Origin of the sequence: uncultured Granulicatella sp. (genome assembly GCF_963516875.1) — a bacterium.
In the GTDB taxonomy this organism is placed as follows: domain Bacteria; phylum Bacillota; class Bacilli; order Lactobacillales; family Aerococcaceae; genus Granulicatella.
This window is the reverse complement of sequence record NZ_CAUQCL010000006.1, coordinates 1-57,671: the sequence shown is the minus strand read 5'-3', so window position 1 is coordinate 57,671 and position 57,671 is coordinate 1. Positions and strand designations below refer to the sequence as shown.

The window sequence follows — 57,671 nt, the reverse complement described above, 5'->3', positions numbered from 1 at the left end:
TCGTGGTAAATGGAATAAACATGTTAGTCAAATTCGAAAAGCTTTTGGAAAACCACCGGAAGAGTTATTTTTAACATTTTCTTCTGAAACAGGAGAAGGGGTAGAAAAAGCTTGGGAATGGATTGAATCAATCGTATTAGATGAGGAGTGAATAGGTTGATTGGGTATAAGATAAATGATGCTGTTTCTTTTGAAGAAATTTTTCCATTATATAAAGCAGTAGGATGGACGAATTATACGTCTAATCCAATAATGCTACAAAATGCATTAGAACATAGTTTGTTTATTCTTACAGCAAGAGATGAAGATGGGAAATTAATTGGATTTTTAAGAGCAGTAGGAGATGGCTATTCTATTCTCTATATTCAAGATATTATTGTACTTCTCGAGTATCAAAGACAAGGAATTGGTACACAATTACTTCGTCAAACACTTGAGTATTTTAATGAAGTGTATCAAATCATTTTAACAACGGATAGTGAAATAAAAACAATTGCATTTTATGAAGCTAATGGATTTACTGCTTTATCTAAATATGGATGTACTTCTTTTATGACTAACCCATTATTGCAAGCAAAGTAAAAGCAAGATTTTAGAAATTATGGTAAACTATTATCAAGAATTTAAGTTAAAGGATGGGGCATATGAAATTAACAATTGATGAAAAGTCACAAGCATGGTTTGAAGAAGAAATGGGAGTTTCTAAAGAACGTGGTGTTCGCTTTTTAGGGAAAGTTTATGGTTGTAGTCCAATTCATGAAGGTTTTTCTTTGGCAGTAGAAGTTGATTCACCAAATAATCCATTTGTTAGTGTGGAAAAAAATGGGATTACTTATTTTGTTGAAATAGGTGATGAATGGTTTTTCCAAGGTCATGATTTAGATATCGTATTTGATGAAAAACTAAAAGAACCATCCTATAGCTATCGTGCCATTCAAACTGCATAATCAATAGAGAAATTAAACTTCAAAAGTTAGAAACAGAATCTGACTTTTGAAGTTTTTTTGTTTATTTACTTAAAATTTTATAAAATATTGGACAAATAGAACATTGTAAGATACAGTTATATAGTTGACTGTACAAAGAAAGGAATGTAGAAATGACACAACCAGCTGTAACTTATCGTTTAATTAAAACAGAAAAACATACAGGTGCTCGTCTTGGAGAAATTATTACACCACATGGAACGTTCCCAACTCCAATGTTTATGCCTGTAGGTACATTAGCAACTGTAAAATCAATGTCTCCTGAAGAATTAGATGAAATGGGAGCAAATATTATTTTAAGCAACACGTATCACTTGTGGTTACGTCCAGGTGCGGATATTGTAGATGAAGCAGGAAAATTACACAATTTTATGAATTGGAAAAAAGGAATCTTAACAGATTCAGGAGGTTTCCAAGTATTCTCTTTAAGTGATATGAGAAGAATTGAAGAAGAGGGCGTACATTTTAGAAACCATTTAAATGGATCAAAATTATTTTTATCTCCAGAAATTTCAATTGATGTACAAAATAAATTAGGGGCAGATATTATTATGAGTTTTGACGAGTGTCCAGATTTCCATCATACTCATGATTATGTGAAAAACTCTATTGCTCGTACAACAAGATGGGCAGAACGTGGATTGAAAGCTCATAAATCTCCAGAAACTCAAGCCTTATTTGGAATTTTACAAGGGGCAGGATACAAAGATTTACGAATGGATCATGCTAAGGATATGATTTCACTTGATTTCCCAGGGTATTCGATTGGTGGATTGTCTGTAGGGGAAACAAAGCAAGAAATGAATGAAGTACTAGACTATGTAACACCACTGATTCCATCTCATAAACCACGTTATTTAATGGGAGTAGGTTCTCCTGACTCATTAATTGATGGAGTGATCCGTGGAGTCGATATGTTTGACTGTGTACTTCCAACACGTATTGCGAGAAATGGGACTTGTATGACGAGTGCCGGACGTCTGGTTGTTAAAAATGCGAAATATGAACGTGATTTCCGTCCAATTGATGAAAAATGTAATTGCTACACATGTCGTAATTATTCTCGTGCGTATATTCGTCATTTATTTAAAGCAGATGAAACATTTGGCTTACGTTTAACAAGTTATCATAATTTATACTTCTTATTGAACTTAATGAAACAAGTTCGTCAAGCGATTATGGATGATAATTTACTAGAATTTAGAGAAGCATTTTTCGAAGAATATGGATTTAATAAAGAAAATGCTCGTAATTTCTAGTATTCTTAGGAAAAATTTGATACAGTAGTAATACATTAAATGAAGGAGTGTTGAAAATGAGTTTAGCATTATTGTTACTTTATATTGTAGGTTTAGGAGCCCTTTGGTGGTTTATTGGTCGTAAAAATCGTGAGCGTAATAAAAAATTACAAGAGCAAATGAATGCTTTGAAAGCAGGAGACCACATTGTTACGATTGGTGGTTTACATGGAATTGTTCATTATATTGATACGGATGCACAAACTGTTGAAATCGATTGTGATGGTGTTTATTTAACTTTTGAACGTCGTGCAATTCATCATGTTGTTCCAACTGTAGGCGATAGTGGTTTAGCTGTTGCTGATGCGGAATAGTGTTTTTGTGTTGGTATGATGAATAAGCAAGAGGAATTATTGGAACAGTTTCGTCCTTGGTTAAGTTATAAAATTATTGAATTTATAACTCAGGGATATGAATCGATTTCTAGTTATGATATTGCCACTTATTTTGTGACGTATCGCTGGAAAAAGCAGAAGCCTGAAAATTTGTTTGAACAAATTTATCAGTTGAATCAATTAACGATTAATGATTATTTTGATTATGAATCAATTATGGCTCAAACTTCAACGGAAATGACATTAGACACCATTGATTTGAGCGAATTGTTAGGGTAATATTTTTATTTAATGACTTACAGAGATAATAGCAGACGGACGCCAGCAAACCTTTGGTTTCATGATCTGCTATTATAATAAGTCATTTTTTTATTACCATGAATATGAATAAACGATTGAGATGTGATTTTTTTAAGTAGTAAAGGACGCCAGCAGCTTCGCAATGCGAATCTCATGACTAAACTACTACTAGAAAAAGTCATTTCTTTTTTTGTTGAAACTTGAATCTTCATGTATAATAGATTCAGTAAGAAAGGTTGTGGAGTATGAAATATCAATTTAAAGCTTTAGACGAATTTATGGAAGTAGTTAAAACAATATTTAATAAATTATTGAATCAGAATATAACTGAAGAAACACATCATTATGAAGGACACTCTCATGAACACCATCATGAAATTCATCATCATTCACATGAACATGATGAACACCATCATCAACATGAACACGATGCTCATCACAATCACCATGACCATTGCCATTGTTTGCATGAGCATGAACACGGAGAACACCACCACCATGAGCATTGTGGACATTGTTCGGGACACCATCATCATGAAATTTTTTGGCAACGTTGGGGTCTTGCGATTGGTATGTTTGTACTAGCATTAATCCTAGAAAGAAGTGTAGGTTGGATTGCAAATGCTTTATTTCTTTTAACGATTGCTTGTATTGGAAAAGAAATCATTGCTGAAGGAATAATGGATACAATTGAGGAAACAAAGCAATTTAAAAAGTTCCGTCCTAATGTTCATTTACTAATGACACTGGCTGCTCTTGGTGCAATTTTTATTGGAAAATTTGAAGAAGCAGCGATGTTAATTGTTATTTTTACAATTGCTCATTCCTTAGAGGAATATGTAGAAAAGAAAAGTCGTAAAGATATGACTCACTTATTACAATTGCAACCAAAATTAGCGTTGAAAAAGATGAATAATGGACACTTTGAAGAAGTAGATGCTTCTTCTTTAGAAATTGGAGATATTATTCAAGTATTGAATGGTAGTCAAATTTCAGCAGATGGAATTATTATTGAAGGAATGTCCTCTGTGAATCAAGCTTCAGTAACTGGTGAATCCATTCCAATTGAAAAAGGAGTAGGAAACGAAGTATTTGCTGGAACTTTGAATTTAACACAAACACTACTTGTTAAAGTTACTAAAAAACATCAAGATAGTGTTCTTGGAAAGATTATTACTTTAGTGCAAGAAGCTGGTCAATCATTAACTCGTACAGGAAGTTTCTTAAAGAAATGGGAACCAGTTTATGTCACTATTGTATTGGCATTATTTCCTGTAGTTCTAGCGATTGGTATTATATTTTTAAAATGGGATTTTTTAACAGCTTTTTATCGTGGAATGGTCTATTTAATTGCTGTATCTCCTTGTGCACTTGCAGCTAGTGCTACACCAGTAACAGTAGCAGCGATATCAACTTTATCTAGAAAAGGAATTTTTATAAAATCTGGAGCTGCATTAGAGAAAATTTCTGAAGTTAACGCAATTGCTTTTGATAAAACTGGAACACTTACAAATGGTACACCGAAAGTTGTAGCAAAAGTAATGGATAAAGATCGTGAATTCGAATTATATTCCATTCTAGTATCGATGGAGAGAAGAGTGAATCATCCATTAGCCTTTGCAATTGTAGAGTCTGGATTAGCTTATCGTACTTATTCATTATCTGTTACACCAAAAGTTGGTATTGGACTAGAATCAAATTATAGAAATCATACGTATCGCATTGGAAAGCCCTCTAGTTTTGCTACATTAGGAAAATATACAACCATTGTTGATCAGTGGATGAATGAAGGAAAGACAGTTGTAGTTTTGAGTGAAGATCATTTAGTAGTCGGTGCAGTAGCCTTATTAGATACACCTAAAGAAGAAGCAAAACAAGTAATTGATTATTTTAAAGAAAAAAATATTCAAACAATGCTTTTAACGGGAGATTCTCTTCAAACAGCTGAGGCAATCGCTAACGAATTAGCAGTGGATGAAGTAAGAGCTAATGTATTACCAGAAGAAAAAGCAAATATGCTAAAAGAATGGGCTATTAAATATCCGACAATTGCTATGGTAGGAGACGGTATTAATGATGCTCCAGCATTAGTGAATGCAGAAGTTGGGATAGCAATGGGGAAAGGAACGGATGTAGCAATGGAATCTAGTGATATTGTATTAATGAATAGTCAATTAGATTCTTTAAAAACATTGCATCAGGTTTCCAAATTAATGATGACTGTTACAAAGCAAAATTTAATTTTTTCTTTATTGATTGTGATTATATTAGTGCTATTAAATTTTCTTGGTTGGAGTGATTTAACGCTTGGAGTTATTCTTCACGAAGGAAGTACAGTAGTAGTGCTATTACATGCATTAAGGTTAATTTTTACACCAATTGAATAAATGAAGTATTTCTCTTTCAAATTCTTAAAAATGAAGTTTGAAAGAGAAATTTTTTTGCAAAAAAATGTTTGACAATCAAAGTATTATTTAGTATAGTTTGAATATCAAATGATTTGATATTCAAACTAATTAGGAGAAAGTAATGGAAACACCTCTAGAGAAAATTAATGAGTATTTGGTAGACGTCTTTAACCAAATGCTGGATATTGAAGAATCTTCATTGGCGCAAAGTCAATTTAAAGATTTATCCATTAAAGAAATGCATGCCATTGAAGCCATTGGTATGTACCATGAGCTTACGACCACTGAAGTTGCCAATTCATTAAATGTAACGGTTGGGACGCTAACAGTAGCAGTTAATGCATTAGTGAAAAAAGGGTATGTTGAACGTTTAAAAGATGCAAAAGATCGACGTATTGTTAGATTAGGTTTAACAAGTAAAGGACGTCTTTTGTATCGATTACATCGCAAGTTTCATGAAAAATTAGTGAAGCGAACGATTCAAGGAATGAACGAGGAAGAAATGGCTATCTTAGTAAAAGGTCTTCATAATTTATATAACTTTTTACATGAAGCTAAAGCTGAAGTTCAAAAAGGAGAGATTTGATGTCCACTGTAAAAGTGATTCATACAAGTTCTTACCTACCAATTCATGAAATAAAAAATGCTGATTGGGAGCTGCAATTAGATACTACAGATGAATGGATTCGAAAAAGAACTGGAATTCAAACTAGACGCTACGCTAAAGAATTAACAACAAGTGATTTAGCTATAAGAGCTGCTCAAAAGCTTTTAGAAGAGTCTAAAATACATCCAGATGAAATTGAATTTGTTATTGTAGCTACAATGACTCCTGACACTATGAGTCCTTCTTGTGCAGCAAAAGTTCAAGGAGCAATTGGAGCGAATCATGCATTTGCATTTGATATAAGTGCTGCTTGTGCAGGATTTGTATTTGCTTTATCCACAGCTATAAAGATGCTTTCAGCCGGAAATCAAAAATATGGTATTGTGATTGGTGCTGAAACAATGTTATCTGTTTTAGACTGGAAGGATCGATCAACTGCCATTCTATTTGGAGATGGAGCGGGTGCAGTTTTATTAGAAAAAACTGATCAAACACATGTATTCGTTGAAAGTTTACGTTCTGACGGTTTAAAAGGAGATGCTTTAGTTTGTGGTGAAAGAATGGAGCAACATACACTCTCCACAATGAAAATGGACGGTAGGGGAGTTTTTGAACTCGTTTCAAGGGAAGTTCCTAAAAATATTTCAGAAACTCTAGAAAAAGCTCATATGAGCGCTGATGAAGTAGATTTATATATTCTTCATCAAGCAAATATTCGTTTAATCGAACAAGTTGCAAAAAAATTAAAACAACCAAGTGATAAATTCCCAACAAATTTAGAACGAGTTGGTAATACTTCAGCAGCAAGTGTTCCGATTCTTCTTGATGAATTAGTTCAAAATCAATCGATTATAATTGGTAGTGGACAAAAGCTACTCTTAAGTGGCTTTGGTGGTGGTTTGTCTTGGGGAAGTATCATCATAACAATTTAACTATTTGGAGGAAACAAACATGACATTCGAAAAAATTCAAGAAATTATTACAGAGCAATTAGGAAAAGAAAAAGAAGAAGTACAATTATCAACTAGCTTAAAAGATGAATTAGATGCTGATAGCTTAGATTTATTCCAAATCATTAATGATATTGAAGATGAATTTGATGTAAAAATTGATACAGAAGATGGATTAGAAACAGTAGAAGATTTAGTAAAATACGTTGATAGTCAATTAGCAGAAAAATAATAAGGAATGAGTTATATGGAATCAAAAATTTGTCAATTACTTGGTATCCAATATCCTATCATTCAAGGCGGAATGGCATGGGTTGCTAATCCGTCACTTGCAAGTGCAGTATCCAATGCAGGTGGACTAGGAATTATTGCATGTGGTCATGCTCCTGGTCCAGTTGTACAAGGATTTATTGATGAAATGAAGCAATTAACGGATAAACCATATGGTGTGAATATTATGTTATTAAGTCCGTTTGTTGATGAAGTTGTCGACGTAGTCTGCAAAGCAGGTGTAAAAGTTGTTTGTACTGGAGCTGGAAATCCTGGAAAATATATGGATAAATTTAAAGCGGCAGGTATTACTGTAATTCCAGTAGTGGCTTCTGTTGCTTTAGCAAAACGTATGGAAAAAGCTGGGGCTGACGCTGTCGTCATTGAAGGGATGGAAGCTGGAGGTCATATTGGTAAAACAACAACTATCGCATTATTACCTCAAGTTGTCGATGCTGTAACTATTCCAGTTATCGCTGCTGGTGGTATTGGAGATGGACGTGGAATGGCGGCAGCCTTTATGTTAGGGGCTGAAGCAGTACAATTAGGAACTAGATTCTTAGTTGCAAAAGAATCTACTGCTCATGAGAACTTCAAGCAAGCAGTGATTAAAGCAAAAGATATTGATACTGTTATTACAGGTCAAATTACAGGACATCCAGTCCGTGTATTGAGAAATAAATTAACAAAAATTTATTTACAAGCAGAAAAAGAAGAAACTAGTAAAGAAAATCCTGATTTTGAGCGATTAGAAGAAATCGGAAAAGGAGCTTTAAGACGAATTGTTGTCGAAGGTGACACTCAAATGGGATCGATGATGGCAGGTCAAATTGCTGGTTTAATTCAAAAAGAAGAAACTTGTAAAGAAATTATTGATGAATTAATGGTTGAATCTCAAAAAACGATTCAAGAACAAATGAAACGTTTTGGATTCTAATTTTTTTAAGGAAATTTTATTTTGAACTTCAAAATATAAGGAGTGCTTATGAAAACGGCTTTTATTTTCCCGGGACAAGGAAGTCAAAAACCTCAAATGGGGTTAGAATTTCTAGAAAATCCTAAGGGTCAGAATTTATTAGAACAAACACAAAAGGTATTAGATTTTTCAGTATTAGAACTATTAGAAGATGAACATTCTACAAAACTTCATGAAACAAAGTATACACAGCCATTATTATTATTTGTTTCTAAGCTTATTTTACAATTTCTTGAAGAAGAAGGATTTCATCCAGATATCGTTGCCGGTCTATCTCTTGGGGAATATAGTGCATTAATGGCAAGTGGTGCATTAAGTTATGAATCAGCATTGAAGCTTGTTTCAAAACGAGGAGAATGGATGCAAGAGGCAGCTAATCAAAATGCTGGTACAATGGCTGCTATTTTGGGATTAGAAGATGAAGTCATTGAAAAGGTATGTAAAGAATTACAACAACAAGAATTATTAGTATCGCCTGCAAATTATAATACACCAGGGCAACTAGTAATCGGTGGAAAAAAGGATGCTGTTGAAATCGCAGTAGAAAAATTAAAAGAACAAGGAGCAAAACGTGCCGTTGTTCTTCCAGTAAGTGGAGCTTTTCATACTGAATTAATGGCTCCAGCAGTAGAAAAATTTAGTGACTTTGTACAAACAATTCCGTTTCAAACACCAAGTATTCCAGTATTAAGTAATGTAACTGGAGTACAACATTCTACTCCAATTGAAGTAGAAATACTAACACAACAAATTACACATTCAGTTAAATGGAAACAAAATGTTGAATGGATGTTAGAACAAGGTGTACGAGTGTTTGTAGAAATTGGACCTGGAAAAAGTTTATCTCAAATGATAAAACAAATTGCCAAAAGTCATTCAATCGAAGTAACTGTACTTCAAACAGAATCAATCAAACAATTGGATCAAACAGTACAAGAATTACGTAGAATGAAAGAGGAGAGTATATGAAATTTATCGATAAGACAGTCGTTGTAACTGGAAGTAGAAGAGGAATTGGATTAGGCATTGCATTAGCTTTTGCAAAAGAAGGAGCTAATATTGTACTCAATGCAACTTCAGAAATTAGTCAAGATGTATTAGATTTATTTACTCCATATCCTGGAGAAGTACTAACTATTGTTGGTGATATTTCAAAATTTGAAGTTGCAGAAAGTTTAGTGGAACAAACAATTGAAAAGTTTTCAAAAATTGATGTATTAGTCAATAATGCTGGGATTACACGTGATGGATTAGTATTGAAAATGAAAGAAGAAGATTTTGATGATGTCATTGATATTAATTTAAAAGGATGTTTTAACCTCATTCGTTTTGCTAGTCCATACATGGTACGTCAAAAATCAGGAAGTATTATTAATATGACAAGTATTGTTGGTGTATCTGGTAATGCAGGGCAAGTTAATTATGCTGCAAGTAAAGCAGGCATTATTGGATTAACAAAATCAGTAGCTAAAGAAATTGGATCAAGAGGTATTACGGTCAATGCGATTGCACCTGGCTATATTGATACTGAAATGACACAAGCACTTCCAGAAAAAATACGTAAGGAATGGGAAAAACAAATTCCAATGCGTAAATTTGGAACAGTAGAAGATATTGCTGAAGCTTGTTTGTATTTAGCAGAACAGAAATATATGACAGGACAAGTACTACAAATTAACGGTGGTTTATACATGTAAAGGAGGAAAATCATGAATAGAGTTGTCATTACAGGAATGGGGGCTATTACGCCATTAGGAAATGATGTTGCCAGTTACTGGGATGGATTGAAAAATGGTAAGAATGGGATAGATTTCATTACAAAATTTGATACGAAAGATATTGATGTTCATGTAGCAGCAGAAGTAAAAGGGTTTGATCCTACTTTATATATGGACCGTAAAGAAGCAAAACGTATGGATTTATTTTGCCAATATGGAATTGCTGCAGCGTTACAAGCCGTTGAAAATAGTGGGATTACAACAGAAAATACAGACTTTGATCGTTTTGGAGTAATTGTTGGTTCTGGTATTGGAGGTCTTCCAACGATGGAACAACAAATTATTAAAATGCATGAAAAAGGTCCTACAAGAGTTGCACCATTATTTGTACCAATGACAATTGGAAATATGGTTGCTGGAAATATTTCAATGAAAACTGGAGCTAGAGGAATTTGTTCTTCAATTGTAACAGCATGTGCAAGTGGAAGTCATGCGATTGGAGAAGCATTTAGAAATATTAAACATGGATATTCTGATGTGATTTTAGCTGGTGGTTCAGAAGCAACGATTTGTGAAATTGGTATTGCTGGATTTGCTGCTTTAACAGCATTAAGTAATAGTCAGGATCCAAATGCAGCTTCCATTCCATTTGATAAAAACCGTAATGGTTTTGTGATGGGGGAAGGAGCAGGGGTTGTTGTTTTAGAAAGTTTAGAACATGCTCAAAAAAGAGGAGCAACGATTTATGCTGAAATCGTTGGTTATGGAGCAACAGCTGATGCTTATCATATGACAGCACCAACACCAGATGGTAGTGGTGCAGGGAAAGCTATTTTACATGCTTTGGATGAAGCGCAATTATCTCCAAGTGATGTAGATTATATTAATGCTCATGGAACAAGTACTCCTGCAAATGATTCTTCTGAAGTAACAGCGATTCGCTATGCTTTAAAAGATGCAGCAGATCATGTACATGTTTCAAGTACAAAATCAATGACAGGACATTTATTAGGTGCTGCAGGAGCTATTGAAGCAATTGCATGTATCAAAGCAGTTGGAGAGGACTTTATTCCACCAACGATTAATGTAAAAGAACAAGATGAAGCATGTTCTGTAAATGTTACAGCTCAAACGGGGGTAGCAAAGGAAGTAAATGTTGCCATTAGTAATTCACTAGGATTTGGTGGACATAATGCAGTATTATGCTTTAAAAAGTGGAAAGGGTAATGTATGAATATAGAGGATTTAAAAGCCATTGTTTCATTATTCGATAGTTCAAGTTTAATGGAATTACATTTACAACAAGAGGGAGTAGATCTTCAACTTTCTAAACGTGAAAATTATCCAGTAAGTGGTTCTAAAAAAGTTGCTGAGACTATTGAAGAGAAGCCGGTGGCAGTAGTACCTACAAAAGAGATTGTTTCTGAAACGGTAGTTGCAAAAGTTCCTGAAGTTCAAGAAACAGTTGCAAAAGAAGATTTACAGTATATTAAAAGTCCAATTGTGGGGATTGTGTACTTAGCACCTTCTCCAGATGATCCTACTTTTGTACAAGTACAAGATAAAGTTCAAGTTGGACAACCAGTATGTATTATTGAAGCTATGAAAATTATGAATGAAATTACTGCAGATTTTCCAGGTGAAGTAGTAGAAGTACTTGTTGAAAATGGACAAATGGTAGATTATGGGCAAGAATTATTTGCTTTAAAGAAAATTTAGGAGGTTCATCATGAGTGTAATGACAGTAACAGATGTAATGAAATTAATTCCAAATCGTTTTCCGATTTTATATATTGACCGAGTTGAAGAATTAATTCCGGGTGAGCACGTAGTGGCTACTAAAAATGTAACGTATAATGAGCATGTTTTTCAAGGGCATTTCCCTGGGGAACCTGTTTTACCAGGAGTTTTAATTGTGGAAGCTCTAGCACAAGCTGGTTCAATTCCATTATTATCATTAGAAAGTTTTAAAGGAAAAACAGCTTATTTAGGCGGATTAAATCACGTGAAATTTAGAAAAAAAGTCACACCGGGTGATGTTTTAACCCTTCAAGTGGATATCCTTAAATTAAAAGAATATGCAGGAATTGGTAAAGCAAAAGCCTTTGTAGATGGTAAAGTTGTTTGTGAAGCGGAGTTAACCTTTATTATTGGTAGGTAAGTTATGTTTAAAAGAATTTTAATTGCGAATCGTGGAGAAATTGCTTGTCGATTAATTCGTGCATGTAGAGAACTTCAAATTGAAACAGTAGCAGTTTATTCTCAGGCTGATTCTGAAGCACTACATGTACAATTAGCAGATTATGCTGTTTGCATTGGTAAAAATATTAGTAAAGAATCTTACTTAAATGTGGAAAATATTTTAAGTGCAGCTGTATTAACTGGATCACAAGCCATTCATCCAGGGTTTGGTTTTTTATCTGAGAATCCTAAATTTGCAAAAATGTGTGAGGAGTGTCAAGTGAAATTTATTGGACCTAGCGCACATGTTATTCAAATGATGGGGGATAAGGCACAAGCTCGTAAACAAATGATGAAAGCAGGAGTTCCCGTTATACCAGGTAGTGATGGGGTTGTTCCTACAGTGGAAGAAGGCTTGAAAATTGCAGAAAAAATTGGATTCCCTCTTTTAATTAAAGCTGTTGCAGGTGGTGGAGGAAAAGGAATTCGTAAAGTTCAAACAATTGATGAATTTGAAAAACAATTTCTTGCTGCTCAACAAGAAGCTCTTCAAGGATTTGGAAATGAAGAAGTGTATATTGAGCGTATCATTTATCCTGCCAAACATATTGAGTTTCAAATTTTAGCAGATTCTCATGGTAATGTTGTTCATTTAGGAGAACGTGATTGTTCTTTACAACGAAAAAATCAAAAAATTATTGAAGAAGCACCAAGTCCTTATTTAGATAATGGATTACGTGAAAAAATGGGGCAAGCAGCCGTGTTAGCTGCAACATCAGTAGGTTATGAAAATGCGGGTACGATTGAATTTTTAGTAGATCAGGATAAAAATTTCTACTTTATGGAAATGAATACTCGTATTCAAGTGGAACATCCTATTACAGAAATGATTACAGGAATTGATTTAGTAGAATGGCAATTAAAAGTAGCGTATGGGGAAAAATTAAGCTTTACTCAAGATGATATTCATATTAAAGGACACTCGATTGAATGTCGTTTAAATGCAGAATGTCCGAGAGAAAACTTTAGACCTTCTCCAGGTAAGATTGAAGTCTTACATCAACCAAATGGAGGTTTAGGTGTAAGAATTGAATCTGCCTTATATTCTGGTTATAAAATTCCACCATTTTATGATTCCATGTTATCAAAATTAATTGTACATGCACCAAGTCGAACTCAAGCTATTTCAAAAATGCAACGAGTGCTTCAAGAATTAGTAGTTGAAGGCGTAGAGACAAATAAAGAATTTTTACAAGATTTATTAGTGACACCTTTCTTTGAAAGAGGAGATTATACGACAAATGTTGTAGAAGAAAAATTCTTACCAGAATGGTTTAATGAGTCTCGTCCATAAAGGAGTGATTAGATGGGTTTATTTAAAAAACGTCCTTATATTTCATTAAAACAAACCCCTGTTGATGTAGTAGAATCTGAAAAAGCTCCAATGATTCCCGATGGAAAATGGATTCAATGCCCTCAATGTCAAAAAACGGTATATTTGGATGATATTGGGGAATTTCAAATTTGTCCAAATTGTGATTATCATTTTAGGTTAACACCGAAACAAAGAATTGCTTTTATGACAGATGAGTTTGAAGAATGGTTTGTTGATACAAAGATGAAAGTACCTGTAGAGTTTCCAGGGTATGATTTGAAACAACAAAAAGCCATACAAACAACAGGTGAACAAGAAGCTGTAACGGTTGGGCTTGCAAAAATTAGTCAGTTTCCATTTGTTTTAGCTATTATGAATCCTTATTTTATGATGGGATCCATGGGTCAAGTAGTGGGTGAGAAACTTACTCTAGCTTTTGAAGAAGCAATAAAGAGAAAGTTACCAATTATTGTTTGCACAGCTTCAGGTGGAGCAAGAATGCAAGAAGGAATTTTTTCTTTAATGCAAATGGCAAAAATAAGTGCAGCGGTTCAAGCGCATCACTTAGCAGGACTATTATACATCACTGTTTTGACAGATCCTACAACGGGTGGTGTCACAGCAAGTTTTGCGATGCAAGGGGATATTATTATTAGTGAACCGAAAGCTATCGTGGGTTTTGCTGGTAAACGTGTGATTGAGCAAACGATGAAAGAAAAGTTACCGGATGATTTCCAACAAGCTGAAACTGTACAGGCAAATGGATTTATTGATGCCATTATTCATCGTACTCAGCTAAAAGAAACATTAAAAACTATTCTTAGTCTACATTCTTTAGAGGAGGAATTCAGATGAAACCAATGAAAATCGTCCAAAAAGCACGTGATATTAATCGTGCAACTACTAAAGAATGGATTGACGAAATTTTTGATGACTTTATTGAATTAAAAGGAGATCGTTTTTTTGCAGATGATGCTGCCATTATTGGAGGAATTGCTCGTTTAAAAGAAATTCCAGTTACAGTTATAGGAATGCAAAAAGGTCATACGTTAAAAGAAAATATTGAGCGTAATTTTGGACAAGTTCATCCAGAAGGCTATCGAAAAAGTTTAAGACTAATGAAGCAAGCTGAAAAATTCAATCGACCAATTATTACGATGATTAATACAGCTGGAGCATTTTGTGGTAAAAGTGCTGAAGATAGAGGGATCGGGGAAGCCATTGCTAAAAATCTTCAAGAGATGAGTCATTTAACCGTTCCGGTCATTGCCATTTTAATGGGGGAAGGTGGAAGTGGTGGAGCCATTGCATTGGCAGTTGCCAACGAAGTTTGGATGATGGAATATGCTATTTACTCTATCTTATCTCCAGAAGGCTTTGCTTCTATTTTGTGGAAGGATAGTACCAAAGCTGAACAAGCAAGTGAATTAATGAAGTTTACAAGTAAGGAATTATTGGAAGAAGGAATTGTCGATAAAATTATTTTAGAGAAAAACCGTTCGTTTAAAAAAATAGCGACAGAACTTCAAACTTCTTTATTCCACTCTTTAAAAGAATGGCGTACAAAATCAAAAGAAGAATTAGTAAGCCAACGCTTAGAAAGATTTAGAAAATTTTAAATGACGAAGAACAACTATGACATTTTGTTGTAGTTGTTTTTTGTGTCGAAAAAGTTAGGCAAACCTAAAAAAGTTATTTTTTTCTTAAAAATCATATATATTATTGAGTTTTTTTGTTATACTAGGTTACACAAAAGATTTTGGAAGGTGATTATATGATTAGAGTTGAAAAAGTAAGAAATGCGATGAAGGATTTAGAAATTGATGGATTAATTGTTTATAGTCCATATAATTTACGTTATTTAGCGAATTTTACTGGTACAACAGGTTTTTCATTAATTACATTAAATGAAGCATATTTTGTAACAGATGCACGTTATACACAACAAGCTCAAAAACAAGCACAAGGATTTACAGTGATTGAACATAAAACAGGTTGGTTAGGTGTATTTCGTGAATTAATTGAAAAACATGGATTAAAACATGTTGGTTTTGAAGCGGATCACTTATCGGTTTCAATGTTAGAAGTTTTTGAAGATGAATTTGATACAGATTTAGTTCCAACTCAAGGATTAGTAGAAAAAATTCGTGAAATTAAAGATGAAGCAGAAATTCAAACAATTCGTAAAGCATGTTCGATTTCAGATGCAGCCTTTTTACATATTTTAAATGTACTAAAACCTGGTATGAGTGAAATTGAAGTCGCTAATGAATTAGATTTCTTCATGAGAAAACAAGGAGCATCTGGAGTTTCATTTGATACAATTATTGCGAGTGGTGTTCGTTCTTCAATGCCTCATGGTGTTGCTAGTGAAAAATTAATTGAAACAGGAGATTTAGTAACATTAGACTTTGGATGTTACTATCAAGGTTATGTATCTGATATGACTCGTACAATTGCTGTAGGGGAACCAACAGATCAATTGAAAGAAATTCATGATGTTGTATTACAAGCTCAATTATTAGTAAGTGCAGCAGCAGGACCAGGTAAAACTGGGGTTGAATTAGATAAAATTGCTCGTGACTATATTGCAAGTAAAGGATATGGAGAATACTTCACGCACTCAACTGGTCATGGAATTGGGTTAGAAATTCATGAAGCCCCAAATGTAAGTCGTTTAGCGACTCAAGCATTTGTTCCAGGAAATGTAATTACAAATGAACCAGGAATTTATATTCCAGGTGTTGGTGGCGTTCGTATTGAAGATGATATCATTATTACTCCGACTGGTGGCGAAGTGATTCAACAAGTTCCGCGTGAATTGATTATTTTATAAGAAATTACCTTGTGAGTTGTGATAGAAGTAAAATCATGGTAAACTGTAAAAGAGAGTGAAGATCATGATTCGTGATGCTCATTGAGACAGATAGCGATTCAGAATCTTTGTAAAAGGAGGTTCATTATGGAAAAATATACAAATCAAACAGCTGTTTTAGGTGCTATTGAAATTGCCCCTGAAGTGATTGAGAGCATTGCAGGAATTGTTGCTTCTAAAGTGGAAGGATTCCATCCTTTATCTGGAATTATTAAATCAAGTGTAAATACAATTTTTGGACGTGAAGAATTAGCAAAAGGAGCTTATTTAACACAAGAACAAGGGGAATTTATTCTTGATGTATATGGCAATGTGGACTATGGAGTATCCATTCCAAAATTAGCCTTATTATTACAAAATAAAATTAAAGAACAATTATTATTTAGTTGTGAATTAGAAATTTCTCAAGTAAATATTCATGTTCAAACAATTATTCCAGCAAAAAATGTTGATTCAGAATTTTTCGAATTGGGGGATGAAGAGTGAGTCGTAACCCATTAAAAAGACGTGCACTACGTATTATTGCTATTCAAGCTTTGTATCAAATGGATATTTGTAAAGATTTAAACTCTTTTGATGCTGTTCGCTTAGCGTTAGACGTATTACATGATGAGCAATCATTTGATGAAGAATTATACTCTAATGAAGCATTATTAGATGAGTTTCCAGAAATTCATTATTCATTAGATTTAATCCAAGGGGTTCAAAATCAGTTAGAAGAGATTGACGCTTTAATTTCGTCACATTTAAAAGGATGGGAATTAAGTCGAATTGTTCGCTTAGATTTAATGATTATGCGTGTAGCAGTTTGCGAAATACGTTCACCTGAATTGGAAGTTCCTCAAACAGTTGCATTGAATGAAGCAATTGAAATTGCAAAATTATATAGTGATGAAAAATCAGCGAAATTTATTAATGGTGTCTTATCAAACTTTGTTGAAGGGTAAGTCAGTATAGAAGGTTGAGCAAGAAGGCGCTCTGAAGCAATGATATGCTTTCAGGTATACTTTTTGCTCAACTTTTTATTTAAAGGAGTGAGTAAATGGCGATTGTATTAGATGGTAAAAGTTTAGCCTTAAAAATTCGTCAAGAATTGAAACAAAAAGTAGAAGAACAGGCAGTAAAACCCGGTTTAGTCGTATTATTAGTAGGAGAAGATCCTGCTAGTCAAATTTATGTACGAAATAAAGAACGTGCTGCAAATGAAGTAGGATTTCATTCGATTGTTGAAAGATTACCTGAGACTATTACTCAAGAAGAGTTATTAGAAAAAATTAAAACACTAAATGAAGATGATGCTATTCATGGAATTTTAGTTCAATTACCATTACCAAAACAGATTGATAGCCAGACCGTATTAGAAACCATTACTCCCGAAAAAGATGTAGACGGCTTCCATCCTGTAAATTTAGGAAAATTACTTCAAAAAGATGAAAGTATTGTCCCATGTACGCCAAAAGGAATCATTCGATTATTAGAAGAGTATGAAATTGACCTTACTGGAAAAGAAATGGTTGTAATTGGACAAAGTACGATTGTTGGTCGTCCAATGGCTTTATTAGGCTTAAATCGTGGGGCAACAGTAACCGTTTGTCATAGTCGAACAAAAGATTTAGAGAAACAAATTGCTCGTGCAGATATTATTATTAGTGCGGTTGGAAAACCAAATTTAGTTTTGAGAGAACATGTAAAAAAAGGTGCTGTCATCATTGATGTAGGTATTAATCGATTAGAATCTGGAAAAATCGTTGGAGATGTGGATTTTGATGGCGTTAAAGATCAAGTAAGTGCCATTACTCCAGTACCAGGTGGAGTTGGTCCAATGACCATTGCGATGTTATTAGAGCAGACGTATCTTAATGCATGTAAGAGGGAAAACATTTATGAATGAAGAATATGTAACAGTCTCGGCATTAACAAAATATATAAAATATAAATTTGATAAAGATCCTCATCTTGGAAGAGTATATCTAACTGGGGAAATTTCAAATTTCCGTTTACGTCCGACTCACCAGTATTTTAGTTTAAAAGATGAAAATGCAATTATTTCTGCAACAATGTTTCAATCTGCCTTTAAAAAAATTCAATTCCGTCCTGAAGAAGGGATGAAAGTATTAGTGATTGGTAAAGTTTCTGTTTTTGAAAAATCAGGACAGTACCAAATTAATATTGAACATATGGAACCGGATGGAGTTGGGGCTCTTTATTTAGCCTATGAACAATTGAAAAAGAAATTAGAAGCTGAAGGTTTATTTTCTCTTCCTAAAAAGCCAATCCCTCAATTCCCTAAAAAAATTGCGATTTTAACGAGTGAATCAGGTGCGGTTATTCAAGATATTCAAACAACAGTGGCTCGAAGATTTCCTATTGTTCAATTAGTCTTATATCCAACAGTTGTACAAGGAGTTCATGCAGTCAATAGTATTTTGAAAAATTTAGACTTAGTAGAACAAGAAGATTATGATGTTGTCATTATTGGACGTGGTGGTGGATCGATTGAGGACTTGTGGGCGTTTAATGAGGAGCCTGTTGTAAGAAGAGTCTCTGAGTTGTCGATTCCAGTTATTTCAAGTGTAGGGCATGAAACAGATACGACATTAATTGACTTTGTATCTGATATGAGAGCTGCCACTCCAACGGCTGCTGCAGAAATTGCAACGCCTGTTTTAATGGAAATTCATCAACAATTGAGAAATTTGCAAACACGTCTGGAACAAGCGTTATCTCGACAATTACAAATCAAACGGGAAAGAATGCAAGCATTATCGAATGCAAGTATTTTCCAAAATCCAGAAAGGATTTATCAAGTCTATCAACAACGAGTGGATCAATTAGAAATGCGATTGCAGCAAATGATGCAACAAAGTGTTCAGCACAAACGTCAACAATTAGTAAAAAATCAACATCGTTTAGAATTAGGTTCACCAAGTAGAAGAGTGCAAACGGAAAAACAGGCACTCCAATATTTAGCAAAACGTTTAGAACAAGCACAAGGTCAATTGATGAAGGATAAAAAACAACAATTCCAAAGAGCGATTCAGCAATTAGACTTATTAAGTCCATTAAAAATTATGAATCGTGGGTATGGGATTTTACAACAAGAGGAAACAATTATTAAAAGTGTTGACCAGTTAGAAGTAAATCAAGAATTAACGATTCAATTAGTCGATGGAACAGTTCGTTCTAAAGTGACTTCTGTAGAGAAAGGAAATCAATTATGGTAAAGAAAGAGAAAAAATTTGAAGAAGCAATGAGTGAATTAGAACAAATTGTACAACAATTGGAAAGAGGAGATGTTCCTTTGGACGAAGCCATTGCTAAATTTCAAGAGGGAATGGCTTTAAGTCAATATTGCAATGAAACATTAACAAAAGCAGAAGAAACAGTCAGCAAAATGATTGTTGTAAAAGAAGATTAATGGAGTAACTCATGAGTGAAATGATTTCATATTGGCAACAAGAAATAGAAAACTATTTATTAACTCGAATAGATGAAATTCCAAATATTTCAACAAGATTGAAAGAAGCTATGCTATATGCTTGTAGTAGTGGAGGAAAGAGAATTCGTCCATTATTAGTACTTTTAATCAGTCATTTAGAAAAAGTAGAACTTCAAAAAGTGTTACCAGTAGCAGCTTCTTTAGAAATGATTCATACGTATTCATTAATTCATGATGACTTACCAGGAATGGATAATGACGATTATCGTCGTGGCAAGTTAACACTTCACAAGCAATTTGATGAAGCAACTGCCATTTTAGCAGGAGATGCTTTACTAACACTTGCATTTGAAGAATTAGCTCAATGTCAATTATCGGATGCAAAAAAAGTTCGTGCCATTCAAGTATTAGGCTCAGCTTCTGGAGCTAGTGGCATGATAACAGGTCAAATGAGAGATATTGCAAGTGAACATCAAGAAATTACATTAGAGCAACTCAAACAAATTCATGCAGATAAAACAGGACAATTATTATTAGCTGCGATTCGTTTAGGATTACTCGTATTAGATGATGAAACACCTTATGAAGAAGCTCTTTTAAAATTTGGCGTGCATTTTGGCTTAGCTTTTCAAATTCAAAATGACTTACAAGATGTTTGCTGGGATTCTGAAAAAACAGGTAAAATTACTGGACAAGATGCAGCATTAGAAAAAAATACGTATCCTAGCATTTTAGGAATTGATGGAGCAAAACTTGCCTTAGAACAAGAAATTAACCAGGCAAAACAAGCGATTCTATCTATTCTAAATGAAACAACGGTTCAAAGACAAGTACAAGAAATATTTATAAAAATTCTCTCATATGTAGAGATTTAAAGGAGAAAGAATGGAAAAAGAACGAGTAGACCTTCTAGTCGTACAACAAGGATTGACAGATTCTAGGGAAAAAGCGAAAAGACTTGTCATGGCAGGACAAATTGTAGATGCTGTGAAACATATTCGCTATGATAAACCTGGCGAAAAAATACCGATTACAACTGAACTATATATTAAAGGAGAAATCCTTCGCTATGTTTCAAGAGGTGGGTTGAAATTAGAAAAAGCACTCGCAACTTTTGATGTAAGTGTAGAAGGTAAAATCTTATTAGATATTGGTGCTTCAACAGGTGGATTTACGGATGCAGCTTTACAACATGGTGCTGTATTAAGCTATGCATTAGATGTTGGATATAATCAATTAGATTATAAGTTAAGACAAGACGAACGAGTAGAAGTCATGGAAAGAGTTAATTTCCGCTTTAGTAAGCCTGAAGATTTTACAAAAGGAAAACCTCAAGTAGCTTCGATTGATGTTTCGTTTATTTCCTTAAAATTAATTTTACCACCATTAAAAGATATTTTAGAGATGGATGGTGACGTTCTTGTACTGATTAAACCACAGTTTGAAGCAGGAAGAGAACGTATTGGGAAAAAAGGAATTGTTAGTGATCCAAAAGTTCATCAAGATGTACTAGAAGAAATTCTAGAATATTGCGAACAAATTGGTTTTTCTGTAAATCAACTAACTTTCTCTCCAATTACGGGAGGAAGTGGAAATATTGAGTTTTTAGCACATCTGCAATTACATGAAACAGTTACTTCTCCATATGATTGGAAAAACGGTATACAAACAGTTGTGAAAGAAGCTCATCAACAATTAAAAAATCTAAAATAGAGGTGGAACGATGATTCAAGAATTGTTTATTAAAAATTTTGCAATTATTGAAGAAGTTCGCTGTCAATTTGAAAAAGGCATGACGGTATTAACTGGGGAAACAGGTGCAGGTAAATCAATTATTATTGATGCAGTAGGATTACTCGCTGGAGAACGTGCTAGTTTAGAAATGATTCGATATGGCAGTGAAAAAGCGACAATTCAAGCAGTTTTTACTATTGATTCTGAAGAGACAAAAAGAAATATCGAAGCATTAGGAATTGAAATTGAAAATGATGAAATCATGATTCAACGTGAATTATATCAAACAGGTAAATCCACTTGTCGCATTAATGGACAAATGGTTACCGTTTCGTTATTAAAACAAGTTGGGCCGTATTTAATTGATATTCATGGGCAAAATGAACATTTCTTATTATTAAATGAAGAGCATCATTTGGGCCTTTTAGATGCATATGCTGGGCAAAAATTGCAATCATTAAAAGATTCTTATAGTGTGTATTATGAACATTACTGTAGTATTCAAGAGCAATTAAGAAAGTTACAAACGGCTGAAAAAGAAGATGCTCAAAAAATTGATTTATTAAAATTTCAAGTAGAAGAAATTGAATTATCAAATATTTATATTGGAGAAGAGGAAGAATTAGTTCAAGAGAAGGAATATTTTACTCATTTCCAAAAAATTCAAGAACACTTAATGTCCGCTCTATCAGTGTTACAAACGGAAGAATATTCTGCAGTAGATGCGATTAGTCAAGCTTCTCAAGAAATAGGATTTTTAGAAGGAATTGGTGAAAACTATAAACAATTGCACCAGCAATTACAAGAATCTTATTATCAATTACAAGATGCGGTTTCTAATATGAGTCATGAATTAGATCATGCAGAATATGATGAAGAAAGATTAGCTTATATTGAAGAACGTTTAGATGTTTATTATCAGTTAAAACGTAAATATGGAGATAATGCAGAAGAAATATTAGAATTCCAAGCACAAGCACAAGCTCAATTAAATCAAATTGAAAATAAAGAAAGTATTATTGAAACATTGATTCAAGAAAAAGCACAAATCGAACAAAAAGCAAAAGAAGTAGCTCTTGAATTGACGAAACAAAGACAGGAAATTGCCCTTGAATTAGCTGAAAAGATAGAAACACAGTTACACGAATTATATATGGAACAAGCTATTTTTGAAATTCGTGTCTTACCAACTGAACAACTACTTGAAACGGGTATGGATGAAGTATACTTCTATATTTCAACGAATAAAGGTGAACCTGTTAAACCACTACAAAAGATTGTATCTGGTGGGGAATTATCTAGAATTACCCTTGCTATGAAAACAATCTTTGTGCGTAAGCATGGAGTGGGAACAATTGTATTTGATGAGGTAGATACAGGAGTTAGTGGACGAGTGGCTCAAGCCATTGCGAATAAAATGCATTATATTTCAGAATTTGCTCAAGTATTATGTATTACTCATTTACCACAAGTGGCAAGTATTGCGGGAGTTCATATTTTCATTGAAAAAATGGAAAAAGACGAGCGTACACGTACAACTCTTACAACATTAGAAGAAGAGAAACGGATTGAAGAAATCGGACGTATGTTGTCTGGAGAAAAAATGACAGAATTAACAAAACAACATGCAGCAGAATTAATTGCATTGTCTCAAAAAATTCGTCAACAAAATAAAGACCAAAAGAAACAGGTGATTGCAAATGACTAAAATTTTTGCACATAGAGGAAGTAGAGGAACTCATCCTGAAAATACATTAGCTGCTTTTCAAGAAGCAGTGCGTGTTCAAAGTGATGGAATTGAATTAGATGTTCATGTTTCAAAAGATGGAGCATTAGTCGTGATTCATGATGAAACAGTAGATCGTACGACGAATGGTAGTGGTTCTATTCAAGACTTAACATTAGAAGAAATTCAAGCATTAGATGCAGGTAGTTGGTTCGATAAATCATATACTGGAGAAAAAATTCCGACATTGGAAGAAGTATTCCAATTGTTAAAGGAATTGGATTTCAAAGGTGAATTAAATATTGAATTAAAAACGGATCAAATTGAATATGCTGGGATTGTTGAAAAATGTGTGGCTTTACAAGAAAAACTGCAACCAAACTTTGTGATTATTTATTCTAGTTTTAATCCTAGAAGCATTATTCAAATGAAACAATTACGACCAAGTCAAGAAATTGCCTTTTTATATGAAACTGTAGAAATGGCAAATTTTGTATTCGAAGAAGTAAAATTTGAAGCCGTTCATCCGGATTTTCGCTTATTAAAAGAATCCTTTGAGATTCATTTACATTATCCAAAACGAGTTTGGACAGTGAATCAAGAAGAAGAGATGAAACATTGTTTTGAACTTAATGTAGAAGCGATTTTTACAGATTATCCACAAAAAGCTCTTGAGCTTCGTTCGAAAATAAAGGAGTAGTATGGTAGAAAAACAAAAAATCATTGTTATTGTTGGCCCAACTGGTGTTGGAAAAACAGCTCTTAGTATCGAATTAGCACAACAATTAAATGGGGAAATCATTAATGGCGATTCAATGCAAGTTTATAAAACATTGGATATTGGAACAGCTAAAGTAACTCCTGAAGAAGCACGAGGGATTCCTCATTACTTATTAGATATTTGTGACGTCAAAGAAGAATATACCGCTAGTGATTTCAAACAAATGGCAAGAGAAGCGATTCAAGAGATTGCAAGCCGTGGAAAACTTCCAATTATTGTTGGTGGAACAGGATTGTATATTGAAGGATTATTATTTGATTTTCATTTTAGTGGAGAAGATTCCAATGATCCAGCTTACCGACTAGAAAAGGAAAAAGAACTAGAAGAAATTGGACCTCTTGCAATGTGGGAGCAATTAAAAGAAGTCGATCCTGTTAGTGCTGAAAATATTCATCCGAATAACACGAGACGAGTTATCCGAGCGCTAGAAGTGACACATGCAAGTGGAAAGCCATTTTCAGCTAATGATCAACAACAAAAAGAAGCTATTTTTGATGCCTATATTATCGGATTATCAACGGATAGAGCAGTCCTTTATGAAAGAATCGATACAAGAGTAGACATGATGATGCAAAATGGTTTAGAAGAGGAAGCTAGACAATTATATGATGCAGTAAAAGGATTAGATGTTCAATCCATTCGAGGAATTGGGTATAAAGAATGGGTGGATTATTTTGAAGGTCAATTATCAAAAGAAGCTACCATTCAAAAAATTCAACAAAACTCTAGACGATATGCCAAAAGACAATTAACTTGGTTTAGAAACCGATTTGAAGCTGTACATTGGTATGATTTAGTAGAAAATCCTAACACAATTTCTCAAGTTGTTTTAGATTGTCAGCAGTTTTTACTGGGAAGTGAATAAATGGAAAACACAAAAGAAAGAGTCATGATTGTAGCAGTTCAAACAACACAATCGGATGAGCAATTTCAATATGCTTTAGAAGAAATGAAGCAATTAGTGGATACCGCTCAAGGAGAAGTTGTCGTAACAGTGACTCAAAAAAGAGAAACGTATAGTGGTCGTACAATGATTGGTAAAGGGAAAGTAGAAGAAATTAGTCATTTAGTCGATGAATTAGAAATTGATTTAATTGTTTTCTACCAATCTCTAACAGGTTCTCAAACGAAAAATCTAAATGAAACAATTAAGGCACGAATTATTGACCGTGTTCAATTAATTTTAGATATTTTTGCAATGCGTGCTCGTTCAAAAGAAGGAAAACTTCAAGTACAACTGGCTCAATTAAATTATTTATTACCACGTTTGTCAGGACAAGGTACAGCCTTATCGAGACAAGGTGGGGGAATCGGAACAAGAGGACCAGGGGAAACTCAATTAGAAACGGATAAACGACATATTCGTAAACAAATTTCAGATATTGAAGCACAATTAGAACAGACAAAACTACATCGTCAACGTTCAAGAATGAAGAGAAATCGTTCGAATGGTTTTAGAATGGGATTAATTGGCTATACAAATGCTGGAAAATCAACAATTCTAAACCAATTAACAGATGCAGGAACGTACCAGATGGATCAATTATTCGCAACTTTAGATCCTTTAACAAGAAAAGTTGATTTAGCCGATCACTATGATGTGACATTAACGGATACTGTTGGATTTATTCAAGATTTACCAACGACTTTAATTCACGCATTTGAGTCAACTTTAGAAGAGAGTGCGGATGTTGATTTATTAGTGCATGTAGTAGATGCATCATCTCCGAATTTCTTAATGCATGAAAAAACGGTTCATGAATTAGTTGAGGAATTAGAGATGGAAACTATTCCGATGGTAACGATTTATAATAAATCTGATCTAATTGTTGGAGAATTTCAACCGAATGCTTATCCTTCGTTAGTAATGTCTGCTGAGAATCCAACAGATATTGAGCGATTGAGAGAATTTCTTGGAGCTCAAATGAAAGCAGAAATGGACCATTATGAAGAATGGGTAGAAGTTTACGAAGCACAAAAACTTTCACAACTCCAACAAAATACCTTAGTAGAAATTTTGGAGTTTAATGAAGAGAAAAACCAATACTATGTAAAAGGCTATCGTAAAAAAGGAATGTAATATTATTTAAACTGCTCTTAAGGCATTTAAAGTAAAAAGAACATTTCTCCGTAGCCGAAGTAAAATTAGCTTCTCAAGATAATTTTACAGGAAATTTTGAGACCTTGGCTCAAAATTTAGGCATGAGACCGCAGGTCTGCTGCCGTCCTGGCTACTTTTAGAAAAGTTCGTTTTACTTTAAATTTGTTACGTAAGAAATTTTTATCTGGAAAATTTATGAAAGAAAATTCTAAAGGTTAATTTAAAAATCACTGAAAGATAAAAAGTAAAGCAATAGGAAAGACTTTTATTGTAGAGTAGTAATATTAGCCATTTTGGCTAATATTACTGGGAAACTTTGAGACCAAGGCTCAAAGGTTAGACATGAGACTTGCAAGGCGAGGCTGCTGTCGACCTTGCTACAATCTGTAAAAGTCTTGTTTATTGCTTTACGTGTTAGAATACGACCCATTTTTTAAGGAGGATCGAAATGATTAAATATTTAAGAAGAGAGATGTTAGGATTTCTGTTAAATATAGCAGGTTTATTTACCGTATCTGGCTTACAAGTTTATGCTGCCTTACGAATGACAAAGGTAGCCGAATATCTCATTCAAAAAAATGTAAAGGTATTCATGATTGAAGTATTTATTATTTTGGGATTATGGATTATTAGTTTAATCATTTCTTACTATCAAACAATTTATCAAGAAATTGTTATTCAAAACATATGTAATAAGATGCGTAGTGATATGTCAGATGCTTCTTGGAAGATTAAAGCTAACTATATTAACGGTCAAGAACAAAAGGAAATTGAGTCATTTCTTCAAAATGATGTAAATATGATTGAAAATAAAGTACTAAGAAGTATTTTTGGTATGATAAAATTTATGTTGCGTGCTATTTTATCTTTAATTGCTTTATTTTACGTCCATTATTTATTATTTATTGTTAGTCTTGCATTATCAATTGTATTATATTTTATCCCGGTAATGACCAAAAAAATGGTGTCTAATGCAGGAAATCATGTTGCTGAGGCAAATAAAAGTTACTTGAATAAAATTAATAATATGATAACAGGAATTGATGTTCTAAAAGAATTTGGGGCATTAAATTTTTATCAGGATTCCTTTAGTCAAGAGTTATTTAAAATTAAGAATAGTAGAGTATTACTTGCTAAAGAAACGAGTAAAGTTACATTTATTATTTTTCTATTGAATGTAATCAGTCAATTATCAGTCATATTTGTAACGGGGCTGTTGATAATAAATCAGTTAATCTTAGTTGGTGCAATTCTTACTACAACTGATTTAGCAATGAAATTATTTGATTCAATTTCTGCGATTAATCAATATATGACTATTATTCATTCTTCAGTTCAACTGTTAGATAAAATTGATAAGTTTGAAAAAAGTGATGATAAAACTATTGAAAAACTACGTATATTATCGTGGGATAATATTACTATTTCAGATTTAGAATTTGGTTATACAACAGATCATGTATTATTTAGCAATGTTAATTTACAATTAGATAAAGGAAAATGGTATGTTTTGAATGGGGCTTCTGGTAAAGGAAAGTCCACACTTTTCAAGTTATTATTACAGCAATTAGAACCAAAAAAAGGTAGCATTTTGATTGATGGGGATAATATTAAACAATACAATACAGATAACTTATTTAGTTATTTAAGACAACAAGGTTATATGTTTGATACAAGTATCAAGGAGAATATTTTATTAGGAAAAGATGAGTCAGATAATTTTAAGGAAATTATTGAACAATTAAATATTGATCTAACTAAAGATATAAATGATTTGTCAGGTGGAGAAAAGCAAAAAGTTGCGATTGCAAGGTTATTAGTTAATCCAAATCCTATCATTTTATTAGATGAAAGTTTTTCAAATATCGATATTGCCAGTTCGAAAATGATTTTAAATAGTTTATCTAAATTAGAAAATACAATGGTTATTATGATAACACATCGTAAGCAAGAATTAGAAGATATTGAGTATGACTCGATAGATATTCTTGAATGATTTTAATCATATTTATTTTTGAAGGATAATAAATGTGTACGTTTGTTTAAATATCATTAATGGCATTTAAAGTAAAAAGAAACTTTTCTAAAAAGTAGCCAGGACGGCAGTAGCCTCGCTTTGCGAGTCTCATGCCTAAATTTTGAGCCTTGGTCTCAAAATTTCCTGTAAAATTATCTTGAGAAGCTAATTTTACTTCGGCTACGGAGAAAAGTTCTTTTTACTTTAAATTTGTTACGTAAGAAATGGAAGTTAAACATTCAACATAAAAAATAAACAAGAGAAGATGTTCTTTTTAAATGGACTGAATACCTAAAAAGTAATACAATGGTGTTACCCTTAGAAAAGGGAGTATAAAAGATGACTACTATTACATTAAAAGTTTCTGAAGCTGATAAAAGATTTATGAAAGCAATGGATAAGTTTGAAGAAGTTTCCCTATCGGAACTTATCCGCACCAAAACTCTTGAAGCTTTAGAAGACGAATACGACGCTCGTGTAGCAGATTCAGCCTATCAAGAGTATTTAGACGACTTGGAAAAAGGAGTTGAACCTATTACTTGGGAAGAAATGATGCATGATTTAGGCTTGGAGGAAGAATAATTTGTATAAATTAGTTCCAACAAGACGTTTCATCAAGCATTTGAAAAAATTGGACCGTTATACGCAGAAGCTAATTACAAACTATTTACAAACTAATGTTTTGGAAGACCCAAGACGACATGGAAAGGCTTTAGTTGGTAATCGAGTTGGTCAATGGGGTTATAGAATTGGTAATTATCGATTTATCGTACAAATTGTAGACACTGAATTAGTCGTTGCTACTCTAGAAGTTGGTCATCGGAGAGATAATTATTGAATTAAAGCTGAGTAATAATAGGATAGAAAGTAAGGAGAGTAAAAATTTGAAGAAAAAATGGTTTTTTGCAGATTATTATGACACAACAATTATTTTACTAGCTTTAATCTCTGTTATTCTGGTATTACTTGGATTTGCTGATATAATTGATTTGGACAACCCCCCTTATAGTATTATTGATTTAGTAATCTGGGCTGTTTTTGTAATTGATTATAGTTGGCGCTTTTTTACGACTAAAAGAAAATGGCGTTTTATTCTAGAAAATATTTTTGATTTATTGGCTATTCTCCCTTTAAATGCTATTTTTACAGTATTTCGGTTAGGGCGTATCTTCCGCTTAGCAAGGCTGACAAAATTACTGAAACTGACTCGTTTACTTAGAATAATTGGACTTACAGGTAAATTAGAAAGAAAAATTAGTAGATTCTTACGGACAAATGGCCTGATTTATATCTTGTATGTTAATATCTTTATCGTGCTAGTAGGAAGTTCAATTTTATCTGTAGTTGAAGAAAAATCCTTCTCAGATAGTCTTTGGTGGGCTCTTGTGACAGTAACCACTGTTGGTTATGGTGATATTGTTCCAGTTTCCCTTTTTGGGAAATGGATAGCTGTTTTATTAATGTTGGTAGGGATTGGTACAATAGGAATGTTAACAAGTGCCTTGACAAACTTTTTTGTAAAAGATAATCTAGATGAACAGATAAAACTTGATAAACTCCAAGACGAATTATCTAGTCAAAGATTATTACTAGAGAAACAATCTGAGAAGATAGATGAACTAAATAGAATGATACAAGAATTGCTTGAAAAAATATAATAAAGGTGAGACAAAACACATAATTTAGTTAACTGTAGTGGGTTGAAGAAAAGCTAAAATCGAGAAAGGACAAATTTCGTTCTTTCTTTTTTGATATTCAAAGTGGTAAATATTTTCCTGTGTATATTCATCAAAATAAGTTCCTTTTGGAAAATAGTCTCGAACCTTTTGTAATACCTAATTCAATTTCAATACGATCAGATAACGTTAAATGTTAATGTTTCATCGTTCCATAACATCATTTGTCTCATACTTAATTCTAACATAAATTTTAGTCCCAGATTAACTTCTATTTTTGATACTTAACTAGAAGTTACTTTAAAACTTTTCGTAAATTATAATAAATATTTTTAAGGATAATAAATGTATACGTTTGTTTAGATATTATTAATGGCATTTAAAGTAAAACGAACTTTTCTAAAAGTAGCCAGGACGGCAGCAGCCCTTCGGTCTCATGCCTAAATTTTGAGCCAAGGTCTCAAAATTTCCTGTAAAAATTAGCTTGAGAAGCTAATTTTACTTCGGCTACGGAGAAAAGTTCTATTTACTTTAAATTTGTTACGTAAGAAATTTTTATCTGGAAAATTTATCAAAGAAAATTCTAGAGGTTGATTTAAAAATTACTGGAAAATAAAAGTGAAGCAATAGAAAAGACTTTTATTGTAGCAGTAGTAATATTAGCCATCTTTGGATAATATTACAGGGAAACTTTGAGACCAAGGCTCAAAGTTTAGACATGAGACTCGCAAGGCGAGGCTGCTGTCGACCTTGCTACAATCTGTAAAAGTCTTTTCTATTGCTTTACGTCTTAGAATACGCCACTATTATAAAATCGTTTGTAATGTTTTATCAAACCTTTTATAATAGGGAGATAGAGAAATGATAAGGAGCCGAAGGGCATGTATTCAATCGAACAATTTAAAGAAAAAATAAAGAAAGACTTTCAAATACAATTTACAAATGAAAACTATCTAAAAGAAGCATTAACTCATTCATCCTATGCAAATGAACATAAAGAGTGCAAAGGAATTTATAATGAACGTATTGAGTTTTTAGGTGATGCCGTTTTAGAATTATTTATTTCTAATTGGTTATACCGTCAAATGCCAACGAAAAAAGAAGGCGAGTTAACAAAATTAAGAGCGCAAATCGTTTGTGAAGAAAGTTTGTCGACACTTGCAAAAGAGTGTGAGTTAGATAAGTATCTTTTATTAGGAAAGGGAGAACGTGCTTCAAAAGGACATGAAAATCCAGCAGTTCTCTGCGACGTATTTGAAGCTTTTGTGGGTGCTATTTATTTAGACCAAGGTTTTGAAGGTGCTAGTCAATTTCTAACACAAGTCATTATTTCGAAAATGAAAGATGGAAGATTTACTTTAGTTGGTGATTTTAAAACAGAATTACAAGAATATTTCCAAAGAAATGGGAATGTGAACATTCGTTATGAATTACTAAAAGAAGAGGGGCCTTCTCATGCACGTTATTATACCGTACAAGTTCATGTGAATGATAAAGGCTATGAAATTGGTGAAGGCAAGACGAAGAAAGCAGCAGAACAATTATCTGCTAGAAGAACATTAGAAAAATTAAACGTTATTTCTTAAAGTAAGGAGTCAAGGATGCAGTTAGAAAAAATTGAAATGTTTGGATTTAAGTCATTTGCGGATAAAACCGTTATCGAATTTGATAAAGGTGTTACAGCAGTTGTAGGTCCAAACGGAAGTGGAAAATCTAATTTGTCAGAAGCAATTAAATGGGTGTTAGGAGAACAATCTGCAAAAAGTTTACGTGGTAAAAAAATGGATGATGTTATTTTTGCAGGTTCTCAAACTCGTAAACCCGTGAATATTGCTGAAGTAAATTTGCATATTAACAATGAAGATGGAAAATTGGCAATAGAGCATTCTCAAGTTGTATTAACTCGTCGATTGAACCGTAATGGGGATAGTGACTTCTTTATTAATAAGAAAGCTTGTCGACTAAAAGATATTACAAGTTTAATGATGGATTCTGGTTTAGGGAAGGATTCCTTTGCCCTAATTTCTCAAGGGAAAGTTGAACAAATTTTTAATGATAAACCTGAAGATCGTCGTATGATTATTGAAGAAGCTGCAGGAGTATTAAAATATAAAGATCGTAAAACTCAAGCGCAAAGAAAATTAGATCAAACACAAGAACATTTAAATCGTGTAGAAGATATTTTACATGAAATTAAAAGTCAATTAACGCCTTTATTAGAACAAAAAGAAAAAGCAATTGTTTATTTATCTAAAAAAGAAGAATTACAAGGTATCGAAACTGCCTTATTAGCCGTTGAAATTGAAACTTTAAATACTCAGTGGACAGTTGCTAAACGAGAAGTAGCTCAGTTACAAGAAACTGTGACGAAAACAGAACAAAAATTAGTAGAGCTAGAGCAGAAAGTATTCGATCAACAAGAATTACTTGCTGTAAAAAATACTGAGTTAGATGAAAAACAAGTGATATACGTTGATGCGATTCAAAAAATGGAACAATTAGATGGTGAACGTAAGGTTTATCAACAAAGACAAGAGTTTGCGAATCGTACCAATGAAGAAAATCAATTAGCTTTAGTGGAAGTCATTCGTCAATTAGAATCAACAGAACAAACTGTGGCTGAATTAGAGCGAGCAGTTGCCATTAAAGAAGTGGAACTGAATGAAATCGAGGCTCAATGGTCTAAATTAGTAGAAGAATTAGAACAATTAAGTCAAGGTAATGAAGAGAGACAAAAGCAATTACAAAGTGACTATATCGAGCAATTACAAGAAATTTCAAAATTAACGAACCAAGAAAAACACTTGGAACGTTCGATGGAACAAAATCAAAATCAACATGATAAATTACTTGAAAAACAAGAATTATTTGAAGAACAATCAAAACAATTAGATCAAAAGATTGCACAGTTAGTAGAAAAAGAAGAAAATCTAGCTCAACAAGCAAATTCTAAACAAGAAGACTTAAATAGTTATCGTCAACAAGCAGACAGTTTACGTCAAGAACGTCAAACGATGCAAGAACAAAAACAAAAGATTGAACGACAATTACAACAAACACAAGCCAACTATCATAGTTTGAAACAAGTTTCAGAAGATTATGCCGGTTACTATCAAGGGGTTCGTGAAATCTTAAAGCAAAAGAAACAAATCGCAGGTGTCATTGGTTCCGTAGCTGAATTAATTCGAGTAGATGATGAGGTTACATTAGCCATCGATATTGCTTTAGGTGCAAGTAGTCAACATGTTGTAGTAGAACATGAACAAGCTGCTGCAAAAGCAATTGACTATTTAAAAATGAACCGTTTGGGACGAGCAACTTTCTTACCACTAACGATTATTAAAGAGAAAAGAATGCCAGATGCGGTTCAACAACAATTATTCTCTTTACAAGGCTATGTTGGAATTGCTAGTGACTTAGTACATGTGGAAAAAACGTATCAATCCATTGTTCGTAACATTTTAGGAACAACGGTAGTTGCCAAAACATTGGATGATGCGATGAAAATTGCTAAAGTCTTGCAATATCGCTATCGTATTGTTTCTTTAGAGGGAGATGTTGTCAATGCTGGTGGTTCAATGACCGGTGGAGCTTCTAAAAACCATCAACAACAATCTCTTGTAAAACGGAATAGTCAATTAGAAACGTTAGAACAACAATTGAATCAGTTGAAAGAGTATGAGAAGCAAGTTTCAGAAAAATGGAATCAGTTGGAAACGAAATGGAACGAAATTGTTCAAAAAGGAACAGCGATTCAAGAAGAAGAAACCCTTTTAAAACAACAATTACAAGAAGTACGCTTAGAATTACAATTCTCAAAAGATGAATTTAATAAAATTAGTCGTCAAACATTAAGTCAACAATATGAATTAGATGAATCGATTCAACAGTATGAACAATTAGAACAGCAATATGTGGAAACTCATGAAGCGTTAAGAACGATTACAAAAGAGAATCAAGCGGTTAAAAAAGAATTGGATTATTTACAATTATCTCAAGAAGACCGTACTCAACAGCTTCAAGAAAAACAACAAGAATTACAAGAAGTGGGGACACAAAAAGCTCGTATTCAAGAGCAAGTCCAACACCAAAAGAAAGAATTCAAACAAGAAAAACTGTCATTAAAACGTTTAGAAGAACAAGTTCATTTACTGGAATCGAAAAAAGATGAACAGAAGGACTTAAAAGAGAAAAATGAAGCAGATTACAACCAAACTGTAAAAGATTACGAAGCGATTAAGGAAACTGTTATAGCATTAGAAATAGATTTAGATAGACTAAAAGAAGAAAGAATTCAATTAGAAGTATTGAATAAACAAACAGAAGTTAGTCGAAATCAAGCGCAACATCAATTACAAGAGTATTTGAAACAACAATCAAAAGTTGAAACAAAAGCCAATCGATTTGAATTAGCAATTGATCAAAAACTGCAATATTTAAGTGAAGAATATGAATTAACATTTGAAGCAGCAATCGAAAAAACAGAATTAACAATGTCCATCGAAGATGCTTCTAAAACGGTTCGTCTCTTAAAACAACAAATCGAACAAATGGGTGCAGTAAACTTAATGGCGATTGAAGAATATGATAAAGTTCAAGAAAGATTTGAATTTTTAACGATTCAACAACAAGACTTACTAGATGCGAAGAAAAATCTAGAAGACACTATAACAGAAATGGATACGGAAGTGACGAGTCGATTCAAACAAACTTTCGATGCTATTTCTAGTCAATTCCAACAAACATTCCCACGATTGTTTGGAGGAGGACGTGCTACTCTAGAGTTAACAGATCCTACGAATTTATTAGAAACAGGAATTGAGATTATTGCTCAGCCACCTGGTAAGAAACTACAATCCTTAAGTTTATTATCTGGGGGAGAACGTGCCTTTACAGCCATTGCATTATTATTTGCAATTTTAGAAGTGAAGCCAGTGCCATTCTGCTTACTAGACGAAGTAGAAGCAGCCTTAGATGAAGCAAATGTTGCAAGATATGGTCGTTACTTGAAAGAATTTACTAAAAATACACAGTTCATTGTAATTACTCATAGAAGAGGAACAATGGAAGAAGCAGATGTATTATATGGAGTAACGATGCAAGAATCTGGAGTTTCAAAACTAGCTTCAGTAAAATTCGAAGACTTTGATGGGTTGGAATAGAAGGTTCATGAATTGTAAGGGAGGAAGTAAAGATGAGTTTTCCGTATTCTAAAAATATAGATTTATTAGGTTTATACTATTTTAGACAATTTAAACAAGAATTTGACAGAAAGTTAGTGGATTATTTTAATAGACCAGAGAAATACGGTATCTTAAGGTTTCAATTGCCTAATGATGGTAATGTTTCAATGAGTGCATTAGATTTAACAGATTTTAAGTGTAGTTGTAGTTTCTTTAAAAATAATCATAATTGTGAACATAAAATTGCTTTTGATTTATATTTTAAAAGTTTATCTGACGAAATTCAAAATCGTATAAAATATTCTCAACTGAACTCATTTGCTACTGAATTAATGCAGGATATTCCAGATGAGGAAGTGTTTGAAGACGATCGTGAATTAAAAAAATATTCTTTAGGAGCGCAATTGGATGTTAATGGAGAATATTTATTATGGACTTTAAAAGTAAAACCAGAAGAATCGAATCGTTATTATATTGTCAAAGATATTTCAAGATTCATTGAATCCATTTATTATGGTTATCCTTATAATATCTCAACAAAATTCAAAGATGAAGTCATGTCTTTAGAATCATTTAATGAACAAGAACAAGCTTGTATTCGTTTTTTATATAAAAATTATTTTGATACAGACAAACAATTATATTATGAATCATTTGGTAAAAATGGAGCACGATATTTACAATTGTCACCTGGTTATATGCCTGAGGCTTGTCAGTTATTTCAAGAATTAGAGGAATTTAGATTTGTAGATGGTACAACAGAATATTCGGAATTCTTTGTAGATGAAACACCTTCAAAATCAACAAAACCAAATTTTGTTGTACGAAAAACAAGTCATAAATATTTGTTTGATTATAAAGGTGGATTTGGGAAAGTTCTTTATACTGATTACTTAATTAGAGAAAATCATATTTATTATATTCCAGAAAAGTATAGAGTTTTTCTAGCTAGATTACAGGAATGGATTGACTTATATACTAAACGTTATGAATTAAGTTTCTTACATCAACAAAAAGAAGAAATGATTCGTTTCTCTAATACGCTATCTATGTTCGCAAATGTGCAATTAATAGAAGAGTTGCAAGCTCATCCATTTATCCCATCTTTTTATTTTTCAAAGGATAGAAGCTTAATCAAAGTTGAGATGAAATGGCATTTTGAAAAGGATACGATTTCTTCAAAGGATGAATTAGTAAAACTCCCATATGCGTATGATGAGAAATTAGCTAAAAAAATTCGATATCAATTTTATCGTTCAGGATTTCAAGAGGGATTTAGCAGTAGTGCGTCCATAGAATTAGCTCAATTTTTCTTAAATGATTTACCAAAGTTTCAGAAATTAGGAGAGGTAGAATTATCAGAGGAATTACAAAAACTCTATATTGAAGATTCAGGGGCTATTAATATTATTGAACAAGATGGCTATCTTTCTGTAAAATTTGATTTTTCAATGCTTTCTGAAAAAGAAGTTGGAGAAGCTTTAAAAGCATTATGGAGTCAAGAGTCCCATTATCAAACGAAAACAGGTCAAGTCATTGTTTTTAATGATGAAAGTCTGAAAGTTGCTAAAGGGTTACAAGATATTCGAGCGAAGTTTTCAAAAGATACGTTTAAAGTTCATAAATCACAAGCATTTGTTTTAGCGGATAGTGTAAAAAATTCTGATACGGTACATTTTTCAAAAGCATTTAAAAAGATGGCTTATTACCTTGCAAATCCAAATCGTTTTGATGCTCCTCCTTATGAAGTAAATGCTCAATTACGTTCTTATCAAAAAGAAGGCGTACAATGGATGAGTATGCTACAATTTCATAATTTTGGTGGAATTTTAGCAGATGATATGGGGTTAGGGAAGACGCTTCAAACGATTACTTTCCTAAATGCTCATTTAAAAGAAAATGAAAGAGTATTAATTTTAGCGCCATCTAGTTTATTATATAATTGGAAAGAAGAGTTTCGTAAATTTACACCAGATGTAGATGTTGAAGTTGTTTATGGAAATGCTAAAAGTCGATTGCTTCAAATAGAAAAACAAGCGACAATTACTATTACTAGTTATTCTTCGTTTAGATCGGATGTAGAAGAATATCAAAAATATCATTATCGTTATTTAATTTTAGATGAAGCTCAAATGGTGAAAAACAGTCAGACAAAAATTGCACACGCATTGAGAGAGTTTGATGTTGAAACTTGCTTTGCATTATCCGGAACACCAATCGAAAACCGATTAGAAGAAATTTGGTCGATTTTCCAATTTGTTCTTCCAGGATTATTACCTAGTAAAAAAGAATTTAGCAAGTTAACACCAGAAATGGTTGCAAAATTAATTCAACCATTTATTTTAAGAAGAAAAAAAGAAGAAGTTGTTTTAGAATTACCGCCATTAAATGAACATTTATATAGTAATGAATTAACTTCTCCTCAAAAATCACTGTATATCGCTCAAGTTCAACGAATGCAAGATATTGTAGAATCTCATTCAGATGATGAATTACAAAAGAGAAAGATAGAATTATTGGCGGGATTAACACGTTTACGTCAAATTTGTAACACACCATCCTTATTCCTGGATGACTACTCAGGAGAAAGTGGAAAAATGGATAGCTTAATTGAATTGCTCACAACACTTCGTGAAAAAGGTGCTCGTCCATTAATTTTCTCACAATTTACAAAGATGTTAGAATTAATTGAGCAGGAATTAGAAAAACAAGGACTCACTTATTTTAAATTAACAGGTCAAACACCATCCGATGAACGTCAAGAAATGGTGAATGCCTTTAATGCAGGTCAAAAGGATTGTTTTTTAATCTCACTAAAAGCTGGGGGAACTGGTTTGAATTTAACGGGTGCAGATACCGTTATTTTATGTGATTTATGGTGGAATCCTTCAGTAGAAATGCAAGCTATTGGACGAAGCCATCGTATTGGACAAACGAAACAAGTAGATGTTTATCGTTTAGTAACTCTTGGTACAATTGAAGAAAAAATTCAACAATTACAAGAGAATAAAAAAGAACTAGTGAATACTGTTTTAGAAGGACAAGAAAGCAAGAATAATCTAACTGTGGAAGATATTAAAGAAATTCTTGGAGTCCATTTAAGTGAATAAGAAATGAAGTAGTTTAGAGAAAGCCTTTTGATGAAGGCTTTTTCTTTTTGTAAAAGAGTGGTTGGAAGGCAATACTAATTCAATTGGTTTTGATAAAAATGTTGAGATTGTTTTAGATGTGTTGCATAACGCAACACATATGGTATAATGATTGTAATCAAATAAGAGGAGAAATATGTATGAAAACAGCTAGTGTAAATGTTAGAATTCAAGAAAATATTAAAGAACAAGCAGAAAATATTTTATCACAGATTGGGCTTTCTCGAGCAGTAGCGATTGATTTATTTTATCGACAAATTATTATGAATAATGGAATTCCATTTTCCTTAACTGTTCCTCAGAAGCAACTTCCTATCCGTGAAACAATGACAGAAGAAGAATTTCAAACAATGATGGATACAGGAATGCAACAGGTAAAAAATAATGAGTCACAAGATATGGATTTTGTTTTTAATGAGTTAATGAAAGGATTATAAAATGGTTGAGTACAGCATTAAGATAACACCTCAAGCATTTGATCACTTACAGGAAATTAGAAACTACATCGAATGTGAGTTGAATGCTCCAGCTGCAGCAAAAAAATTGTTATTTTTATTTAAACATAAGATGAATCAACTTGCCTTAATGCCACAAAGTTATCGTACCATAGATGAAGAACCATGGGGAAGTCAAGGAGTTAGAAAAATCCCAGTTAAGAATTATTATATGTATTATTGGATAGATGAAGAGAATAGAGTAGTTCATATTTTAGCAGTGATTTACAATAGAAGAAATCAGAATCAACAATTATTAGATTTAATGGAGAGTGAATTATGAAGAAAAAAGTGTTAATTACGGGTGTTTGTGGAACCATTGGGGAAGCATTAGTAAATTATTTTATAGAAAATGATGCAATAGTTTATGGTGTTGATTATCAAGAAACACAGTTAGCAATTATGAGTAAAAGGATAGATTCATCAGTATTTTATCCAGTACCAATGGATTTTACTTCGCAAGATTGTTTGAAATATATTGAAGCAATTCAACCAGATATTTTAATTCATGGAGCATCATTAAAAATGACAAATTTTTGTGAAGACTTTGCTGAGTATTATTATTCAAAAAATGTTTTGCAAACAAAAGTGTTTCTAGAGTCGGTATTACCTTTTGTAAAGGAAAGAGTTATATTTATCTCAAGTGATGAAGCATATAAACCCCATAATCAGTTCGGAAGGCAAAAACTAGAAGTCGAACAATATTTGAAGAATTTAAATGATAAGCATCAAGATTGTGTCGTTCAATCGTTAAGATTTCCATTTGTGATTGAAAGTAATGGCTCAGTCTATCATGTGTTTGATAAACTCTCGAAAGAAAATAAACCTCTTCCTTTAACTGATGAACGAATTACAAAGCTAGCAACGAGAAAAGAAGATTTTATTCAAGGTTGGGATGATTTTTATAAACACGTTCTAAAATCAGGAGTTTATACACTAACGATTGGAAAAGTAATAAGTATTAAAGCTTTAGCGGAAGAACTAATTGAGAAGAATCATTCTAAGAGTAAAATAGAAATTATTGGATTGAGCGGAGACGATACTTTAGGAGATCCAATAATGGACTTTAATCATTTTAGCCAGATTACAGAATGTGTCAGTGAGGTTTTTGAATAAGGAGATAAGTTGTGGAAATAAAAATACCAGAATAAGGATGTTACAATATAGCTGATAAAATGCTAGGAAAATGGTATACTTAGACAAAGAATTGAAGGAGGAATACCATGGATCAGAATCTAGAATATGCACAAAATAGAGTAGAAGAGTTTATTTCTGAATTGATTCACGATAGTGTTCCTAGTGAAGAGCCAGATGCAGTATTTATGGCTGGTAGTCCAGGCGCAGGCAAAACAGAAGTTGCTCTTGGATTATCTGAAACTTACGATAATCATATCGTAATTGATGCAGATGCGTTTCGAATTCAATTTCCGGGTTATGACGGTAGTAATTCTAGTCAATATCAAAAAGCATCAGCATGGTTAGTAGATCAGTCTTTTAAATTTGTAGTGGATAACGAATATTCATTTATATTGGATGCAACATTTGCAGTTTTAAGTGCAGAGAAGAATATCATTCGAACATTAAAAAATGGGTATCGTGTGACGTTATTTTATGTTTATCAAGACCCACAAGTGGCATGGAGTTTTACGAAAGAACGTGAATTAGTAGAAGGTCGTGTTGTTCCAAAAGATACATTTATCAATGCTTTCTTCCAATCTAGGGAAAATATTGAAAAAGTAAAAAAACGACATCCAGAAGTAACATTACATATTATTATTAAAGATTATCAAAATAATATATCCGAAGTACATTTTGATGCTGATAATATTCAGCTGGTACTTCCACAGCAATATACGAAACAACAATTGGAGGAAATGTTAGATGAATGACAAAGAAAAAGTAAAACAAATTGTTGAAAAATACAATAAAAGTATCGCAGAACTCTCTGAAAAAGCTACTGCTAAAGAATTCAAGTTTGTGATGAGTTACATCGCACAAGAAGCGAATCGTAGACAGCGAGAGCTTGTTGGAATTAAAGACTAATAGATGGCACGGAACTGGAATTTCTAGTTTCGTGCTTTTTTGAATTTACCAAGACTATTGTACACTCATGTGAATTTTTTCTTTAGAAATAGTTACAATTCTAAAAAAATGCTATAATGTAAAAAACTTCAAATTATGGGAAAATAACAGAGGTTAATATGTTCAAAAAAGAATTTGAACAAAAATGATGGAGAGTTTTTTTGATTATTATTTTAAGGAGAGGTAGTAGATGGTGTTTGAAGTGAAGGGTATAGAAAAACGATACAATAATAAGACAATTTTGCATAATATTTCCTTTGAAATTCCAGAAAATAACATCACGGTGATTCTTGGTAAAAATGGTGCTGGAAAAACGACATTAATTAAATTGATGTTAGGAATGATCAGTGCAGATAAGGGAGATATATTATTTAAAGGAGAGAATCTCTCAGACATTGGACATTCTTACTACCAAAACGTAAGTGCCGTATTAGAGTCAGTCGATAATGTTTATCCATTTTTAACAGGAAAACAAAATATTGAATACTTTCTTGGATTATCAAAACAATCCATAAACTATATGAATGACAGTATTCAAGCGCTAATTGATGAGTTCGACCTCAGAGATGCTATTGATGAACCAGTTGGTGGGTACTCTCGAGGAATGTTACAGAAGCTCTCATTAATTATTTCATTAATGACAAATGTAGAAGTACTATTTTTAGATGAACCCACTTTAGGATTAGATTTTCAAAGTTCAAAGCAACTATGTCAAAAAATTAAACAATTATCAACAGGACAGGAAAAAACGATTATTCTTACCTCGCACCAAGCAGAGATTATAGAATTACTAGCAGACTATGTGATTGTGATTGATGAAGGAGAGGTTGTCTATAAGGGAGATTATCAGAACTTCTTGCAACAAGTCCCACATTCTCAAGAATTTGAAGCGGTTATTGAAGGAGAAGTGATTCATCAAGAGCTAAAATGTCGCATTGAAAAAGGAAAATCATACTTAAAACGAAACTCTATTGACGAGTTAACGGAACTTTTAGTAAAGCATAACTTAATGTCTCATTTAATCAAGATTGAGAAATTAAGTCCTACTGTTGAAGAAACACTGGACTATTTCTATAGTCAAAGAGGAGGAGCTCATTATGAAGTTATTTAAGGCAGAATTATGGAAATATTTACATGAAGTGCGCACTTATTATCCGGATCAGATTGTGAGTATTGTGGTTACTACGATTGTGTTCTATATGTTTTTATTAGTTCAACATCAACAAATGAATCAAGGTTATGTAGGATTTGTGTACTGGTATTTATTGAGTTCGGTTATTAGTGAAGCAGCAGTCTCTGTGTCTTCGGAGAAGCAAATGGGAATCTTAGACCAACTAATTATTAAACCATTTCCTTTTGAACAGCTGATTATAGTAAGGACACTAGTGTGGTTAATTGTCAATCTCATCAAAGTGGCTGTTGTATCACTTATCTTGAGTGCCATTCTTTCAATTCAAATTTCATTCAGTGGGTGGTATATTGTCATCTTCTTATTAACCACAGTTGGAGTGTTTGGATTTACATTAGTATTAGTGGCGTTAACGTTAAAATATACTAAGACGGCATCGTTTGATTCGATTATCTCTTATGCACTATTATTTTTCACTGGAGCTATTTTACCTCACGAAATGATGCCAGAATGGGCAATTTTGATTGGACGATTTCTTCCAATTTCTCTAGGAATTGAAATGACTCAAAATTTGATTCAAGATGAAAGCGTTGCTTGGATGGACTACTTATTATTAGCGGGTCAGTCAGCTTTCTTTTTGGTAATAGGCTATGTCTTATTTAAGAAAATTTACCAATCTAGTAAAAAAGCAGGAATTGATAGAAGTTATTAATCCTACGATTGAGTATTTCTGCATCTAATTTATAGAATGAAGTTTATTGTATCCTATTTGCTATCTAGAATTGACTTTGAACAGTTGAAAAGTAAGGTGAAATTTTAAAGGAGTGGGTGACTTTATGGCTAAAGAAGTTATTAAAATAATTGATATTGAGATGTCTTTTGCAGATAAACCCTTGTTTCATGCTGATAAATTAATCGGTCATATTGGAGAAGTTATTGGGATTGTAGGTAATAATGGTGTAGGTAAAACAACATTATTAAATATTATTTGCGGTAATACAAAATCTACTAAGGGTAGAATAATCTGTGATGTGTTATGTAAAAAGTTTGATCAAAATTGGTTTTCAAATAATGATTATACAAATTTAAATTATAGTGCTGGTGAACAGCAAAGAGATTTCCTATATAAATTGCTTTGTACAAAACAAGGTTGTTTATTATTAGATGAACCAACTAATTTTATGGATATTCAGACGAGAGAGAACTTAATTAAAACGATTAAATCATATAAAAATGGTATCATCATTATAGCTAGTCATGATCGCTATTTTTTAAAAAATGTTGTGACTAAAATATGGGATATTGAGAATAAAGAAATTAGAGAGTATATTGGTACTTATGAAGATTTTGAAAAGCAAAAAGAACTTCATCTTTTAAAACAACAATATGAAAAAGAAGAATATATTAGAGAGAAAAAACATTTAGAAACGATTATTCTAAATAATAAAGAGCAAAGATTACGCCTAGAAAAAAATAAAAATAAAAAGTCATTTGAAAAACCTAGTCGATTAGCTGCAACTAAAGATAAAAGTACAGCTGTTAAGCGAATTGATAGGACAATAAAAAATGTTGAAAAGCGATTAGATAGTTTGGGTGAAATCAATGATATACCTATTGTACAATCAATCCATTTTCCTGAAGGCAATTTTAGAGAACTACATAATAAATATCCTATAAGAGCTGAATTGCTTAATCTCTATTATGAAGATAAACAATTATTAAAAAATGTTAGTTTTCAATTTGCAAATAACTTAAAAATTGCAATTACTGGGAAAAATGGTTCTGGTAAGTCTATATTAATAAAGAATATACTAGCTAACCATCCAAATATTATACTTTCTAAAATGATTAAATTTTCAGTTTTCAAACAATTTCATTTTGATGTTGCAAGTACAAAAAATCTTATAAATTATTTACAAGAAGATTCTAATTTTTCAAGGCAAGATATTATAAATTTATTGAGGGATATTGGGATAGATGCTTCATTATTGAATGTACCAATCAATAAATTAAGTGGTGGGCAGGGAACTAGAATAGAATTATTAAAAGTATTCATTAAAGATGCCAATGTTGTAATATTAGATGAACCTACAAATTCACTAGATATGATTAGTATAAGAGCGCTAGAGGTATTGATTAAAAATTATCCAGGGTTAGTGATTTTTGTTTCTCATGATATGGAATTTGTTAAAAATTGTGCAGACGAAATTTATGCTATTGAAAATAAAACATTGAAAAGATATAAATAATAAAATCTAGTTAGAATAATCTTCTTGTAGTATGATAATAAATAAATTTTGGTTAAAATAGTATCCCTTCTGATGCCAAAATGGGGTATCTTAAATCTGGTGAGGAAACAGCTTTTTTTATATTAAATAATAAAGCTTCCAATCACGATATACTATAGTTATCCACTGTTCCATCAAAAAATCAATCATTATAACCCTATAAAATAAAGAAGCTATATCTCCGTGATATGGCTTTTTATGCTAATTTAAATAAAAGTAGTAAATACGCATTAATTTTAAAAGTGCTAATTGGAAATGTTGATCAAGAATGCTATAATATATTAAACAGATTTAATAAAAATGCGTAATTACAATATATTATTAAATGAGGTGTAAAAATGGAAGTAAAAAGACCAAGATATTTAAATCAACTTATCGATAAAAAAGACAATGGAAGAGTGAAGATTATTACAGGTATTAGAAGATGTGGAAAATCTTATCTTTTATTTGAACTATATAGAAAGTATTTATTGTCCAGTGAAGTGAGTGAAAATCAAATTATAATGATTGCACTTGATAGTCTGAAGAATATCAAATATAGAAATCCAATAGAGCTAGATAATTATTTAAGAGATAAAATACAAGATAATGGACTTAAATATTATATTTTTATCGATGAAATTCAATTTGTAGAAGAAATTTCTAATCCATATTTGGAAGGCACTGAATCAAAGGTAAACTTTGTTGATTTGGTACTTGGACTTATGAAAATTCCAAATGTAGATGTATATATTACAGGTAGTAATTCAAAGATGCTTTCATCAGATGTGCTCACGCAGTTTAGAGATCGTGGTGATGAAATAAGAGTATATCCATTTTCATTTTCAGAATTTTATTCATGTTATGAAGGAGACAAGGGAAAGGCTTTTGATGAATATTGTTTGTACGGTGGTATGCCAATGACTGTACAGATTAGTAATCATGAAAAAAAGAGTGAGTATTTGAAAAATGTTTTTACAAGCACCTATATTAAAGATGTAATGGAGCGTAATAAAGTTCTTAAAGATGCATCTATAATGGATGATTTGTTGGATATTATATCTTCTTCTATTGGTTCTCTATCTAATCCAACTAAGCTGGCGAATACTTTTATGTCAGAAAAAAATATAAAGATATCTCAGTTCACAGTAAGTAATTACTTGGATTACTTTATTGATGCTTTTTTAATTGAAAAAGCCAGAAGATATGATGTGAAAGGAAGGAAATATATATCATCTCCGTATAAATACTATTTTTCAGATATTGGGCTTAGAAATGCAAGGCTAAATTTCAGACAGATTGAGCAGTCACATATTATGGAAAATGTAATATATAATGAACTTCGTATGAGGGGGCTAAATGTAGACGTTGGTGTTGTGGAATATAACTATAAAGATGAGAATAAAAAAACGATTAGAAAAAATTTAGAAGTAGACTTTATTATCAATAGAGGAAGTAATAGATATTATATTCAATCGGCACTTAATGTTGATACAAAAGAAAAACAAGTACAAGAGACGGAATCGTTGAGAAGAACAGGAGATTCATTTAAGAAAGTTGTTATAGTTAGAAATAATATAGTACCTAGATTTGATGATGACGGGATTTTATATATTGGAGTAGAGGATTTTCTCTTGGATGAAACAGCACTGGATTTATAGAAATTACATCATATGATTTAATAAAACTGAGTATTTACAATATAATTTTAAATAAATAATAGTCCGAATAAATTTGGGTTGTTTGACAAATCTTATTGCTGAATCTAATTTGTAAGTATCTATCATATCGACTATAGGTAATATAAAACTACCAATAATTTTGTATAAACTTCATTAGTGATTAATTAAATGATTCATTCAATAAAAACAAAGAAGCTATATCCGTGTGATATGGCTTTTTTTAGGAATAGTCAGTAAGTTGCAAAAACAATTTTACGTATGCTGTTTTTTATAATATTGATATCTATATAATTTTAAATTATAATGAAAGCGCATTAAGAAGAGTTCTTATAACCTGTGAATAAGAAAAATCATTAGAGAAATGCTTGATGGAGAAAGTAGACAAACGATATGGATGAAGTATTTGAATGGTTAAAAGTATATTATCAGTATGTGTTGATAGCAGGTGGACTCCTATTTTTAATCGGTGCGATAAGAGATTGGAAATGGGTATGTCAAGCTACAGTCGGAGATAAGGCAAAATACGCTTTTATTTTTGAAGTGTGGGGTGAGAAAGGATATAGAGTCTTTATAGGTATATGTAGACTGTTACTTGTAATTTGTGGTGTTGTGTTTTTAATGTTGGATAAACGATAAAAAGTGGAGGTAATGTAACATGAAATGGAACTCAGAAAATCGCAAAGAATTTTTTGCGTATATAGAAAAGCTTACAGATGAAGATAAATATACGGAATGTATGACAGCGTTGGAAAGCATCCCTATGGAAGAACGTGATTATCAAGTATGGTATCAGCTTGCTCGTGCTTATCAAAACTTTGCGATTGTCGGCAATGATGATAAAGGAACACCTAGTTTTATTGGCGATAAATTTTTATTAAAATCTATAGATATTTTGAATTCAGTTAGAGAAGAGGGGAAAGATAAGGCTGAATGGCATATGCGCATGGCATATGCCTATCAATACTTGACTCATGAGGAAGAAAGAGCTATTCCTTTTGCCTTGCGTTGGGCGGAGTTAGATCCTGAGGAACAGAATGCGTTGGAAGTAGTAAAAGAGTGTAAAGAAGAAATTGAAAAAAGAGAGTGCAGAGTTAATGTGGCTACGGAGAAAGTAATTGATCAACAAACTGCCAAAATTGATGAAGACTGGGGCATTTATCTATGCAATGCATTTGCTTGTGACTTACCGGCAGTTATTCGAACCAATTTAGCTCTTTGGGATTTTGAATTTACTGCAAACTACCCTAAAAGACTAGAATTACAAATATTATATAAGAATGCTGATGAAAACGGGTTTCCTACAAGAGAAGAAGGGGAATATTTATACCGTATAGAAGATGCTGTGGTAGAGATTATTGAAAAACATGGGGACATATTAACAGGTGTTGCGAAATGTGATGAACGGGTACGTATTATTTCGTATGCTAAGAATGAGTTGGGGTACTACGATGAAATTTCTGAGATGATGGCAGAAAACTTCCCTGAGTATGCCTATACATTTGCAGTATTTGAAGATAAGGACTGGGACATGTATTTTCAGGCACTGTATCCTGATAAATATGAATATCAAAGCATTATGAATATGAGGCTTATTGAGAATATTAAAAGTGATGGTGATAGTATGGTGCCAAGAGTACTCGAACATTGCCTACTCTTTAAAACAGAAGAAAATGGAGAAGCCTTTTTAGCCAAAGTAATGGAAGACGGTTTCATAAAACTTTCATCAGAAAATCTGAGCAACAATGAGGATATAGATAAGGAATATCCATATGTACTTGTCATCGGTAGGGAAGATGCTTTTGAAAATATCGATGAAATTGTCTGGTATCTTATGGATTTGGCAGAAGAGTTTGACGGGGAATATAGTGGCTGGGGATGCCATATTGTAAAATAGCGTGAAATAGCACTTTAAAGAGAAGAAGCGAGATGAAAACGTCCTTTAAAAATATAGATTTCAACAAGCTCTTTGTTAAACAAGGTTGATGAAATAATTTTAACAGAAAATAATGATGTTATGTTGTCTTACTTTATTTTACAACTTAGGTAAGTATAAATAATCGCCTAAGTTCTTAGTAATCGCCTAAAAATGTGATATAATTAGGCGAAAAGAAAAGGAGGTAGGCGAATGCGACTTTTTAGTTATGAAAATCTAGCAAGAAGTAAGTGGGATAGTGAAATTATAAATCTTCTTTCACAAATTCATGAGCACAAAGGAAAACAAGAACTTTTTTTGACACGTAAACCTGCTGTTTTAGATAAATTAGTAGAGATTGCTAAAATTCAGAGTGTAGAAGATTCTAATAAAATAGAGGGAATTGTTACTACAGCAGTCAGGATAAAAGAGTTAATGAATCAAAAAACAACTCCTATAAATAGGGATGAAGAAGAAATTCTTGGATATAGAGATGTACTAAATACAATTCATGAAAGTTATGAATATATTCCAATCAATAGTAACTATATTTTGCAACTTCATAAAGAACTATTTAAGTATAGTGAAAAAGGAATTGGTGGTCGATATAAAAATACTCAGAATTCTATTGTGGAAAAAGATAAAGAGGGTAATACTATCGAAATTTTTAAGCCATTATCCCCATATGAAACACCAAGCGCAATTGATCAGATTTGTAATGAATTGAATATAGCTTTTGATAAAAAAGAAGTGGATTCGCTGCTTTTAATTCCAATTTTTATTCATGATTTTCTTTGTATTCATCCTTTCAATGACGGAAATGGAAGGATGAGTCGTTTATTAACAACCCTCTTGCTATACAGACAAGGATATGTAATTGGGAAATATATCAGTTTAGAAAGTAAAATAGAAAAAAATAAAAATAGTTATTATAAAGCTTTAGAAAAAAGTGGGATAGGTTGGCATGAAAACAAAGAAGAACCTTTACCATTCATAAAATATATTCTTAGAATGATATTAGCCGCTTATATTGATTTTGAAGAAAGAGTTGATTATGTAGACGAAAAAGTACCTACAATCGAACTTGTTAGAAATGCAATTGATAGCAAATTAGGTAAATTTACAAAAAGTGATATGATGGAATTAGTTCCAAGTGTAGGAAAAGCTACAATTGAAAATATGCTTAAGCAATTGACTGAGGAAGCGTACATTGAAAGACATGGCAAAGGAAGAGCGACCTTTTATGTAAAAAAGTAGCTAAATAACTAGATTTTAAGGTGAATTTATGAGGAACGGTATGAAGTTTATACACGATAGAAGTAGCAATATCCTTTTCAGCCTTCATGATAGCAGGGTGAAAGAAATCAAATATCACAACGAAACTTTGACGTTGAAAGTTAATAAAATATATGAATTTGTGGAAGGTGAAGAAAGATCATACCCAGGTGAAATATGTTTTGAGAAATGTGATATCGACCTGTGTGATGTATTAATATTTAACAAAACCTTAACTGAAGGACGTTTCAATGGAAAGTCTATTGGCTTACAACAATTTATGGATGAATATACAGATTCCGAATTTGAAATCATTATTGAAGGCTATTATGGCAACAAAACTACATATAGAGGATGGCTTCGTGAAGACGGAAAAAGACCAGTGTCGGCAATTATGTACGTTTGGAATAGCGGAGATATGGTGTATAACGTAAAAAAATAAATTATTTGAAAAAACAATTTAATAAAGGAGAAAAGCTCATGAACAAATTTGAGAAGAGAAAATTTTTACAAGAATATCAAGTCCAACAAATGGAAGAATTTGAAGAGAACTTACCGATGGAGAAGAAATTATTTTATGAATTATTTGATTATCTAAATGAAAAATCAGAAACGGTAGAGTGTAATCACGATTTTTCTTTAACAAATGAGTTTTTGAATGATAAAAATGTAGATATTGAAAAGGTTATAGAATTTTTGCGAGAAAATGGTGCTGGTTGCGATTGTGAAGTGATTTTTAATGTTGAGGAAAAGTTTGAAGAATAAAATGTTCATATTAGAAACAGACTGGTAAATTTGAAGATGTAAGGAAAAACAGTGATAGATGAAACTAATAAATGATATTTTATGTGAAAAACTAAATCCGAGAAGTGGAGTTATCAAAATAAGTAGTTCTAATGATGAAGATAGAATTTATTTCGATATAAGTTGGGAGGGAGATTTTCATTTTATAGTTACTGGTTGGGTGCATTACGGGTGGTATTTTGTAAAAAGAGATAAACAATGTATATCGCCATCTTATGTTTATCAAAGAATAGATGATAGAGCGTTATCAGTAATGCAACACATTATAGACAAAATTGAAAATGGGAAATATAACAATAAAAAAACTGAAAAAGAAAAAATTAAACAGGTTCTTGCAGAAAGAAATCTAACCTCTTTTATGAATAATACAAAATGGAAAGAACTGATAGATTCCATCATGGAGAACATGAGAGACATCCCGATACAATATAAGACGATTTTTGATGAAGAAAAGCCTAGCGTGTATTGGACGATTGATACTGATGAACATTTTTTTCATAAGAATATGAGCATTGTTGAATGATTTAAAATTAGAAGTAAATTTGAGAAAGTTATTGGTCAAGGACGTTTAATTGAGCCAAAGATATGTGTTACTGATAAAAAATCAGAAATAGAGTGTATGCTTAATAGATTTAGTATTCCTTATGAATATGATGATATTGAAAAATGTTTTATTATTTTTGGGTATAGATAATGAAAATTGTGAATTAGAAGTTAAAAGGGTAATTGTTCCATTTAATAGAATAGTTTGTTGTGATACTCTAAAATATCCGACTATAAATATGAGGTGTGGTTAAGCTATGAATTAGTTTTTAAATATGATTTTTTTGTATAGCTGTTGGTAGATGATGTTGACAACAAAGATTTTTTAACAGGTTTATTTAATTCAATGTATGATGAATTACCTGCACCTAAACCAAAGAAAAAGAAATAATCACATTAGAAGTTGTAGGAGGAAAGCATGAGAATCGGAGTTATTCAAGCAAGTTCGCAAGCGACAAAAAATCAAATAATCTATGATGCTGTATTAAAGTATGCTCCAAAGAAAGCTGAAGTTATAAATTTTGGTTGTACGATGGAAGAAAATGAAAAATACTCGTATATAGAAATTTCTATTCTTGTAGGTATCTTGTTGGCAAGTAGGACAGTTGATTTCGTTGTTACGGGCTGTTCTTCCGGACAGGGAATGATGCTTGCTTGTAATAGTATGCCAGACGTCATCTGCGGGTATGAACCTACACCGAAGGATGCCTATTTATTTGCTCAGATAAATAATGGAAATGCGATATCATTACCATTAGGTGAAGAATATACATGGTCAGGTACTGAAAATCTTGAAAAAACAATAGAAGCTCTTTTCTCAGAGCCATTTGGGCAAAGTGAGGCAGAGAGAAAGATAAGAGATGCCGAGCAACTTAAAGAGATAAGAAGCATCGGACTGGTTCAGTTTAAAGAATTCGTAAATATACTAGATATATCTTTGCTTGAATCAATCAAAAGGAAACAGGATGTAATTCAGTATGTAAAGGCGTATGGGAAGAAGGAAATAATAAAATTATGATAATAAAAAGTGGTGTGAGTCTTATTTTTGAAAAAGAAATTAAAGAAAACAAGATAATATTAATAGGTTTTGAATGTTCACTTTTTAATGAAACGATATAATAATTAAGAGAGAAATTAAAATGAGAGTATCAACTTATATTAAAGAAGAAAATTACAATATAATACATATAGATGATACATTTACAAGTATTAGTATTTGCAATAACTTAGAAAGTGGAGATGCCAATGAACTGTATGAAATTTATTTTTTTGGTTCACTTTTTGAAGGACATATGATTTGTGGTATGTATGATGAAAAAAATGAGATTACCGATCCTTGCATGATAGTAGCAAAATGTATACATACAGGAAAAGAAATTTTACTCTATGATGAAGCTAAATATGGATACAACCCTATGTTCTGTGATGAGATAAATTTAGAAGATATCAAAAAACGTCCACTTTCTAAATTAGAAATTCCAAACTCTAAAATTGAAATAGATTTTGCCTATAACATTGATTTTGATGACGAGAAAGAAGATTTTGAATTTGATGAAGATGACTTTACAGAAACTATTAACGGAGAAAAAATTTCTTTTGAAGAAGTGAAGAGAAATGGATTTGATTATATAAAAATTACTGCTATAGACGAATTGGATACCAAAAGAATTATCTGTGAGTTAGAACTTGCATAAGTTTATCAATTACGAGAGGTAAAATATGAAATCTCCTATTTTAACGGAGAAATGTTTTGAATATATCAATTAAGAGAATGAAATTATAGAGGAGACTAATGAAATGGGTGAAATACAAACAAAATTAAAATACGCAAAGATTACCATAGAAAATATTAAAAGTTTAGATGAAAACTCTTATTATGATGTTGTTGATCCAATGTGGGGAACAATTAATATTTATGATGGATATGATGAGTATGTTCAATCAGCTCAGACTTTCACTTTAGAGCAAAGATATTTATTAGCCATTACTTGGTATTTTTCAGAAGTAAGTAATGGAGGTCATCATCAGTTTTTATATAATCCTACAGGGATAGTTTGGGAAGATGCAATAAAAGGTTTCAAACATTTTGGAATGAACGAATATGCAGGTAATTTTCAAAAAGTTGTAGACTATTGTGGTGGGACAATATCTTTTGGTAGAGAAGAAAGATACCATATGCTAGAAACATTGGAAGAAAAATACGGAGAGGAATTTTTTAATATTTTAGGTGAAGCCGATGATTTCATTTACGATTATAAAGGTGAAGAAAATGAACTAAACTACATCAAATCTCACCCTGAAAAGTTTGTATTTGAAGGAGAATACAAGGGGTATTAAAATTCGCCGATTGTAAAATTAAGTAGAAAAAAATAAATGCATAAAAAAGCCATATACAAAAACCAAATTAATCAGAACAAAAATAAGGAATGTTTCATATTAACTTACCAACATATTAGCATAGATGAATTTATAGTTGTTCGACAAATCCTCAATATAAACAAAAAAGCTATATCCCAGTGATATGGCTTTTTCTTTTGGAATAGTCACAAATCTAAAAATTTGGTATAATACAAGTATGAAATCAACGAGAAACACTTAAAGTGAAGTGTGGAATGATGACTCTCGGAAATTCACCATCTAGAGTAAAAAAGGAGACAAATATGGTTAGTGTTAAAAATTTATCTTTTAGATTAAACAAAATAATTTTAAATGATATAACATTGTCTATTGAACCTAAAGGGCAAATTATTGCATTGCTTGGGCCTAATGGTTCAGGCAAAACAACGCTTATGAATGTTTTAGCTGATTTGTATCAAAAGTATGAGGGCAATGTTCATGATGTTGGTAAAGTACAATTGCTTCCTGATTATGCATACATACCGGAAGACTTAACAATTAGGGAGTGTTTTAATTTATTTGGGCAAGTTTATGACACATTTAATATTGAAAAGGCAATACAAATATTTAGTTACTTAAATCTTGATCAGGATCAGTTGATTTCTTCGTATTCTAAGGGAATGAAAGAGCAATTACATTTAGCTTTTCTACTTTGTCATGATGTAGATACTTACTTATTGGACGAACCTCTTGCAGCAGTCGATCCGCTTACTCGAGATATATTAATTGACTTAATTATGAAATTTAAAACAAATTCTGGAGTTACAATTATTAGTACACATCTCATACAAGATATGGATAAATTGTTCGATGAAGTTATATTTATGAGCAATGGCGAAATATTATTGCATAATTCAGTACCTCAACTTTTTGAAAAGTATCCTGGATTATCACTAGATGACATTTATAAGGAAGTGAATAGAAATGTGCCTTTTAATTAAGAAGATTATACGTGACTATAAGAATGTCTATTTGTATGTATATGGTATAAGTATAGTAATGAGAATGATCACATTTATGTCGGGGGATATTGAGTGGATTCGTATGCTTAATGGTATTGGGGTTATGATTTCTGCTACGTTTTTAATAGGTATATCTACTTATTTTCTATATGAACTTTTGTACACTAGAAAAAGATATTTTTATTACACTCTAAAATACAGTAAAATGCAAATTCTTATTATATATTCCTTTATCTTTGCATTTTTTAATATCATATACTACTTGATAATTTCAAATTTTGACATTTGGCAACTTTTTCAAAAGGTCATTTCAATATTAAGTTTTTTTAGTATTGTTAGTATGTTGTTGTATCTATGTAGAACATTGACAAAGAAGTCTGTTCGTTTAAATTTATTTATTTTTTCACTTGTTTCAGTATTAATCTTTCAAGTATGGTGTTTCTATTATATGTTTATGTCAAATAATCAAGATAAAGTGATGATAGGGGTATCATCAGTTAATGAAATTAAAAATGTATACAATAATATAATACCGCTAACGTTGTTTGTAGATGTCCAAAGATATCAAATTTTAGCGGAACAGTCTTTGATTATGAATTTAATAGTGACGATTATTTCTATATTAATATTATTTAGTCTTAAAAATAAAAAAATTAATTGGTAACAGTGTTCATATTAAAAATTTTGTATGATCAATCAATAGTAAAAACAAAGAAGCTATATCCCAGTGATATGGCTTTTTCTTTTGGAATAGTCATAAACCTAAAAAGTTTGTATAGTATAAGAACGAAATTAAAGAAATATACTTAAAGTGAAAAGTGGAATGATGAACTATAGGAAAAGCCTCCCCTTATGGAAAATACACCCACTAAATAGCATTTGCAACCCTCTAGAGTAAAAAAAGGAGATAACGGTCTTTGCAGTAGAAATAGGAATAAAGTGAATAATACAATAAAGGCTCTAAATAGATTAAAATAAAGAGTTGTTTGCTGGGATAGCTATTTTGGTATACAGACTCAATTTGGTTCGTATTATCTAAAAATAAACTGTTAAAAGGTTGGTAATCGTTACAGGGTATTTTTAATCATAGTATTTATGGAAATTACTAATGATTGTAGACTAATTGTGTATTTTAATTATCTCATTTTGTAAAAATATATTTTGACAAAATGATTGGAATGGATTAGAATTAAATTAAAATTTGATTAGTTTTATTATTTTTTTGCGAATAATGTAACTTGCATTGTTGAATTTAAATTTTCTAAATTAGAGTGGAGGGAATCAGAATGTTTCGATACTTAAGATTTATACTAGTAGGTAATAAGCGAATATTTATAGGTGCTGTGTTATTTTTAGCTTTAATGTCTCTTGATGGAATTGGTGCACCGTATTTTTTAGGGAAATTTACAGATTATATGAACAATAGTGATTTTGATAGCAGTATGTATACAGTATTTTTATGGCTGATTTTTTTACTGTTAATTGTTTTATCAAAATTTCTATTTATTTTCTTTAAAGGAAAGTTTATTCAAAATGTAAATTATCAGTTAAAAAATATACATGCAGTAAATTCTGTTAGCAAAGAGAATTTACAGCAATCACCAAGTTCTTACATCACTAGTATTACTAGTGAAGTTCAGCAAATTGAAAATAAATTTATCAATAATGTATTTACTATGATGTTGTGTACACTTCAAGGTGTTGTTACATTTATATTTTTGATGAATATCAATGTGTTAGTAGGCTTACTTTTTGTTGGTTTGGGAGCTATACCTGCTCTAATTCCTAAGTTAACTAAAAAATGGTTAAAGAAAGGAACAACACGTTGGCAAGAATCCAATGATCAATATATAGGATTTTTAACAGATTTTTTAGAGGCACGCCCGTTGATGAAAAGATTTGGTGTGGTAAATAATGTACTAAAAAAGTTGAATGAGAAGTTAGGAGTATCTGAAAAAAATTATTTTAAGATGGATTTTAATCAGAATATCGCTAATACAATTATTGGTATACTATATGTGTGCTCATTATTGATAGCATTAATGCTGGGAATAAGATCTGTTCAAAATGGATATATGACAGTAGGGAGTTTGCTTACTATATATATGGCAGCTGATAGGGTTGTAACTCCATTAATTACTGCTGCTTCTACATATAATGTGATTCAATCAATTGATCCAATATTGAATAAAGTGCTAACTCTTAATAGTAAAGCCGAAGAATATGAGCAACTGCTAGAGTTACCAACAAGTAGAGAAGTTATCTTAGAATTTAAACAAACTACAGTAGGATATCAAGATAATGAATTGATTAAAAATATTGATTTTTCACTTGGAAGTCATGATAAGATATTATTCAAAGCACCTTCAGGTTCAGGAAAGAGTACTTTTTTAAAAACTATTTTAGGGGAAATGCAGGTATTATCTGGTACTATCAATTATGGTCAAGAACAAGGAATTGAACTTTTTTCTGTTGTTTCTCAAAACCCATTTATCTTTAACGAAACATTGCTGTTTAATCTGACGTTTGATAGTCCAATAGATGAAAGTAGAGTCCTTGAAATTTTAAGAAGAGTAGGAATGAAACACTTAGCAACAAAAGAGATGCTACATACTAAAATGGATAAACAATTACATTCTCTGTCTGGTGGAGAATTAAAACGATTAGAGTTAGCAAGAGCATTATTATTTGAAAAACCTTGCTTACTTGTTGACGAAGCTTTATCAGGGCTGGATGATGAGAGTTCAAAAATTTTGAATGATTTAATTAAAACTTATTCTGGAGCAGTTATTGATATAGAACATCACATTTCAGAGGAAATGATGGTTGGATATGATAAGATTATTACTATCAAGGATAATCATCTAGTTATAAATAAGATGTGAGTAGAGTAATTAATAAGTAAAATAGTGTAATTAGATAATTTTTGTGATTGGAAGAACTGAGTTTTTTGGTTGTTCGACAAATCCTCAATATGAACAAAGAAGCTATATCCCAGTGATATGGCTTTTTCTTTAGGAATAGTTACAAAACTAAAAATTTGGTATAATATAAGAATGAAATCAAAAGAATGATGAGCTCTAGGAAATGCACCGCCCTTAGAGAAAAAAGACTAACTATGAATAGTCAATAATGAATAGAAAAATTCTTCAAAAAATTCAAAAACCACTAAGAAAAATTTCCAGCGGCATCACTCTTTCGAGTACGAGTTTTAGAACTCAAGGAGAGAACGATGTCCTCTATCTAATAACTATATTATACAATTATTTAGGCGTATAAGTCGCCATTAATAACCTAAATACATTATTAAGGAGAAAGTTAATTTGCTTAAAAAATTAAATGAAACAGACTTACCAATACTTCATACACTAATATATTCATCTGAAAAACCTCGATGGACACTTTATAATGCCCCTTATTTTGATGAATATAAACAATTAAATTTTGAAACATTTTTACAGTCAGAAAATCATCTTTTTTTTCTGAGTGAAAATGTTTTAGCAATTGTTCATGAAGAAAGAATTATTGGAGTTGTTACACGCTATTGGGAAGACATTAGAACTCGTTGGTTAGAAATAGGAATTGTTATTTATGATGATTCATTATGGTCTCACGGTATTGGAACATCTGCCTTACAAGAATGGATTGGGATTTGTTTTAAGGATTTCCCAGAAATTGAACGAGTAGGACTAACAACTTGGAGTGGTAATCCTGGTATGATGAGACTGTCAGAAAAATTAGGGATGACTCAAGAAGCTAGAATTAGAAAAGTTCGTTATTATAAAGGAACTTACTATGATTCTATAAAATATGGAATTCTACGAGATGAATTTTTTGCATTGAAGTAGAAGATAAGCTTTTTATTGAATTTTATATAGGGTATTCGATAAAGCCTGTTTGTAAATTTAATTGACTACAATTAGGAGTTATCGAACAACAATAAACGGAGAAGCTATATCCCTGTGATATGGCTTTTTCTTTAGGAATGTCAAGCGCAAGTTAAAATGTCCCGAAAAAAATTAGTTTAGTACAGGTGTGC

The 57,671-nt window shown here is 31.9% G+C and carries 59 protein-coding genes and 1 pseudogene (1 of these 60 running past the window's edge); all 60 read left to right on the top strand.

Going from position 1 to position 57,671, the window contains the following annotated elements:
- Positions 1 to 151, top strand: partial view of a ribosome biogenesis GTP-binding protein YihA/YsxC gene (gene yihA / locus RWM24_RS04035; protein ID WP_314111832.1) — the final stretch only. 443 nt of this gene lie to the left of the window's left edge; only the last 151 of its 594 coding nucleotides appear in the window; its start codon lies beyond the left edge, outside the window; it ends in the stop codon at positions 149 to 151.
- Positions 152 to 156: 5 nt separating this feature from the next.
- Entirely contained in the window at positions 157 to 582 is a 426-nt protein-coding gene (locus RWM24_RS04030; protein ID WP_314111830.1) for a GNAT family N-acetyltransferase, read from the top strand.
- Between the two features lie 62 nt (positions 583 to 644).
- Positions 645 to 947, top strand: a complete 303-nt coding sequence (locus RWM24_RS04025) for an iron-sulfur cluster biosynthesis protein (protein ID WP_314111828.1) — start codon at positions 645 to 647, stop codon at positions 945 to 947.
- Between the two features lie 152 nt (positions 948 to 1,099).
- Positions 1,100 to 2,245: a tRNA guanosine(34) transglycosylase Tgt gene (gene tgt / locus RWM24_RS04020; protein WP_227931275.1), complete on the top strand. Its 1,146-nt coding sequence runs from the start codon at positions 1,100 to 1,102 to the stop codon at positions 2,243 to 2,245.
- 56 nt (positions 2,246 to 2,301) lie between these two features.
- Positions 2,302 to 2,598 (top strand): preprotein translocase subunit YajC, encoded by a 297-nt coding sequence (gene yajC / locus RWM24_RS04015; RefSeq protein ID WP_314111825.1) that lies wholly within the window; start codon positions 2,302 to 2,304, stop codon positions 2,596 to 2,598.
- Positions 2,599 to 2,637: 39 nt separating this feature from the next.
- Positions 2,638 to 2,898 carry a post-transcriptional regulator gene (locus RWM24_RS04010; protein ID WP_314111823.1) on the top strand — a complete coding sequence of 87 codons (261 nt, stop codon included), beginning with the start codon at positions 2,638 to 2,640 and terminating at the stop codon, positions 2,896 to 2,898.
- A 266-nt stretch (positions 2,899 to 3,164) separates the two neighbouring features.
- Positions 3,165 to 5,306: a heavy metal translocating P-type ATPase gene (locus RWM24_RS04005; protein ID WP_314111822.1), complete on the top strand. Its 2,142-nt coding sequence runs from the start codon at positions 3,165 to 3,167 to the stop codon at positions 5,304 to 5,306.
- A 142-nt stretch (positions 5,307 to 5,448) separates the two neighbouring features.
- Positions 5,449 to 5,913 carry a MarR family transcriptional regulator gene (locus RWM24_RS04000; RefSeq protein WP_314111820.1) on the top strand — a complete coding sequence of 155 codons (465 nt, stop codon included), beginning with the start codon at positions 5,449 to 5,451 and terminating at the stop codon, positions 5,911 to 5,913.
- A complete protein-coding gene (locus RWM24_RS03995) occupies positions 5,913 to 6,866 on the top strand; it encodes a beta-ketoacyl-ACP synthase III (RefSeq protein ID WP_314111818.1) in 954 nt (317 codons plus the stop codon). Before RWM24_RS04000 ends, RWM24_RS03995 begins: the two co-directional genes overlap by 1 nt.
- Before the next feature lie 19 nt (positions 6,867 to 6,885).
- Positions 6,886 to 7,116 (top strand): acyl carrier protein, encoded by a 231-nt coding sequence (locus RWM24_RS03990; protein ID WP_314111816.1) that lies wholly within the window; start codon positions 6,886 to 6,888, stop codon positions 7,114 to 7,116.
- 15 nt (positions 7,117 to 7,131) lie between these two features.
- Positions 7,132 to 8,091, top strand: a complete 960-nt coding sequence (fabK, locus tag RWM24_RS03985) for an enoyl-[acyl-carrier-protein] reductase FabK (protein ID WP_314111813.1) — start codon at positions 7,132 to 7,134, stop codon at positions 8,089 to 8,091.
- Positions 8,092 to 8,139: 48 nt separating this feature from the next.
- Entirely contained in the window at positions 8,140 to 9,099 is a 960-nt protein-coding gene (gene fabD / locus RWM24_RS03980) for an ACP S-malonyltransferase (RefSeq protein ID WP_314111811.1), read from the top strand.
- Complete coding sequence (gene fabG / locus RWM24_RS03975) at positions 9,096 to 9,827, top strand: 3-oxoacyl-[acyl-carrier-protein] reductase (RefSeq protein WP_314111809.1); 732 nt, start codon at positions 9,096 to 9,098, stop codon at positions 9,825 to 9,827. The genes fabD and fabG overlap by 4 nt, the downstream gene beginning before the upstream one ends.
- A 12-nt stretch (positions 9,828 to 9,839) precedes the next feature.
- Positions 9,840 to 11,075: a beta-ketoacyl-ACP synthase II gene (gene fabF, locus RWM24_RS03970; protein ID WP_314111806.1), complete on the top strand. Its 1,236-nt coding sequence runs from the start codon at positions 9,840 to 9,842 to the stop codon at positions 11,073 to 11,075.
- A gap of 3 nt (positions 11,076 to 11,078) precedes the next feature.
- Positions 11,079 to 11,567 carry an acetyl-CoA carboxylase biotin carboxyl carrier protein gene (accB, locus tag RWM24_RS03965; RefSeq protein WP_314111803.1) on the top strand — a complete coding sequence of 163 codons (489 nt, stop codon included), beginning with the start codon at positions 11,079 to 11,081 and terminating at the stop codon, positions 11,565 to 11,567.
- A gap of 10 nt (positions 11,568 to 11,577) precedes the next feature.
- Positions 11,578 to 12,009 (top strand): 3-hydroxyacyl-ACP dehydratase FabZ, encoded by a 432-nt coding sequence (gene fabZ, locus RWM24_RS03960; protein ID WP_006702538.1) that lies wholly within the window; start codon positions 11,578 to 11,580, stop codon positions 12,007 to 12,009.
- A gap of 3 nt (positions 12,010 to 12,012) precedes the next feature.
- Positions 12,013 to 13,383: an acetyl-CoA carboxylase biotin carboxylase subunit gene (accC, locus tag RWM24_RS03955; RefSeq protein ID WP_314111801.1), complete on the top strand. Its 1,371-nt coding sequence runs from the start codon at positions 12,013 to 12,015 to the stop codon at positions 13,381 to 13,383.
- Positions 13,384 to 13,395: 12 nt separating this feature from the next.
- Positions 13,396 to 14,259 (top strand): acetyl-CoA carboxylase, carboxyltransferase subunit beta, encoded by an 864-nt coding sequence (gene accD, locus RWM24_RS03950; RefSeq protein WP_314111799.1) that lies wholly within the window; start codon positions 13,396 to 13,398, stop codon positions 14,257 to 14,259.
- Positions 14,256 to 15,023, top strand: a complete 768-nt coding sequence (gene accA, locus RWM24_RS03945; protein WP_314111798.1) for an acetyl-CoA carboxylase carboxyl transferase subunit alpha — start codon at positions 14,256 to 14,258, stop codon at positions 15,021 to 15,023. The genes accD and accA overlap by 4 nt, the downstream gene beginning before the upstream one ends.
- A 155-nt stretch (positions 15,024 to 15,178) precedes the next feature.
- Positions 15,179 to 16,240: a Xaa-Pro peptidase family protein gene (locus RWM24_RS03940; protein ID WP_314111796.1), complete on the top strand. Its 1,062-nt coding sequence runs from the start codon at positions 15,179 to 15,181 to the stop codon at positions 16,238 to 16,240.
- A 126-nt stretch (positions 16,241 to 16,366) separates the two neighbouring features.
- Positions 16,367 to 16,765, top strand: coding sequence for an Asp23/Gls24 family envelope stress response protein (locus RWM24_RS03935; protein WP_314111793.1), 399 nt, complete (start codon positions 16,367 to 16,369; stop codon positions 16,763 to 16,765).
- Positions 16,762 to 17,226, top strand: coding sequence for a transcription antitermination factor NusB (nusB, locus tag RWM24_RS03930; RefSeq protein ID WP_314111790.1), 465 nt, complete (start codon positions 16,762 to 16,764; stop codon positions 17,224 to 17,226). The genes RWM24_RS03935 and nusB overlap by 4 nt, the downstream gene beginning before the upstream one ends.
- 95 nt (positions 17,227 to 17,321) lie before the next feature.
- A complete protein-coding gene (folD, locus tag RWM24_RS03925) occupies positions 17,322 to 18,170 on the top strand; it encodes a bifunctional methylenetetrahydrofolate dehydrogenase/methenyltetrahydrofolate cyclohydrolase FolD (RefSeq protein WP_314111788.1) in 849 nt (282 codons plus the stop codon).
- Complete coding sequence (gene xseA / locus RWM24_RS03920; protein WP_314111785.1) at positions 18,163 to 19,503, top strand: exodeoxyribonuclease VII large subunit; 1,341 nt, start codon at positions 18,163 to 18,165, stop codon at positions 19,501 to 19,503. The genes folD and xseA overlap by 8 nt, the downstream gene beginning before the upstream one ends.
- A complete protein-coding gene (locus RWM24_RS03915; RefSeq protein WP_006702549.1) occupies positions 19,497 to 19,697 on the top strand; it encodes an exodeoxyribonuclease VII small subunit in 201 nt (66 codons plus the stop codon). Before xseA ends, RWM24_RS03915 begins: the two co-directional genes overlap by 7 nt.
- An 11-nt stretch (positions 19,698 to 19,708) precedes the next feature.
- Complete coding sequence (locus tag RWM24_RS03910) at positions 19,709 to 20,593, top strand: farnesyl diphosphate synthase (RefSeq protein WP_314111782.1); 885 nt, start codon at positions 19,709 to 19,711, stop codon at positions 20,591 to 20,593.
- A gap of 10 nt (positions 20,594 to 20,603) precedes the next feature.
- The gene (locus RWM24_RS03905) at positions 20,604 to 21,431 is read left to right on the top strand and encodes a TlyA family RNA methyltransferase (protein ID WP_314111780.1); all 828 of its coding nucleotides are present in this window, start codon (positions 20,604 to 20,606) and stop codon (positions 21,429 to 21,431) included.
- 10 nt (positions 21,432 to 21,441) lie between these two features.
- On the top strand, positions 21,442 to 23,160 hold the full coding sequence (gene recN / locus RWM24_RS03900) for a DNA repair protein RecN (RefSeq protein ID WP_314111779.1): 1,719 nt from the start codon (positions 21,442 to 21,444) through the stop codon (positions 23,158 to 23,160).
- Positions 23,153 to 23,878 carry a glycerophosphodiester phosphodiesterase gene (locus RWM24_RS03895; RefSeq protein WP_314111777.1) on the top strand — a complete coding sequence of 242 codons (726 nt, stop codon included), beginning with the start codon at positions 23,153 to 23,155 and terminating at the stop codon, positions 23,876 to 23,878. The genes recN and RWM24_RS03895 overlap by 8 nt, the downstream gene beginning before the upstream one ends.
- A gap of 1 nt (position 23,879) precedes the next feature.
- Positions 23,880 to 24,824, top strand: coding sequence for a tRNA (adenosine(37)-N6)-dimethylallyltransferase MiaA (miaA, locus tag RWM24_RS03890; protein WP_314111776.1), 945 nt, complete (start codon positions 23,880 to 23,882; stop codon positions 24,822 to 24,824).
- Complete coding sequence (hflX, locus tag RWM24_RS03885; RefSeq protein ID WP_314111775.1) at positions 24,825 to 26,039, top strand: GTPase HflX; 1,215 nt, start codon at positions 24,825 to 24,827, stop codon at positions 26,037 to 26,039.
- 493 nt (positions 26,040 to 26,532) lie between these two features.
- The gene (locus tag RWM24_RS03880) at positions 26,533 to 28,056 is read left to right on the top strand and encodes an ABC transporter ATP-binding protein (protein ID WP_314111772.1); all 1,524 of its coding nucleotides are present in this window, start codon (positions 26,533 to 26,535) and stop codon (positions 28,054 to 28,056) included.
- 360 nt (positions 28,057 to 28,416) lie between these two features.
- Positions 28,417 to 28,659, top strand: a complete 243-nt coding sequence (relB, locus tag RWM24_RS03875) for a type II toxin-antitoxin system RelB family antitoxin (protein ID WP_314111768.1) — start codon at positions 28,417 to 28,419, stop codon at positions 28,657 to 28,659.
- A 1-nt stretch (position 28,660) separates the two neighbouring features.
- Positions 28,661 to 28,915: a type II toxin-antitoxin system RelE/ParE family toxin gene (locus tag RWM24_RS03870; RefSeq protein WP_314111767.1), complete on the top strand. Its 255-nt coding sequence runs from the start codon at positions 28,661 to 28,663 to the stop codon at positions 28,913 to 28,915.
- A 46-nt stretch (positions 28,916 to 28,961) separates the two neighbouring features.
- The gene (locus RWM24_RS03865) at positions 28,962 to 29,735 is read left to right on the top strand and encodes an ion channel (protein WP_314111764.1); all 774 of its coding nucleotides are present in this window, start codon (positions 28,962 to 28,964) and stop codon (positions 29,733 to 29,735) included.
- 899 nt (positions 29,736 to 30,634) lie between these two features.
- Entirely contained in the window at positions 30,635 to 31,339 is a 705-nt protein-coding gene (rnc, locus tag RWM24_RS03860) for a ribonuclease III (protein WP_314111761.1), read from the top strand.
- Between the two features lie 15 nt (positions 31,340 to 31,354).
- A complete protein-coding gene (smc, locus tag RWM24_RS03855) occupies positions 31,355 to 34,915 on the top strand; it encodes a chromosome segregation protein SMC (RefSeq protein WP_314111758.1) in 3,561 nt (1,186 codons plus the stop codon).
- Between the two features lie 32 nt (positions 34,916 to 34,947).
- Complete coding sequence (locus RWM24_RS03850; protein WP_314111757.1) at positions 34,948 to 38,046, top strand: DEAD/DEAH box helicase; 3,099 nt, start codon at positions 34,948 to 34,950, stop codon at positions 38,044 to 38,046.
- Between the two features lie 179 nt (positions 38,047 to 38,225).
- Positions 38,226 to 38,522 carry a type II toxin-antitoxin system RelB/DinJ family antitoxin gene (locus RWM24_RS03845; RefSeq protein WP_314111755.1) on the top strand — a complete coding sequence of 99 codons (297 nt, stop codon included), beginning with the start codon at positions 38,226 to 38,228 and terminating at the stop codon, positions 38,520 to 38,522.
- A 1-nt stretch (position 38,523) separates the two neighbouring features.
- On the top strand, positions 38,524 to 38,862 hold the full coding sequence (locus RWM24_RS03840; RefSeq protein ID WP_314111752.1) for a type II toxin-antitoxin system RelE/ParE family toxin: 339 nt from the start codon (positions 38,524 to 38,526) through the stop codon (positions 38,860 to 38,862).
- The gene (locus RWM24_RS03835; RefSeq protein WP_314111750.1) at positions 38,859 to 39,695 is read left to right on the top strand and encodes an SDR family NAD(P)-dependent oxidoreductase; all 837 of its coding nucleotides are present in this window, start codon (positions 38,859 to 38,861) and stop codon (positions 39,693 to 39,695) included. Before RWM24_RS03840 ends, RWM24_RS03835 begins: the two co-directional genes overlap by 4 nt.
- 107 nt (positions 39,696 to 39,802) lie before the next feature.
- Positions 39,803 to 40,468 carry a zeta toxin family protein gene (locus RWM24_RS03830; protein WP_314111748.1) on the top strand — a complete coding sequence of 222 codons (666 nt, stop codon included), beginning with the start codon at positions 39,803 to 39,805 and terminating at the stop codon, positions 40,466 to 40,468.
- The gene (locus RWM24_RS03825; RefSeq protein ID WP_314111746.1) at positions 40,461 to 40,622 is read left to right on the top strand and encodes a hypothetical protein; all 162 of its coding nucleotides are present in this window, start codon (positions 40,461 to 40,463) and stop codon (positions 40,620 to 40,622) included. Before RWM24_RS03830 ends, RWM24_RS03825 begins: the two co-directional genes overlap by 8 nt.
- Before the next feature lie 229 nt (positions 40,623 to 40,851).
- Complete coding sequence (locus tag RWM24_RS03820; protein ID WP_314111743.1) at positions 40,852 to 41,772, top strand: ABC transporter ATP-binding protein; 921 nt, start codon at positions 40,852 to 40,854, stop codon at positions 41,770 to 41,772.
- The gene (locus tag RWM24_RS03815; RefSeq protein WP_314111740.1) at positions 41,759 to 42,502 is read left to right on the top strand and encodes an ABC transporter permease; all 744 of its coding nucleotides are present in this window, start codon (positions 41,759 to 41,761) and stop codon (positions 42,500 to 42,502) included. Before RWM24_RS03820 ends, RWM24_RS03815 begins: the two co-directional genes overlap by 14 nt.
- Before the next feature lie 124 nt (positions 42,503 to 42,626).
- Positions 42,627 to 44,039: an ATP-binding cassette domain-containing protein gene (locus RWM24_RS03810; RefSeq protein WP_314111737.1), complete on the top strand. Its 1,413-nt coding sequence runs from the start codon at positions 42,627 to 42,629 to the stop codon at positions 44,037 to 44,039.
- 377 nt (positions 44,040 to 44,416) lie between these two features.
- On the top strand, positions 44,417 to 45,718 hold the full coding sequence (locus tag RWM24_RS03805; RefSeq protein ID WP_314111735.1) for an ATP-binding protein: 1,302 nt from the start codon (positions 44,417 to 44,419) through the stop codon (positions 45,716 to 45,718).
- A 411-nt stretch (positions 45,719 to 46,129) separates the two neighbouring features.
- A complete protein-coding gene (locus tag RWM24_RS03800) occupies positions 46,130 to 46,375 on the top strand; it encodes an immunity 17 family protein (protein ID WP_314111732.1) in 246 nt (81 codons plus the stop codon).
- A 19-nt stretch (positions 46,376 to 46,394) separates the two neighbouring features.
- Positions 46,395 to 47,633 carry a DUF695 domain-containing protein gene (locus RWM24_RS03795; RefSeq protein WP_314111729.1) on the top strand — a complete coding sequence of 413 codons (1,239 nt, stop codon included), beginning with the start codon at positions 46,395 to 46,397 and terminating at the stop codon, positions 47,631 to 47,633.
- A gap of 231 nt (positions 47,634 to 47,864) precedes the next feature.
- Positions 47,865 to 48,908 (top strand): Fic family protein, encoded by a 1,044-nt coding sequence (locus RWM24_RS03790; protein WP_314111727.1) that lies wholly within the window; start codon positions 47,865 to 47,867, stop codon positions 48,906 to 48,908.
- A 40-nt stretch (positions 48,909 to 48,948) separates the two neighbouring features.
- Positions 48,949 to 49,368 (top strand): hypothetical protein, encoded by a 420-nt coding sequence (locus tag RWM24_RS03785; protein ID WP_314111724.1) that lies wholly within the window; start codon positions 48,949 to 48,951, stop codon positions 49,366 to 49,368.
- Between the two features lie 38 nt (positions 49,369 to 49,406).
- On the top strand, positions 49,407 to 49,691 hold the full coding sequence (locus RWM24_RS03780) for a DUF2695 domain-containing protein (protein ID WP_314111721.1): 285 nt from the start codon (positions 49,407 to 49,409) through the stop codon (positions 49,689 to 49,691).
- Positions 49,692 to 49,749: 58 nt separating this feature from the next.
- Complete coding sequence (locus RWM24_RS03775; RefSeq protein WP_314111719.1) at positions 49,750 to 50,253, top strand: DUF6678 family protein; 504 nt, start codon at positions 49,750 to 49,752, stop codon at positions 50,251 to 50,253.
- 312 nt (positions 50,254 to 50,565) lie between these two features.
- Positions 50,566 to 50,664 (top strand): annotated as a pseudogene (locus RWM24_RS03770) (competence protein TfoX); the annotation flags it as partial.
- Positions 50,665 to 50,691: 27 nt separating this feature from the next.
- On the top strand, positions 50,692 to 51,291 hold the full coding sequence (locus RWM24_RS03765) for an RpiB/LacA/LacB family sugar-phosphate isomerase (protein WP_314111716.1): 600 nt from the start codon (positions 50,692 to 50,694) through the stop codon (positions 51,289 to 51,291).
- A gap of 121 nt (positions 51,292 to 51,412) precedes the next feature.
- Entirely contained in the window at positions 51,413 to 51,967 is a 555-nt protein-coding gene (locus RWM24_RS03760) for a hypothetical protein (RefSeq protein ID WP_314111714.1), read from the top strand.
- A 103-nt stretch (positions 51,968 to 52,070) separates the two neighbouring features.
- Positions 52,071 to 52,610, top strand: coding sequence for a DMP19 family protein (locus RWM24_RS03755; RefSeq protein WP_314111712.1), 540 nt, complete (start codon positions 52,071 to 52,073; stop codon positions 52,608 to 52,610).
- A 323-nt stretch (positions 52,611 to 52,933) separates the two neighbouring features.
- Positions 52,934 to 53,611, top strand: a complete 678-nt coding sequence (locus RWM24_RS03750) for an ABC transporter ATP-binding protein (RefSeq protein WP_314111710.1) — start codon at positions 52,934 to 52,936, stop codon at positions 53,609 to 53,611.
- 1,307 nt (positions 53,612 to 54,918) lie between these two features.
- Positions 54,919 to 56,517, top strand: coding sequence for an ABC transporter ATP-binding protein (locus RWM24_RS03745; protein ID WP_314111707.1), 1,599 nt, complete (start codon positions 54,919 to 54,921; stop codon positions 56,515 to 56,517).
- A gap of 438 nt (positions 56,518 to 56,955) precedes the next feature.
- Positions 56,956 to 57,480, top strand: coding sequence for a GNAT family protein (locus tag RWM24_RS03740; protein ID WP_314111704.1), 525 nt, complete (start codon positions 56,956 to 56,958; stop codon positions 57,478 to 57,480).
- Positions 57,481 to 57,671: the final 191 nt, after the last annotated feature.

Excerpts from the sequence above, each read along its gene's own strand:
- folD (WP_314111788.1), top strand. The coding sequence starts at position 17,322 with ATGGCGATTGTATTAGATGGTAAAAGTTTAGCCTTAAAAATTCGTCAA.
- RWM24_RS03995 (WP_314111818.1), top strand. The coding sequence starts at position 5,913 with ATGTCCACTGTAAAAGTGATTCATACAAGTTCTTACCTACCAATTCAT.
- fabZ (WP_006702538.1), top strand. The coding sequence starts at position 11,578 with ATGAGTGTAATGACAGTAACAGATGTAATGAAATTAATTCCAAATCGT.
- RWM24_RS03825 (WP_314111746.1), top strand. The coding sequence starts at position 40,461 with ATGAATGACAAAGAAAAAGTAAAACAAATTGTTGAAAAATACAATAAA.
- RWM24_RS03895 (WP_314111777.1), top strand. The coding sequence starts at position 23,153 with ATGACTAAAATTTTTGCACATAGAGGAAGTAGAGGAACTCATCCTGAA.
- RWM24_RS03835 (WP_314111750.1), top strand. The coding sequence starts at position 38,859 with ATGAAGAAAAAAGTGTTAATTACGGGTGTTTGTGGAACCATTGGGGAA.
- RWM24_RS03990 (WP_314111816.1), top strand. The coding sequence starts at position 6,886 with ATGACATTCGAAAAAATTCAAGAAATTATTACAGAGCAATTAGGAAAA.
- RWM24_RS03750 (WP_314111710.1), top strand. The coding sequence starts at position 52,934 with ATGGTTAGTGTTAAAAATTTATCTTTTAGATTAAACAAAATAATTTTA.
- RWM24_RS04000 (WP_314111820.1), top strand. The coding sequence starts at position 5,449 with ATGGAAACACCTCTAGAGAAAATTAATGAGTATTTGGTAGACGTCTTT.
- fabG (WP_314111809.1), top strand. The coding sequence starts at position 9,096 with ATGAAATTTATCGATAAGACAGTCGTTGTAACTGGAAGTAGAAGAGGA.
- RWM24_RS03755 (WP_314111712.1), top strand. The coding sequence starts at position 52,071 with ATGGGTGAAATACAAACAAAATTAAAATACGCAAAGATTACCATAGAA.
- miaA (WP_314111776.1), top strand. The coding sequence starts at position 23,880 with ATGGTAGAAAAACAAAAAATCATTGTTATTGTTGGCCCAACTGGTGTT.
- RWM24_RS04025 (WP_314111828.1), top strand. The coding sequence starts at position 645 with ATGAAATTAACAATTGATGAAAAGTCACAAGCATGGTTTGAAGAAGAA.
- RWM24_RS04005 (WP_314111822.1), top strand. The coding sequence starts at position 3,165 with ATGAAATATCAATTTAAAGCTTTAGACGAATTTATGGAAGTAGTTAAA.
- RWM24_RS03815 (WP_314111740.1), top strand. The coding sequence starts at position 41,759 with ATGAAGTTATTTAAGGCAGAATTATGGAAATATTTACATGAAGTGCGC.
- tgt (WP_227931275.1), top strand. The coding sequence starts at position 1,100 with ATGACACAACCAGCTGTAACTTATCGTTTAATTAAAACAGAAAAACAT.
- relB (WP_314111768.1), top strand. The coding sequence starts at position 28,417 with ATGACTACTATTACATTAAAAGTTTCTGAAGCTGATAAAAGATTTATG.
- RWM24_RS03810 (WP_314111737.1), top strand. The coding sequence starts at position 42,627 with ATGGCTAAAGAAGTTATTAAAATAATTGATATTGAGATGTCTTTTGCA.
- RWM24_RS03915 (WP_006702549.1), top strand. The coding sequence starts at position 19,497 with ATGGTAAAGAAAGAGAAAAAATTTGAAGAAGCAATGAGTGAATTAGAA.
- RWM24_RS03800 (WP_314111732.1), top strand. The coding sequence starts at position 46,130 with ATGGATGAAGTATTTGAATGGTTAAAAGTATATTATCAGTATGTGTTG.
- RWM24_RS03805 (WP_314111735.1), top strand. The coding sequence starts at position 44,417 with ATGGAAGTAAAAAGACCAAGATATTTAAATCAACTTATCGATAAAAAA.
- accA (WP_314111798.1), top strand. The coding sequence starts at position 14,256 with ATGAAACCAATGAAAATCGTCCAAAAAGCACGTGATATTAATCGTGCA.
- fabD (WP_314111811.1), top strand. The coding sequence starts at position 8,140 with ATGAAAACGGCTTTTATTTTCCCGGGACAAGGAAGTCAAAAACCTCAA.
- accB (WP_314111803.1), top strand. The coding sequence starts at position 11,079 with ATGAATATAGAGGATTTAAAAGCCATTGTTTCATTATTCGATAGTTCA.
- RWM24_RS03745 (WP_314111707.1), top strand. The coding sequence starts at position 54,919 with ATGTTTCGATACTTAAGATTTATACTAGTAGGTAATAAGCGAATATTT.
- RWM24_RS03785 (WP_314111724.1), top strand. The coding sequence starts at position 48,949 with ATGAAGTTTATACACGATAGAAGTAGCAATATCCTTTTCAGCCTTCAT.
- RWM24_RS03910 (WP_314111782.1), top strand. The coding sequence starts at position 19,709 with ATGAGTGAAATGATTTCATATTGGCAACAAGAAATAGAAAACTATTTA.
- RWM24_RS03935 (WP_314111793.1), top strand. The coding sequence starts at position 16,367 with ATGGAAAAATATACAAATCAAACAGCTGTTTTAGGTGCTATTGAAATT.
- RWM24_RS03880 (WP_314111772.1), top strand. The coding sequence starts at position 26,533 with ATGTTAGGATTTCTGTTAAATATAGCAGGTTTATTTACCGTATCTGGC.
- RWM24_RS03840 (WP_314111752.1), top strand. The coding sequence starts at position 38,524 with ATGGTTGAGTACAGCATTAAGATAACACCTCAAGCATTTGATCACTTA.
- accD (WP_314111799.1), top strand. The coding sequence starts at position 13,396 with ATGGGTTTATTTAAAAAACGTCCTTATATTTCATTAAAACAAACCCCT.
- RWM24_RS03905 (WP_314111780.1), top strand. The coding sequence starts at position 20,604 with ATGGAAAAAGAACGAGTAGACCTTCTAGTCGTACAACAAGGATTGACA.
- RWM24_RS03775 (WP_314111719.1), top strand. The coding sequence starts at position 49,750 with ATGAAACTAATAAATGATATTTTATGTGAAAAACTAAATCCGAGAAGT.
- RWM24_RS03850 (WP_314111757.1), top strand. The coding sequence starts at position 34,948 with ATGAGTTTTCCGTATTCTAAAAATATAGATTTATTAGGTTTATACTAT.
- RWM24_RS03765 (WP_314111716.1), top strand. The coding sequence starts at position 50,692 with ATGAGAATCGGAGTTATTCAAGCAAGTTCGCAAGCGACAAAAAATCAA.
- recN (WP_314111779.1), top strand. The coding sequence starts at position 21,442 with ATGATTCAAGAATTGTTTATTAAAAATTTTGCAATTATTGAAGAAGTT.
- RWM24_RS03795 (WP_314111729.1), top strand. The coding sequence starts at position 46,395 with ATGAAATGGAACTCAGAAAATCGCAAAGAATTTTTTGCGTATATAGAA.
- smc (WP_314111758.1), top strand. The coding sequence starts at position 31,355 with ATGCAGTTAGAAAAAATTGAAATGTTTGGATTTAAGTCATTTGCGGAT.
- fabF (WP_314111806.1), top strand. The coding sequence starts at position 9,840 with ATGAATAGAGTTGTCATTACAGGAATGGGGGCTATTACGCCATTAGGA.
- RWM24_RS03845 (WP_314111755.1), top strand. The coding sequence starts at position 38,226 with ATGAAAACAGCTAGTGTAAATGTTAGAATTCAAGAAAATATTAAAGAA.
- rnc (WP_314111761.1), top strand. The coding sequence starts at position 30,635 with ATGTATTCAATCGAACAATTTAAAGAAAAAATAAAGAAAGACTTTCAA.
- RWM24_RS03820 (WP_314111743.1), top strand. The coding sequence starts at position 40,852 with ATGGTGTTTGAAGTGAAGGGTATAGAAAAACGATACAATAATAAGACA.
- RWM24_RS03760 (WP_314111714.1), top strand. The coding sequence starts at position 51,413 with ATGAGAGTATCAACTTATATTAAAGAAGAAAATTACAATATAATACAT.
- RWM24_RS03790 (WP_314111727.1), top strand. The coding sequence starts at position 47,865 with ATGCGACTTTTTAGTTATGAAAATCTAGCAAGAAGTAAGTGGGATAGT.
- RWM24_RS03830 (WP_314111748.1), top strand. The coding sequence starts at position 39,803 with ATGGATCAGAATCTAGAATATGCACAAAATAGAGTAGAAGAGTTTATT.
- RWM24_RS03780 (WP_314111721.1), top strand. The coding sequence starts at position 49,407 with ATGAACAAATTTGAGAAGAGAAAATTTTTACAAGAATATCAAGTCCAA.
- xseA (WP_314111785.1), top strand. The coding sequence starts at position 18,163 with ATGAATGAAGAATATGTAACAGTCTCGGCATTAACAAAATATATAAAA.
- RWM24_RS03940 (WP_314111796.1), top strand. The coding sequence starts at position 15,179 with ATGATTAGAGTTGAAAAAGTAAGAAATGCGATGAAGGATTTAGAAATT.
- fabK (WP_314111813.1), top strand. The coding sequence starts at position 7,132 with ATGGAATCAAAAATTTGTCAATTACTTGGTATCCAATATCCTATCATT.
- hflX (WP_314111775.1), top strand. The coding sequence starts at position 24,825 with ATGGAAAACACAAAAGAAAGAGTCATGATTGTAGCAGTTCAAACAACA.
- accC (WP_314111801.1), top strand. The coding sequence starts at position 12,013 with ATGTTTAAAAGAATTTTAATTGCGAATCGTGGAGAAATTGCTTGTCGA.
- yajC (WP_314111825.1), top strand. The coding sequence starts at position 2,302 with ATGAGTTTAGCATTATTGTTACTTTATATTGTAGGTTTAGGAGCCCTT.